The 57,671-nt window shown below is 60.4% G+C and carries 42 protein-coding genes (2 of these 42 cut by a window edge); 24 read left to right on the top strand and 18 right to left on the bottom strand.

The window, feature by feature from the left end:
• The 5 genes from Q1A32_RS02440 to Q1A32_RS02420 form a co-directional block, all read left to right on the top strand.
• On the top strand, positions 1–147 hold the 3' end of the coding sequence (locus Q1A32_RS02440) for an HD domain-containing phosphohydrolase (protein ID WP_299649001.1). Its footprint begins 1,317 nt before the window's first position; only the last 147 of its 1,464 coding nucleotides appear in the window; the start codon falls outside the window, past its left edge; the stop codon is at positions 145–147.
• Positions 148–300: 153 nt separating this feature from the next.
• On the top strand, positions 301–1,371 hold the full coding sequence (locus tag Q1A32_RS02435; RefSeq protein ID WP_299648998.1) for a C4-dicarboxylate TRAP transporter substrate-binding protein: 1,071 nt from the start codon (positions 301–303) through the stop codon (positions 1,369–1,371).
• A gap of 4 nt (positions 1,372–1,375) precedes the next feature.
• Complete coding sequence (locus Q1A32_RS02430) at positions 1,376–3,415, top strand: TRAP transporter large permease subunit (RefSeq protein WP_299648995.1); 2,040 nt, start codon at positions 1,376–1,378, stop codon at positions 3,413–3,415.
• Complete coding sequence (locus Q1A32_RS02425) at positions 3,412–3,999, top strand: malonic semialdehyde reductase (protein ID WP_299648992.1); 588 nt, start codon at positions 3,412–3,414, stop codon at positions 3,997–3,999. Before Q1A32_RS02430 ends, Q1A32_RS02425 begins: the two co-directional genes overlap by 4 nt.
• A 134-nt stretch (positions 4,000–4,133) precedes the next feature.
• Positions 4,134–4,592, top strand: a complete 459-nt coding sequence (locus Q1A32_RS02420; RefSeq protein WP_299648989.1) for a helix-turn-helix domain-containing protein — start codon at positions 4,134–4,136, stop codon at positions 4,590–4,592.
• A 113-nt stretch (positions 4,593–4,705) separates the two neighbouring features.
• Here Q1A32_RS02420 and Q1A32_RS02415 read toward each other — a convergent pair whose 3' ends face one another.
• The 4 genes from Q1A32_RS02415 to Q1A32_RS02400 form a co-directional block, all read right to left on the bottom strand.
• Positions 4,706–6,781, bottom strand: coding sequence for a matrixin family metalloprotease (locus Q1A32_RS02415; RefSeq protein ID WP_299648986.1), 2,076 nt, complete (start codon positions 6,779–6,781; stop codon positions 4,706–4,708).
• Positions 6,778–7,899 carry a hypothetical protein gene (locus tag Q1A32_RS02410; protein ID WP_299648983.1) on the bottom strand — a complete coding sequence of 374 codons (1,122 nt, stop codon included), beginning with the start codon at positions 7,897–7,899 and terminating at the stop codon, positions 6,778–6,780. The genes Q1A32_RS02415 and Q1A32_RS02410 overlap by 4 nt, the downstream gene beginning before the upstream one ends.
• A complete protein-coding gene (locus tag Q1A32_RS02405; RefSeq protein ID WP_299648980.1) occupies positions 7,896–8,804 on the bottom strand; it encodes a CARDB domain-containing protein in 909 nt (302 codons plus the stop codon). The genes Q1A32_RS02410 and Q1A32_RS02405 overlap by 4 nt, the downstream gene beginning before the upstream one ends.
• 282 nt (positions 8,805–9,086) lie before the next feature.
• On the bottom strand, positions 9,087–10,265 hold the full coding sequence (locus Q1A32_RS02400; RefSeq protein WP_299648977.1) for a Hint domain-containing protein: 1,179 nt from the start codon (positions 10,263–10,265) through the stop codon (positions 9,087–9,089).
• 239 nt (positions 10,266–10,504) lie between these two features.
• On the opposite strand from Q1A32_RS02400, the gene nth reads away from it, so the two are divergent.
• The 3 genes from nth to Q1A32_RS02385 are packed head-to-tail and all read left to right on the top strand — an operon-like array spanning position 10,505 to position 12,779.
• A complete protein-coding gene (gene nth, locus Q1A32_RS02395) occupies positions 10,505–11,149 on the top strand; it encodes an endonuclease III (RefSeq protein ID WP_299648974.1) in 645 nt (214 codons plus the stop codon).
• On the top strand, positions 11,146–12,135 hold the full coding sequence (locus tag Q1A32_RS02390; protein WP_299609791.1) for an adenosine kinase: 990 nt from the start codon (positions 11,146–11,148) through the stop codon (positions 12,133–12,135). The genes nth and Q1A32_RS02390 overlap by 4 nt, the downstream gene beginning before the upstream one ends.
• Before the next feature lie 47 nt (positions 12,136–12,182).
• Entirely contained in the window at positions 12,183–12,779 is a 597-nt protein-coding gene (locus Q1A32_RS02385; RefSeq protein ID WP_299648971.1) for an N-acetyltransferase, read from the top strand.
• Between the two features lie 50 nt (positions 12,780–12,829).
• On the opposite strand, the gene Q1A32_RS02380 is transcribed toward Q1A32_RS02385, so the two are convergent.
• Genes Q1A32_RS02380 through Q1A32_RS02370 form a run of 3 tightly spaced genes read right to left on the bottom strand, consistent with a single transcriptional unit; the run spans position 12,830 to position 14,357 of the window.
• Entirely contained in the window at positions 12,830–13,369 is a 540-nt protein-coding gene (locus tag Q1A32_RS02380) for a hypothetical protein (protein WP_299648968.1), read from the bottom strand.
• 17 nt (positions 13,370–13,386) lie between these two features.
• Entirely contained in the window at positions 13,387–13,884 is a 498-nt protein-coding gene (locus Q1A32_RS02375) for an RNA pyrophosphohydrolase (protein ID WP_299609799.1), read from the bottom strand.
• Positions 13,881–14,357 (bottom strand): GNAT family N-acetyltransferase, encoded by a 477-nt coding sequence (locus Q1A32_RS02370; protein ID WP_299648965.1) that lies wholly within the window; start codon positions 14,355–14,357, stop codon positions 13,881–13,883. Before Q1A32_RS02370 ends, Q1A32_RS02375 begins: the two co-directional genes overlap by 4 nt.
• Positions 14,358–14,570: 213 nt before the next feature.
• On the opposite strand from Q1A32_RS02370, the gene Q1A32_RS02365 reads away from it, so the two are divergent.
• The 5 genes from Q1A32_RS02365 (at position 14,571) to Q1A32_RS02345 (ending at position 20,214) form a co-directional block, all read left to right on the top strand.
• Positions 14,571–16,598, top strand: coding sequence for an NADPH-dependent 2,4-dienoyl-CoA reductase (locus Q1A32_RS02365; protein ID WP_299648962.1), 2,028 nt, complete (start codon positions 14,571–14,573; stop codon positions 16,596–16,598).
• Between the two features lie 96 nt (positions 16,599–16,694).
• Complete coding sequence (locus tag Q1A32_RS02360; RefSeq protein WP_299648959.1) at positions 16,695–17,630, top strand: zinc transporter ZntB; 936 nt, start codon at positions 16,695–16,697, stop codon at positions 17,628–17,630.
• 301 nt (positions 17,631–17,931) lie between these two features.
• Positions 17,932–18,411 (top strand): RNA polymerase sigma factor, encoded by a 480-nt coding sequence (locus Q1A32_RS02355; RefSeq protein WP_299609810.1) that lies wholly within the window; start codon positions 17,932–17,934, stop codon positions 18,409–18,411.
• A complete protein-coding gene (locus tag Q1A32_RS02350) occupies positions 18,408–19,175 on the top strand; it encodes an anti-sigma factor (protein ID WP_299648956.1) in 768 nt (255 codons plus the stop codon). Before Q1A32_RS02355 ends, Q1A32_RS02350 begins: the two co-directional genes overlap by 4 nt.
• Before the next feature lie 133 nt (positions 19,176–19,308).
• Entirely contained in the window at positions 19,309–20,214 is a 906-nt protein-coding gene (locus Q1A32_RS02345) for a LysR family transcriptional regulator (RefSeq protein ID WP_299609815.1), read from the top strand.
• 216 nt (positions 20,215–20,430) lie between these two features.
• Here Q1A32_RS02345 and Q1A32_RS02340 read toward each other — a convergent pair whose 3' ends face one another.
• The 5 genes from Q1A32_RS02340 to Q1A32_RS02320 form a co-directional block, all read right to left on the bottom strand.
• Entirely contained in the window at positions 20,431–22,875 is a 2,445-nt protein-coding gene (locus Q1A32_RS02340) for a tetratricopeptide repeat protein (protein ID WP_299648953.1), read from the bottom strand.
• Between the two features lie 139 nt (positions 22,876–23,014).
• The gene (locus Q1A32_RS02335; RefSeq protein WP_299648950.1) at positions 23,015–23,695 is read right to left on the bottom strand and encodes a sugar transferase; all 681 of its coding nucleotides are present in this window, start codon (positions 23,693–23,695) and stop codon (positions 23,015–23,017) included.
• A 1,145-nt stretch (positions 23,696–24,840) separates the two neighbouring features.
• A complete protein-coding gene (locus Q1A32_RS02330) occupies positions 24,841–25,494 on the bottom strand; it encodes a VPLPA-CTERM sorting domain-containing protein (RefSeq protein WP_299648947.1) in 654 nt (217 codons plus the stop codon).
• A gap of 439 nt (positions 25,495–25,933) precedes the next feature.
• Positions 25,934–27,346, bottom strand: a complete 1,413-nt coding sequence (locus tag Q1A32_RS02325) for a hypothetical protein (RefSeq protein ID WP_299648944.1) — start codon at positions 27,344–27,346, stop codon at positions 25,934–25,936.
• On the bottom strand, positions 27,318–28,181 hold the full coding sequence (locus Q1A32_RS02320) for a polysaccharide biosynthesis/export family protein (protein WP_299648941.1): 864 nt from the start codon (positions 28,179–28,181) through the stop codon (positions 27,318–27,320). Before Q1A32_RS02320 ends, Q1A32_RS02325 begins: the two co-directional genes overlap by 29 nt.
• A gap of 205 nt (positions 28,182–28,386) precedes the next feature.
• Here Q1A32_RS02320 and Q1A32_RS02315 point away from each other — a divergent pair, with 205 nt between their 5' ends.
• Entirely contained in the window at positions 28,387–29,802 is a 1,416-nt protein-coding gene (locus Q1A32_RS02315; RefSeq protein ID WP_299648938.1) for a mannose-1-phosphate guanylyltransferase/mannose-6-phosphate isomerase, read from the top strand.
• Positions 29,803–29,839: 37 nt separating this feature from the next.
• On the opposite strand, the gene Q1A32_RS02310 is transcribed toward Q1A32_RS02315, so the two are convergent.
• Both Q1A32_RS02310 and Q1A32_RS02305 read right to left on the bottom strand, forming a co-directional pair.
• Complete coding sequence (locus Q1A32_RS02310; protein ID WP_299648935.1) at positions 29,840–30,805, bottom strand: glycosyltransferase family 2 protein; 966 nt, start codon at positions 30,803–30,805, stop codon at positions 29,840–29,842.
• Position 30,806: 1 nt separating this feature from the next.
• Positions 30,807–32,408 (bottom strand): O-antigen ligase, encoded by a 1,602-nt coding sequence (locus Q1A32_RS02305; protein WP_299648932.1) that lies wholly within the window; start codon positions 32,406–32,408, stop codon positions 30,807–30,809.
• Between the two features lie 678 nt (positions 32,409–33,086).
• Here Q1A32_RS02305 and Q1A32_RS02300 point away from each other — a divergent pair.
• From Q1A32_RS02300 to Q1A32_RS02285, 4 genes are read left to right on the top strand one after another with little or no spacing between them, the layout of a single operon-like run.
• Complete coding sequence (locus Q1A32_RS02300) at positions 33,087–33,986, top strand: ExeA family protein (protein WP_299648929.1); 900 nt, start codon at positions 33,087–33,089, stop codon at positions 33,984–33,986.
• On the top strand, positions 33,983–35,521 hold the full coding sequence (locus Q1A32_RS02295; RefSeq protein ID WP_299609857.1) for a Wzz/FepE/Etk N-terminal domain-containing protein: 1,539 nt from the start codon (positions 33,983–33,985) through the stop codon (positions 35,519–35,521). Before Q1A32_RS02300 ends, Q1A32_RS02295 begins: the two co-directional genes overlap by 4 nt.
• A 40-nt stretch (positions 35,522–35,561) precedes the next feature.
• Entirely contained in the window at positions 35,562–36,350 is a 789-nt protein-coding gene (locus Q1A32_RS02290; protein ID WP_299648926.1) for a CpsD/CapB family tyrosine-protein kinase, read from the top strand.
• Positions 36,351–36,394: 44 nt separating this feature from the next.
• On the top strand, positions 36,395–37,759 hold the full coding sequence (locus Q1A32_RS02285) for an oligosaccharide flippase family protein (RefSeq protein WP_299609864.1): 1,365 nt from the start codon (positions 36,395–36,397) through the stop codon (positions 37,757–37,759).
• Here the strand turns inward: Q1A32_RS02285 and Q1A32_RS02280 are convergent, their stop codons facing one another.
• Positions 37,760–38,704, bottom strand: coding sequence for a hypothetical protein (locus tag Q1A32_RS02280; protein ID WP_299648923.1), 945 nt, complete (start codon positions 38,702–38,704; stop codon positions 37,760–37,762).
• 120 nt (positions 38,705–38,824) lie between these two features.
• Here Q1A32_RS02280 and Q1A32_RS02275 point away from each other — a divergent pair, with 120 nt between their 5' ends.
• Positions 38,825–40,045 carry a glycosyltransferase gene (locus tag Q1A32_RS02275; protein ID WP_299648920.1) on the top strand — a complete coding sequence of 407 codons (1,221 nt, stop codon included), beginning with the start codon at positions 38,825–38,827 and terminating at the stop codon, positions 40,043–40,045.
• 127 nt (positions 40,046–40,172) lie between these two features.
• Here Q1A32_RS02275 and Q1A32_RS02270 read toward each other — a convergent pair whose 3' ends face one another.
• Genes Q1A32_RS02270 through Q1A32_RS02260 form a run of 3 tightly spaced genes read right to left on the bottom strand, consistent with a single transcriptional unit; the run spans position 40,173 to position 52,298 of the window.
• Complete coding sequence (locus tag Q1A32_RS02270) at positions 40,173–44,852, bottom strand: MupA/Atu3671 family FMN-dependent luciferase-like monooxygenase (RefSeq protein ID WP_299648917.1); 4,680 nt, start codon at positions 44,850–44,852, stop codon at positions 40,173–40,175.
• Positions 44,853–44,868: 16 nt separating this feature from the next.
• Positions 44,869–45,888 carry a glycosyltransferase family 2 protein gene (locus Q1A32_RS02265; RefSeq protein ID WP_299648914.1) on the bottom strand — a complete coding sequence of 340 codons (1,020 nt, stop codon included), beginning with the start codon at positions 45,886–45,888 and terminating at the stop codon, positions 44,869–44,871.
• Positions 45,885–52,298 carry a type I polyketide synthase gene (locus Q1A32_RS02260; protein ID WP_299648911.1) on the bottom strand — a complete coding sequence of 2,138 codons (6,414 nt, stop codon included), beginning with the start codon at positions 52,296–52,298 and terminating at the stop codon, positions 45,885–45,887. The genes Q1A32_RS02265 and Q1A32_RS02260 overlap by 4 nt, the downstream gene beginning before the upstream one ends.
• Positions 52,299–52,658: 360 nt before the next feature.
• On the opposite strand from Q1A32_RS02260, the gene Q1A32_RS02255 reads away from it, so the two are divergent.
• From Q1A32_RS02255 to xrtD, 5 genes are all read left to right on the top strand, one after another.
• On the top strand, positions 52,659–53,408 hold the full coding sequence (locus Q1A32_RS02255; protein WP_299648908.1) for a GDSL-type esterase/lipase family protein: 750 nt from the start codon (positions 52,659–52,661) through the stop codon (positions 53,406–53,408).
• Positions 53,405–54,973 carry an MBOAT family protein gene (locus tag Q1A32_RS02250; protein ID WP_299648905.1) on the top strand — a complete coding sequence of 523 codons (1,569 nt, stop codon included), beginning with the start codon at positions 53,405–53,407 and terminating at the stop codon, positions 54,971–54,973. The genes Q1A32_RS02255 and Q1A32_RS02250 overlap by 4 nt, the downstream gene beginning before the upstream one ends.
• 9 nt (positions 54,974–54,982) lie before the next feature.
• Entirely contained in the window at positions 54,983–56,152 is a 1,170-nt protein-coding gene (locus Q1A32_RS02245) for an SGNH/GDSL hydrolase family protein (RefSeq protein ID WP_299648902.1), read from the top strand.
• A gap of 320 nt (positions 56,153–56,472) precedes the next feature.
• On the top strand, positions 56,473–57,282 hold the full coding sequence (locus tag Q1A32_RS02240; protein WP_299648899.1) for a class I SAM-dependent methyltransferase: 810 nt from the start codon (positions 56,473–56,475) through the stop codon (positions 57,280–57,282).
• 93 nt (positions 57,283–57,375) lie between these two features.
• Positions 57,376–57,671, top strand: partial view of a VPLPA-CTERM-specific exosortase XrtD gene (gene xrtD, locus Q1A32_RS02235; protein ID WP_299648896.1) — the 5' end (the start) only. The gene runs 1,306 nt beyond the window's last position; the window shows 296 of its 1,602 coding nt (coding positions 1–296); it begins with the start codon at positions 57,376–57,378; the stop codon falls past the right edge of the window.

Raw genomic sequence — 57,671 nt, 5'->3', positions numbered from 1 at the left:
CAAAGCAACAAGGAAATCGCCCGCGGCCTTGAATTGTCGCCCAAGACCGTCGGCACGCATGTCGAAAAGATCTTTCGCAAACTGGGCGTGTCGTCCCGCGCGGCGGCAGCGATGAAGGCGCTGGATGCCGGGCTGGTGGCCCCGTGACCTAGCGCGCGTCTGACCGGGCACACACAAAACGCCCGGCGCTGCTTTACCCCACACCATGACCTTACCCCCCAAGGGCCGCATCGCGGGGCTTGGGACCAAACCCTGCGGCCTGTTGGCAGCAGTTCGACCAATGCTTGAAGGAGGAAAAGCATGACACATAATCGCAGAACAGTTCTGGCCGGATTGGCCGCCGCAACGGGTGCCGCGTTGCTGCCCGCCGCAGCGCGCGCAGACACGATCAGGCTGACCATGGCATCCAGCCATCCCACCGCCGTGCCGTGGGTCGGGTCGCTGTCGTCGCATGTCGTCGGGCAATCCAACACGCGCCTGACGGATGCGGGATCGCCGCACAGCATTGACTGGACCGAAAGCTATGGCGGCGCGCTTTACAAGTTCGACAAGACGCTCGAGGCGGTGGCCGATGGCCTGACCGATATGGGCTGGGTGGGCACGCTTTGGGAAGAAAGCAAGATGCCCTTGCAGAACGTGACGTTCTACACCCCGTTCGTCACCGATGACCTGCCCATGCAACTGGCCGTCATGAACCAGTTGCACCGTGATATGCCCGAACTGTCCGAGGCGTGGGCTCGGCAAAGCCAAGTGTTTCTTGGCGCCAGCGGAATTGAGACCTACCACCTTTTGACGCGTGAGCCGTTCGACAGCTACGCCCAACTCGACGGGATGAAGATCATCGCCGCAGGCTCGGTTGGCAATTTCCTGAAAGGGTCGGGTGCTGTGCCTGTCAACGCGGGCCTGCCGGATTTCTACAACACGCTCAGCACCGGTGTGGCCGATGGCGTCCTGATTTCGCTGTCAGGCGCGTTTCCGTTCAAGCTGTACGAGCCTGCGCCCTTTGTCACCAAGGTCAGCATCGGCAGCCAGATGACCGGGGGCCTTGCCGTGAACCAGCGCAAGTGGCGGCGGCTGCCGCAGGATGTGACCGAGGTACTGCAAACCTTGGGTGATGAATATTCCGCCGTGCATGCCAAGCAGTTGATGGCCGCCTCCGAAGGGTACGAGGCCAAGATGGTCGAGGCCGGGGCCACAATCACCACGCTTGCTGCACCGGAACGGCAAAAATGGGTCGACAACCTGCCCGATATTGCTGGGTCTTGGGTGGAGGTGACCGAAGCCCGTGGGGCGTCGGCCCGTGACATCCTGACCGCGTATATGGATGCTGTCACGGCCGCCGGTGCGACACCCGCCCGCAACTGGGGGTAGGGGCATGACCCAAGCGTTGCTCAAAGCCCCGAAGCTTGGCCCATCGGCAGGCGCACCCACGCGCCGCCCCTCCGCCTGGAGCCGCAGTACATTCTGGTCAGGCCGCCACCAGATGCAAGGATTGTACAGCATCGGCCGTTGGCTAAGCGCTGCCGGGTCCATCTGGACCATGTTGTTGATGGCCCTGATCGTTACGGACGTGCTGGGCCGCAGCCTACTGAATGCGCCCTTGCCCCGTGTCCCCGAAATTGTCGGCTATTCGATTGTCGCCATTGTGTTTTTGCAAGTGGTCGACAGTGTGCTCAGCCGTCGTCTTGCCCGGTCAGACGCGTGGAGCGAGAGCATCGCAAAACGCCGACCGTTCTTGGCTGCTGCGATGATGGCCGGGTTCCAGATGGTCGGGGCGGTCGTCATGGGGATCATCGCCATCGCGACCTTGCCCGATCTGGTCGAAAGCTGGCGCTATGCCGATTATTTCGGAAGCCAGTCGGATCTTGCCATTCAGGTCTGGCCGTTTCGCGCCGTGGTCGTGATCTGTGCGGGGTTGGCCAGTGTTGCCTTTCTGGTCGACATGTTCCGCACCATGGCGGACGCCCCGATGGCGCGCGCGAACACCCGTAAAATGCTCCGGCTCGCGGCCATGGCAGGCGTCGCCGTGACGGGCCTGACGATTGCCTTGCTGTCTTTTCAAAGCGGCTTTGGCATCGCCGTGACGCTGGTCGTTTGCATGGTGCTTCTGGTCCTGCTGGGCATGCCTATTGCCATGGCCCTTGCTGGCCTGAGTTTTGTGGGCGTCTGGCTGCTGCGCGAGGATTTCCTGACCGCCGCCGACATGCTCAAGATCGCGGCGACCGGGTCGATCCAGAACCAGCTCTATGGTGTCGTCCCGCTGTTTGTCCTGATGGGGCTGGTGGTGAACGAGGCGCGGATTGCGCGCGATGCCTTTGACGTGTGTGAATGGCTGCTGGGCAAGATCGTGGGCGGCCTCGGGATTGCCACGGTGGCCGCCAACACGGTCTTTGCCGCGATCACCGGGATTTCGATTGCATCAGCGGTTGTCTTCACCCGCGTGGCAGTGCCGCCAATGCTGGATCACGGGTATTCCGGGCGCTTTGCCGTTGGTATTGTTGCAGGCAGTTCGGTGCTGGGCATGCTCATCCCGCCCTCCTTGCTGTTGATCGTCTACGGGATCGTGGCGGAGGTGTCGGTGGGCGCGTTGTTCACCGCCTCCATCATTCCCGGTATCATTCTGGCGGCCGGTTTTGCCCTCATGATCTACGCTATCGCGCGGTTTGCCCCGTCCTTCGCTGGTGTCACTGCACACGCGGCACGCAAATCCTATCCCAGCGCCTGGAGCCGCGCGCCCGAGGCCAAGGAAACACCGCGCACCGCCCTTGCGAAACTGTCACCCATCGGTCTGCTGATTGTCGCGGTTCTGGGCGGCATCTATGGCGGCGTCTTTACCCCCACCGAAGCGGGCGCGGTCGGCGCCGCACTTGCGCTTTGCATCTATGCCGTCAGGGCAGTGCGGATACCCGGCCTGTCAAATTGGCCCGCGCTGTGGCGCTTGCTGATCGAAACGGGACAGGTGTCGGTCTCCATTCTGCTGCTGATCATCGCGGCGAATATGTACACGCGCATGATTGCGCTGTCCGGCCTGCCTGCCGATCTGGTGCAGCTGGTGGTGGCGGTCGAGATGCCGTTCGCGGTGCTGATCCTGTGCTATCTGGGCGCGCTGCTGTTGATGGGGATGGTGCTTGATTCCGTCTCGATCATGTTGATCACCCTGCCGCTGATGCTGCCGATCCTTGCGTCGTTTGACGTCGACCTGATCTGGTTCGGAATCCTCACCGTCATCGCCATCGAAGTGGGGCTTTTGACGCCACCGCTTGGGCTGTCGGTGTTCGTGGTCAAGGCCGCGCTGGGCAACAGCGCAATCACCCTGCGCGATATCTTCATCGGAACCAGCCCGTTTGTCGGTGTCATGCTGCTGATGATCGGGCTTCTCTTTGTCTTTCCCCAACTGACGAGTGTTTTTCAATGACCCTGGACACAACCGCCCGCCAATCTCTGTTTACCGAGGCCCGGACCGCCAACAGGTTTCTGCCGACACCAGTCGCACCACACCTGCTGTCAGAGCTTTACGACCTGATGAAATGGGGCCCCACCTCCATGAATGCATGCCCGGCCCGGCTGATCTTCCTCACATCCCCGGACGCGCGCGCACGTCTGCGTCCGGCGCTCTTTGACGGCAACGTCGCCCGGGCGCGCAGCGCGCCTGTTATCGCCGTCATCGGCCATGATCTGGAATTCTTTGACCATCTGCCGCGACTGTTTCCGGTGGCCCCGCAGAACAAGCAACTGTTCGAGGACAACGAAACAGCGGCCCAGATCACGGCCTTTCGCAATGCGTCGATGCAAGGGGCCTATCTGATCATGGCCGCGCGTGCCGTGGGCCTGAACTGCGGCCCCATGTCCGGCTTTGACAATGCCGCCGTCGATCAGGCGTTTTTCGCGGGCACCCGGATCAAATCCAATTTCCTGTGTGCCTTGGGCTATGCGGACACATCCAAGGCCTACCCGCGCGCCGATCGGTTCGCCTTTGAAGAGGTCTGCCAAGTCCTGTGAAAGGCTGCCCGTTCGGCAGCGATACGACCCTGCACCAGATCATGATCAACGGCCTGCGCTTCGGGGAAATGCCCGATGTCTGTGCCCCCCACCCCCTCGGTAAACAGAGGCGACAAACCGAAAAGGAAGCACAGATGCTGGACAGTTACGACGCCATGATTGGCATGCAAAACCTCAGCGGTCCAACGCGCCGCCACCGTTCGTCGGACGGGACCCGGCAGCGAGTGGGCGGGTCGGCCTGGACGCATCCAGACACAAAACGTCTGGAAGGCGTTTTGGCACATATCGAGAGTAACGTGGACGTCAGTCTGTCGCTGGACGAGCTTGCGGATATCGCAAATCTAAGCGTCTTTCAGTTCGCCAGAGTGTTCAAAAAGGCGCTTGGCGTGTCCCCGCACGCCTACATCATCCAGACGCGCGTACAGCATGCATCAAGGCTGTTGCGCGAAAGCTCATTGCCAATATGCGACATCGCCTATGCGGTCGGGTTCTCGTCTCAAAGTCATATGACGACCACGTTGAAAAAGCTGACAGGACAGACACCGGGACAGATCAGGCGCATTCTGGCGCAGACGGCTGTACCGTCGTCCTGAAGTGCGTGTTGTGGCTGGCGGACACGACGCTTGCCGCCGACACAGCGGTTCCACCTGTTTCTACCCGACCTCGAACGAAAGGTGCGTTCCGCACCCCGGCTGTTGCGGTTCTATCAAAGAGGTCCAGGTCGGCAGGCGCCCCCTGCGACCTGCAGATCGCATTCAAAATTCGGGGGATAGCCAATATCCTGACAACTCACATCCAAGTCCGGATTGTCCAGATCGGCTCCCGGACCACATTGTGACTGGCACGACCGCGAAAGTGGGGACGCATCCGGTGCCACCCCGCAAAACGGCCCAAAGGTCGGCTGGTCGTCGACACCCAGCAATTCGCCCTCGGTCCAGCACGCCAGAATGTCGGGTCCGTTGCAGACACCGGGCACACAAAGGGCGGTGCCGGACGGATGGTTGTTGTCGCAAAATGCGTTTGGATCGTTGAACAGCTGCTGGCAGTCGGCCAGGCAAGTCCAGCTGGGCGGGGAGTCCGGCTGACAGGTGCCAATGCCTGATCCATTCTGCGTTTCTTCGCCAAAGCAGGTCAGATCCGCGCCGCATTGGTCATCTGCGGTGCATGAGCAACCGGGCTGGCGGTCATTGGGCGCATTGCACGTTTCGCACAGCCCAAAGCCGCCTTGACTCAGACAGACCCGTTCGCCCTCATCGTCGGGGCAGAATTCGTTGAAGGCGTGGTTTCCGTCCGGGTGGCCATCCGGATCACCAAGCCCGCCCACGACAGTCTGACAAATGCATGCCTCTTCCCCGGGATCGCAATCGTCGGGTGGCTGCGGTTCGCCGTCGGGGTCGGGCAATGGGGGTGCGTCACAGGTCTTGCGGATCTCCGACAGGGGGCACACGCCGTCGCTTGCCGGGATCGCGGCGCCTGCGCATTGCGCGGCTCCCGGGTCCAGAATGGTCACGAAAAGGCCGGTCAGCGCAAAGTTGTCCTCTTCGAACGCCCCGCCTGCCGCCACGGTGCCAGAGCCTTCGAGATGCTCGTGACAGATATCCACGCCATGCCACAGCCGGTATGTCCCGGCCAATGCACAGTCCGGATCATCGCTGAGCGTCAGCCGTTCAACGCCTGTCAGATTGCGTTGGCCCGTGCTGTCGATCTCGATCTCGTTGTCGAGGAACGCGCCGGCCAACGGCAGGTCAATCAGGAATTCCGAGGTGGGATCAAACGGCACGGTGGCATCATCGGTCAGGTAAAACCCCATGCTGTGGGCACGTTCGGACCCGCCGGAATTGGTGCGACTGGCCACCGTCCAAGGCACATTCATGCTGTCACCCGGGCACATCATAAGGGGTTGGTTGGGTGCGTTCACATCGTAAAAGCTGCCCTCGCATCCCGGGTCAATGCCCCCCAGAAACGCGCATTCCAGCAGGTCCGGGTTGAAGGCACGCGGCGTGCCTGCACGGCCGAAATTGACCAGCCTGACCGGAAAGTTGGCCGCCGCGATAATGCCCGCACCCGTCAGCGCGGTGATGCGGTCGCGAAAGAGCACCGGCAATTCACGGAACAGGTATTGCGGCACGGCGATCAGGTTCACCTCGTCGCCATTGCCGCTATATTGCTGACGCGCACCCTGTTGATCGTCCGGCAACACCATGGTGCCCGCCGGTTGGCCCAGCACGCGGGGCGTGTTGTTGCAAATGTCCTGCATCATCGCCAACCGCCCGTTTTCGTGATCAAGCCCGATGGTGTGTCCGAATTCATGGATCAGCACCGCCTCTGCACTACAGCCGCCAAACGCGTCTGTCGGTGGGTTCGGCAGGGGGGCGACATCATTGGCAATGGCCACATCGGATTCGATGATCCGACGACAGCTGGGACAGGTCCGGGTTGTCCGCTCGCGTCCGGCAACGCCGTCGATCGTGGCACGTGTGGTGTACAGCACCTCGCTCTTGCCATCGCCATCAGTCATCGTGTTGTCGGTTTCCTGCGGGTTGGACAGCGTGAACAAAAGCCGAAGCCCGCCGGTCCTGTTCCACTGGTCCACGGCCAATCGGATCGCATCCCAGCGTGCCCCCCCGATGGCGGCATTCCCTGAATCGGTAATCCATTCGATGGGCAGGTCGGAATCCTCCCACCTGAGTTCATTGCCCACCCAGTTTTCCTGCACGTTGAAGGCTTGGGTCGGCAGGACCTGAGCAATGATCAACAACAAAAGCGCGCCAAGACGTCTCATTCCGCGACCCCCTCGATACCGTTCGTGACCAGCGGATAGGACGTATAGGGCCCGCTCAGCACCGGCCCGTCACATCCCGCCGCATCAATGGCCGCCACGAAATCCGCGACCTCCATCGCATCCACCGGAGGTTCTGCGCCGGTCAGGGTGGGGGCGAAAAACGTCTGTTCCTGTGTGGCGACGGCGTCGGTACTGCGCCCGCCGTCCACATCCGTCACGGCAAATCCCGACTGGTCGACCAGAACCTCACGCGCGCCGAACGAGACGATGCGCAGGACATCGTCCATCGAAACCGCCTCGATCCGCCACCCGTGGTTCGGCAACAGCAGCAAATAGCGTTCGCCGACACTCAGCACCGGCATCTCCGATACATCCAGAAAACGCCCGTCAGGGAACAGCCCGCGTTGCAGGCGCACCTCGACCGGGCCGCCCACGACAGCCCCGGCCCCGGCCAGAACGGTGACGTCTTCAAGCCGCGTCACCTCGCGCGGACCCTCGCCGGGGGCTTCGTCAAAGGTATAGCTTTGGGCCACCACCCGCCCCGTCAGGGCCACGCTGGACATTGCCAACCGGTCGCAAAAATCCTGACTTTCCACCCCGTCTGCCCAATCGGGATCGACGGGGGGCACCTCGACCGCCCGGGGCGGCACGGTGTCCACGTCAAGGCTGGTCAGATGTACATCCTTGCCCGTCGCCGCTCCTGTGGTCCAGACGCTGGTGACGACCAAGGGCTGCAACGCCTCGAGGGTCAGAAATCCCTCGATGAATGGTTCGGGATAGCCGTAGGGATAGTGCAGCGCGCGCAGGGTCCGACAGTCAACGGCAAAGGCGCGCCCACCGGGCAGGTCAAACGGATCCAAAGTAACCCCTTCGCCACCTGTCACCTGGCCCGGAGGATGCGCCAATTGCAGCGCGCCGCTGACCGTGACGGACGCACCATGCGGGTTCAACACGTTGACCACAGTGCCGTAGACACCACTTGCCAATGGGGCGCCGTCTTTGATTGTGCCGCAGGTCACCTTGGTTTCGTGCAGATAGCGAAACACCGGCGCGGAGGGGCGCGGGTCTTGCGCCATCGCAGGGCTTGCCAGCAGCAGGGCCAGAAGCAGTGCCCTCATTGCCGCGCCCTCAGGCAATAGCCGCGGCGCAGGTTGTTCGTTTCAAGCGTTTCCACCACAACCGCGCCGCTGTCGACGATAACATCAAACGCGCAAGTGCCATCATTGGCCGTGCCGAAACAGGCGGTGGGGATCGGCGCAGCAATCTCGTGCTTCTCGCCCGGCTCCAGCTTGGGCACCGGTCGGTCCTCGCTCCCAAACGCTCCGAAATCGAATGTGGCCGTCGACGCGCCCGCCGCCGCACTGCCCACATTGCGCACCAAGGCAACGGCGCCCGGCGGCCCTCCGTCGGCGGGTCTTGGTCCGCAGAACCCGGTTCCGGGTTGCCCGGGCGGATCGCTTTCAAGCGTGGGTGGTTCGGGCAGCAAATCGGCGCGGCTGACAGGGCCGGACTGCGCTGCCACAGGCTCGATCCGTTCGACATCGATGCTGGCGACGGGCCCCGGATGGCCATGACAACACCCGTCCTTGATCAGCGGTGCCGCAGTGTAAACCGCCTGCACCGTCAAAGGCCCTTCCGCCTCAATCAGCACAAACCCGTCGATATAGGTGTCAGGCATTCCAAAGGGAAAGGTCAGTGCCGCGATATCGTCGCAATCCACGGCAGCGGCCTGCCCGGGGGCCAAGGAAATATCGGCGACGCTGTAAACACCGCCCGGCAAGGGCGCGGGCGGCGGATGCGCAAGCGCCAGCGTTACGGTCAACGTCTGGTCTTCGCCCGATATGTTCAGGACATTTACGATGCTGGCATAAACACCCTGCACCAGTTGCAAGACCTTGGGATCGGGCTGGGTGCCACATACCATCTTGGCGGCATATCTCGGCGGGGCCTCTTGCGCCAAAGCGGCGCCTGCGGTCAGACATGCCAAACATGCAAAGACAACGGATTTGAAGAAACCGGACATCGCGTCCTCCACGACTGAAAATCAGATGTGAACACGCCGGCGGAATGAAAAAACCGAAAGGCCGAACTACCTTGAAAAAATAAGCGCCGCACAACGCGTCAAGTTTAAAGCTATGCGGTCAGGGTACCAGCCAGAGCACTTTCGGCAAAGCGCGGGGGCCGTGCGCCACGCGGATCGGCCATTCCTTGCGCACAAATGCCATCCAAGGGCGACGTTGTTTTGCAAGGCCGCGGTCCGCTGACCCATGCCGTGGCCCTCACATTGACGAGGCCTGCACCGCACTTACCGTCCGGAGGAACCGATCCTCAATTCAGGATACGGCAAACCAACGTCCGGGGCGCTTTCCGCCGTGCGCAAACGCGCCTTGATCTCTTCCGGCACAAGGCGCGCGGCTGAGATACGGGGACGGTCCATTTCACGAATGACACGGTCGCACCCATACAACGCGACATATTCCGCGTAGTTGTCAAACGCACTGCGCCCAACATAATCGACAAATGTTTCCGTCTCCGCACCATTTGCAAGGATTGCATCGTGGTGCAGGGTTTCGACGTGATAGTAGGTTACGGTCGCAGGAAGCTCCGCCGCCGGAACCCACTGGACAGTTGTGCCATTCACAAGCGCCGCTGCATTGATGACCAGGCCATCAATGATCAAGCCATGTTCCGCCGTCACGATCAGGTCACTGTGCGGCACCGCATCGCCCAAGGCACTGGCGCGGATGCGCACAGGCTCCATCTTGGCAGGCACCAAGGCGGACCCGGGCTGCACGGTTTGCCGCCCAATCCAGTGAACACGGCACAGGTGCCCTGACGCCGTCAGGATCTTTTGACCGATCTCAAGCGTTTCGACCCGGACCTCGCCCGTCGGGCCACTGATCAACGTCCCTTCGGCAAAGCACACAAGCCCGGGCGTTGCATCGCCCGCAACGATGTTGTCATCGCCCGCCGGATCACGCTGGATCGATTGGCCGTCGGGGGTCAGTGCCGTGTTGTCCGTTCCGATCAGGTTGGTGCCCGGAAACCCGCTGGTGTCAGAGGCCTGATCACCGCCAACAGCGTCGCCGTAGTTGAAGGCCACGTAGTCCCCTGACGTTGTATCAACCAGCGCCAAACCGTCGCCCGCATTCGCAATCGCCAGCGATCCACTGGCCAAAACGATCGTGGAGCTCGGGTTCGCGGCCTGCGCCGAGGCGAGGTCTGCCGTATTGTCCAGAATGAGGAGGGTTTCTCCAGCGCCCAACGTGCCGCCGGTGAAGCTATGCACCAACTGGTCTTCCCACAGCTCTACACCCGCAAGCGAGATTGGCGCGCTCGACACATTGATGATCTCGATGAATTCATCGGCCAACGGATTGATATCGCCACTGCCATCTGTATCGAACCCGGGCGTGCCGGTGGGGTCTGACCCGATCTCGTTGATCGTCAGACCGCCGTTGATCACATTCGTCGTTGTTGGCATGAACTCATATCCACTGGTAATTCGAGGCGAGGGATTAACACTTTGTTAACCGTTCTTCCATGCCATACCAGCCAGCGCTTGCAGCGTTAACTGTTTTCGGAAATGCGCGCCCTCTGGCTGGCAAACCGGCGGATAGACGCAACTCGATCTTCTAAGCGAAGCGTTTGGCACCAAAATTCCAATCGTCCCGCGCGCACCACACTTGCCCGCATGTGCAATCTCCCCCATAACCCCGCGCCATGGCCAAGCAACTCGACTATCACACCATCCGTCAGATCTTTACCCGGTTTCAGGACGCAGACCCCGAACCCAAGGGCGAGCTTGACCATGTGAACGTCTACACCCTTGTCGTGGCTGTGGCGCTGTCGGCGCAGGCCACCGATGCAGGCGTGAACAAGGCCACCAAGGCGCTGTTTCAGGTGGCCGACACCCCGCAAAAGATGCTCGACCTCGGGATCGACGGGCTGACGGACCACATCAAGACCATCGGCCTCTTCCGCCAGAAGGCCAAGAACGTGATGAAGCTTAGCCAGATCCTCGTCGACGACTATGGCGGAGAGGTCCCCAATTCCCGCGCCGCCCTGCAATCGCTGCCGGGTGTCGGGCGCAAAACGGCCAACGTGGTGCTGAACATGTGGTGGCACCACCCGGCCCAAGCCGTCGACACGCATATCTTCCGCCTCGGCAACCGCACCGGCATCGCACCCGGCAAAACCGTGGACGCGGTCGAACGCGCCATCGAAGACAACATTCCGACCGATTTTCAGCTTCACGCCCACCACTGGATGATCCTGCACGGACGCTACCACTGCAAAGCGCGCAAGCCGCAATGCCCCACCTGCATCATCAAAGATCTCTGCCCGTTTGAGGACAAAACCGAATGACCAAGTACACGCTCGCTGGCATCGGCAACGCCGTTGTCGATGTGATTTCCCATGCCGATGACAGCTTTCTCGATCTCATGGGGATCGAAAAGGGGATCATGCAGCTGATCGAACAGGACCGGGGCGAGGTGCTCTATGCCTCCATGACGGAACGGCTGCAAACGCCGGGCGGGGCCGTGGCCAACACCATCGCAGGCGTCGGCGCGCTTGGTCTGCCCACCGCCTTTATCGGGCGGGTGCACGACGACGCGCTTGGCCGGTTCTATGCGCAATCCATGGCACAAAGCGGCACCGATTTCGTGAACGCGCCCATCCCAGACGGCGAACTGCCAACCTCGCGCTGCATGATCTTCGTCACGCCTGACGGTGAACGCTCGCTCAACACATATTTGGGCATCTCGACCGAACTTGGCCCCGATGATGTGCCGGAAGACGTGGCCTCCAGTGCCGAAATCATGTTCCTCGAAGGCTACCTCTTCGACAAGGACAAGGGCAAAGACGCGTTCCGCCAAGCCTCCCGCCTGACACGCGCGGCAGGCGGCAAGGCCGGCATCGCCATCTCCGACCCTTTCTGCGTTGACCGGCACCGGGCGGACTTCCTCGACATGATCGGGAACGAGTTGGACTTCGTCATCGGAAACGAACACGAGATCAAATCCCTCTTCGAAATCGACGATCTGGAAACGGCGCTGAACAAGACCGCTGACATGATCGACCTGCTGGTCTGCACCAAATCCGGTGACGGGGTCACGATCATCGGGAACGGCGAACGCCACGACATCCCGGTCGAAACGATCACGCCCGTGGACGCCACAGGCGCAGGCGACCAGTTCGCCGCCGGGTTCATCTACGGCCTCGCCACCGGCGCGGACCTGCACGTTGCAGGGCGTATGGGCAACCTCTGTGCTGCCGAAGTGATCAGCCATATCGGCCCCCGCCCGCAGATCGACATGAAACAGCAATTTGCCGGCGCAGGCCTGCTCTAGGCGGGCGGTGCCGCAAACGGCAAAACCAGTTGGGAGAGACCGGACAGATGCTCACCGACGGATACCATGACGTGCCAAAGGGCAAGGTCGCCACGGTTGTCACGCAGCTTGAGATGCGGGCGCGGCCCGAAACGCGCGATGTCCCGGTGCCAGACGGCTGGATGCTGACCCGCATCCAGACGCCAGCCGTGCCTTGGTACCGCGCGCTCTACATGTCCGTTGGGGCAGACTGGCTCTGGTTCGGGCGCATGAAGCTGCCTGATACAGAAATCGACACCGTGCTGTCGGACCCGAAGGTGCACATCTACACCCTGCAAAAGGACGGGACAGACGGCGCGCTGCTCGAACTTGATTTTCGGACAGACGGTGAATGCGAACTGGTCTATTTCGGGCTCATCCCCGCATTGATCGGCACAGGCGCTGGGCGCTTCCTGATGAACGCCGCCATCGAGGCCGCGTGGGCAGAGCCGATCAACCGGTTCCACGTCTTCACCTGCACACTCGACAGCCCGCAGGCGCTGGGATTCTACCGACGCTCGGGCTTCACCCCCATCCGCCAGAAGATCGAGGTGGCAGACGATCCGCGCCTCACCTTCGGCTACGACCGCGGGCTGGCACCGCACGTCCCGATCTTTGATCCTTGAAATCAGGCAATCAGGGCTGCCGCTGCAAATCCAGTTGTCAGTGACGACAGCTATGGGCGCGCCTGTGCAGAGCACTCACGCCCCGCCAGGCAATCCTTGACCTGTTCCACCTGTTCGTCCGTCGGACGTCCGAACAGAAATCCGCCGCAGGCATTGGTGTGCAGCACATAGCTGTGGCTGGTCTGGCGCAGAAACCCCAGCATCTCGCCCGGTGCGGGCTGCGGGCACCACGGGCCAAAGCACTGCACCTCAAGCACCACATCCGTCTCGAAGGGCTGGCTCACACCGCGCACGGTCAATGCCTCGCCCTTGAAGGTCGCGGGGATCAGGGTCACACCGCCCCCCTGTTGCGGCTTCGACAAGTCCATTTCGGGCAACAGGTCCGGATCAAACGCCAGCGTGCCCAGCACCGGCACATATCCGTCCTCGGCCGCCGCTGCCTCCTGATAGGCGTTCGTCACCCCGTGCGGCAGGCAGGACAAGGCAAAGACGGGACACGGTAAAACCGCCAACAAAGCACCTAAAACTCGCACACCGCGCCCCGCCTCTACCAAGGAGCGGGAGATGGCCCGCTCAACCTCGAAAGACATGGGGCACTGGCCCGTTGTTATGCAATATCATGTGACATATGCGGCGCGAATTCAGCTAGAACGCGAACATAGACATCGCGTTTGAACGGCACGATCGCATCCGGCAGGTCCGCAGGGGTCATCCACTTCCACGCCGAAAACTCAGGGTGCGCCGTCTCAAGATCAATGATGTCATCCGCCCCGGTAAAGCGCATCAGAAACCACTTCTGTTTCTGGCCGCGATACTTGCCCTTCCACAGCTTCGGGATCAGATCATGGGGCAACTCGTAAGGAAGCCATTCGGCGGTTTCGGCCACCACTTCGACCTGCGCCGCCGGGATCGAGGTTTCCTCCTCCAACTCACGCAAAGCCGCCGTCCGCGCATCCTCGCCCTTGTCGATGCCCCCTTGCGGCATCTGCCAGGCATCCTTGTACCGGTCCGTGCGCTGGCCAACCCAGACAAGGCCATCCCCATTCATCACCATGACCCCCACATTCTTGCGGTAGGGCAGCTTTGCGATCTCGTCACCGGTCATGTCAGCACCTTCTCCATCTCGGCACGGTCCAATCTCTGACCATGCCGCTCAACAGTCTCCCGCCGGATAACACTAAAACCCCGCGCCGCAAATGCAGGCTCCGCCATCAGCGATGCATGGACCCACACCCGGCGCAGCCCCGCCGCGCGGGCATCCGCCTCGACCCGGGTAAAAAGGGCAGAGAACACGCCGCGCCCCTGCCACTCGGGCAGAACAAAGGCGAGATCGACATAAGCCCCTTCGCGGGTCATGAACCCAACCGGCGCGCCCTGCGCTTCGACCACAACCGTCACTTGCCGCTCCAGCTTTGCGGCCCAGATATCTCCCGCTGGCGGCGCGGAACACCAGGCGCGGCGCTGCGCATCCGTGTAATCACTCTGCCCTTCGCGCACAGCCCGAAACATCACCCGCCCCAGCGCATCCGCCTCACCCGCAATCATGCCGCGCAGGTGCATATCCGTTGCCTCACTCATCACACCACCGCCCGCTCCATTATGTCCCCGGCAATAAACAGCGCCCTTTGCCGTCCCATATCTCCGTCCCACCGCAACCCACAGTGGCAAGCCCCAAACGCAAACACAAACCTGTCCCCGCGGGGACAGCCCGTCCCCATGACGCCGCGTTGCACGTGACATCCCGCGGGCTATACCTGAAACCAAGGGAACGTCACGCCTTGGGAGGACACCATGACAGCCTATCCACACATGCTCGCACCGCTGGACCTCGGGTTCACGACCCTGAAGAACCGCGTGCTCATGGGGTCCATGCACACCGGACTTGAAGAAACCAAGGACTGGAACCGCGTGGCCGAGTTCTACGCCGAACGGGCACGGGGCGAGGTTGGCCTGATGGTCACAGGCGGCATCGGTCCCAACCTCGAAGGCTCCGTGCTGCCGGGCGCGGCCATGATGACGACGGACGAGGATGTCGCCAACCACGCCATCGTGACAGACCGCGTGCACCAGAGCGGCGGCAAGATCGCCATGCAGATCTTGCACGCAGGCCGCTATGCCTACGGTCCCATGTGCGTTGCCCCGTCGCCCGTGAAATCCCCCATCTCCCCGTTCCCGCCTGCGGAACTGGACGAAGAAGGCATCGAAAAACAGATCAGCGACATCGTCGCCACCGCAGGCCGCGCGAAAAAGGCGGGCTATGACGGGGTCGAGATCATGGGGTCCGAAGGCTACTTCCTCAACCAGTTCCTCGTCACCCACACCAACAAGCGGACGGACCGTTGGGGCGGCTCCTACGAAAACCGCATGCGCCTGCCTATCGAAGTGGTGCGCCGGACGCGGGAAGAAGTCGGCACCGACTTCATCATCATCTACCGCCTGTCGATGATCGACCTCGTGCCCAACGGCTCGACCTATGACGAGGTCGTGCAACTCGCCCAGGAAATCGAAAAGGCAGGCGCCACGATCATCAACACCGGCATCGGCTGGCACGAGGCGCGCATTCCCACCATCGCCACCTCCGTCCCCCGCGCGGCCTTTGCATGGGTCACGAAGAAACTGATGGGCAAGGTGGGCATCCCCGTGATCACCTCCAACCGCATCAACACGCCCGAAGTGGCCGAGGACGTGCTGTCCACGGGCTGCGCCGACATGGTCTCAATGGCCCGGCCCATGCTCGCGGACGCGCATTTCGTGCGCAAGGCGATGGAAGAAAATGCGGCCCAGATCGCGCCCTGCATCGCTTGCAATCAGGCGTGCCTCGACCACACGTTCTCGGGCAAGATCAGCTCATGCCTCGTGAACCCGCGCGCGTGCTATGAAACCGAGTTGCAGATCGTCCCCGCGGGGACAAGGAAATCCATTGCCATCGTGGGGGCAGGGCCTGCGGGCCTTTCCACCGCGCTGACTGCTGCGGAACGCGGGCATGCCGTCACCATCTTCGACCGCGCGGATGAGATCGGTGGCCAGCTGAACATGGCCAAGCAGGTGCCGGGCAAGGAAGAGTTCTGGGGCCTTGTCGACTGGTACCGCGCCATGGTGGACGAGATGGGCGTAACCGTGAAGCTGAACACCGAAGCCGACGTGGACACGCTCAAGGGCTTTGACGAAGTGATCATCGCCACCGGCGTTCTGCCGCGCGATCCCGGCATTCCCGGACAGGATGGCGACAACGTACACTCTTATATCGACGTGCTGCGCAAGCGCGCGACACCGGGCAAACGCGTCGCCGTCATCGGCGCAGGCGGCATCGGGTTCGACGTGTCGGAATACCTTGTGCACGAAGGTGAAAGCCCGACCGAGAACCTGCCCGAATGGATGGAAGAATGGGGCGTGGCCGACACAGAGGAACATCGCGGCGGGTTGTCCCCGCAGGGACCACAACCCGACGCGCCCGCGCGCGCGGTGACGCTGCTGCAACGCAAGGCCGAGAAACACGGCAAGCGGCTGGGCAAGACAACCGGGTGGATCCACCGTGCCGCGCTCAAGATGAAGGACGTGGAGTTCGTGGGCGGCGTGAATTACGAGCGCATCGACGCACACGGCCTGCACGTGTCCTTTGGCGACGCACGCGAGAACCCCACGCTGATCGAAGCCGACGACATCATCCTGTGCGCAGGCCAGGTGCCGGACCGCAGCCTTGCCGACGCGCTGGAGGCCGAGGGCATCCAATGCCACGTTATCGGCGGCGCGGATGTGGCAGCCGAACTGGACGCCAAGCGCGCCATTGATCAGGGCACACGGCTGGCGGCCACCCTCTAGGGCGGATCAGGATCCGCCTTACGCCCGTAAGGCGGACGTGTCGTCCGCCATCGCCTGACGGTTGCCGCGCGAGGACGGCGTGGGTAGCGTGCCGACATGACAGTCTTTGCCTTCGACATCACCGCGAACGGATCCAACGTGGCAACGGCCGACGCGCCGCCCGAGGGGGGCTATCGCTGGGCGCATTTTGATCTGGATGACCCGCACCTGACCGCATTTCTGGACACGCACGTGCCCGCCATCCCGGCGGCGGCGCTTGTGGCACCCGAAACCCGACCCCGCGCGGACCGGTTCGGTGACGGCCTGATGCTGAACCTGCGGGGCGTGAACCTGACCGATGACGGGCCCGAAGACCAGATGGTCGCGGTGCGCATGTGGGTCACGGCGCACCTGGTGGTCACGGTGCGGATGCGACAGGTCTTTGCCCTCGACACCCTGCGCGAGGATGCAGCACAGGGCTATGCACCCGCCACACCGATGATGTTTGTCTCGTCCCTGTCCACCCGCCTCATGGGGCGCGTGCAGGACACCGTGTTCGATCTGTCGGGACGCGTGGACGGGATGGAGGACAGCGTGCAGGACGACGACAGTCCCCTGCCACCCGAACTGGCCGAGGAACGGCGCATGGCGATCCGCCTGCGCCGCTACCTCGCCCCGCAACGCGACGCCCTTGTGGCGCTTGTGGGCACCGACAGCCCGCTGATGTCCCAAAGCGCACGTGACCTGCTGCGCGAACAGGCAAACCTTGCCAAGCTGAACGTCGAAGAGTTGGAAGGGCTGATCGCGCGCATGACCGCTGTGCAGGATCACCACACGGCCCAAGCGGCGCTATTGCAAGGCCACAACGGCTATGTTCTGAGCATCATTGCGGCGGTGTTCCTGCCCTTGGGGTTCATCACCGGTCTCTTCGGGGTGAACGTGGCAGGCATGCCCGGTATCAACACGTCATGGGCCTTTGCAGCGCTGTGTGCGGGGTTGGTGGCGATGTCGGTTGGCGCGGTGTGGGTGCTGCGCTGGCTCAAGTGGATCTGATTGGGCGTGGTGTTCAAGGCTGTCCCTGCGGGGACATCAGCGATCCGCCAAGGGGCGCACCTAGCAGCGACGTAAGGGTATCGCCGGCAGCCAGTATCACACTGACGCCGTGGCATTTGCAGGCGTAATGGTGACCTGTGCACTCGGACTGTGCATTTGCTGCCGAAACTGTCACGGTTTTGACAAATGATTTCATTTCACATTTCCTCCGGTGCATGGTGATCTCGGAGCAAAGTAACACCGTGGGACAGGTCTAATCACAAGCGCATCTCAAACATCCGTCAGCATCGTGCGCGACGGCATGGCTGCGGTCTATCCGCGGCTGTGGCGCTATGCTGTTGCGCTGACCGGGCGCAAGGATTGGGCCGACGATCTGGTGCAGACCACCTGCCTGCGCGCATTGGACAAGGCCGAGCAGTTCGAACCGGGCACCCATCTGGACCGCTGGATGTTCCGAATGGCCCAACGCGTGTGGCTGAACGAGCTGCGCTCGCGCAAGGTGCGGACGGGCGGTGGGCTGGTTCCTGTCGAGGACATTGACCTTCCCGACACATCTCCGGGGGCGGAAGTGAATATTCTGGCCCGTGACGTGTTGAATAGAGTGAACGCATTGCCAGAGGCCCAGCGTCAGGCTGTCTTTCTGGTCTATGTGGAAGGGTATGCTTACAAGGAAGCTGCCGAGATTATGGAAATCCCGATCGGCACGGTGATGAGCCGTTTGGCCGCTGCACGGAAGCGACTGAACACCGACATGGCCGAGGGAAAGGCAAAAGCGACATGACGGACATGCGCAGATTTTCGGATGAGGAGCTGACCGCTTTCCTGGATGGGGAAGCGGACGATGCCCTGCAGGCCGAAATCGAGGCTGCATTGGACGCTGATCCGTCCGTGGCCGAGCAGATGGCCGCGTTGGACGTGCCGCTCGCCCCGATTGCCGAAGCCTATGAGGCGCTGTTGCAAGACGCCCCGCCGATGCCTGCATTGCCCGAGCCTGTGGCCGCCCCGTCCCCGCGGGGACGCTGGGGGTTTGGCATCGGCACCTTTGCCACTGGTCTGGCTGCCGGTCTGGCCGTTGCGATGTTCGCGGGCTTCGGCACACCCGAAGAACCCGCCCCACGCGGGTGGGTGTCTTTCGTGGCCTCCTATCAGGCGCTTTACACAGCCGAGACGCTGGCCGTGGACAATCCTTCGCCTGCGGAGGCTGCGTTGCAGCTGGCCTCTGTGTCCGATGCGATTGGGTTGGATCTGAGTGCGCTTCCCGCCGCTGGTGATCTGACCTTCAAGCGGGCGCAGGTGCTTGGGTTCCGCGGCAAGCCGCTGATCCAGATTGCGTTTGCCCGCGCCGATGGCACGCCTGTGGCCTTGTGCATCCTTCCGTCGGGACCGGATGCGAAACCGGTGGATATGGGGCAGGCCGAGGGGCTTGGGCTGGCCCGTTGGAACACACCCGGATACGGCTTTTTGCTGATCGGTGGAACGGACACCGTGCCCCTGGCCGAAGAGGCCGAGACCTTCCAAAGCTGGAGCACGGATATCGCCACCTGAGCCGTTTGGCGTCGTTTCCATGCCATCAACGATCCCTGCAATCACCGCGATATTATCCCACCCCCGCCCAGATCGTGCCTTTATTCGCCCGCATACCTGATCCTCAACAAGCATGGATTGAGAGGCAGCAGGCATGGATCGCCTTACCGAGATGGAAGCATTTGCCACGGTCGTGGACCAGGGTGGCTTTACCGACGCGGCCAAGAAGATGGGGATTTCGAAATCCGCCGTCTCAAAGCACGTGTCGTCGCTGGAGGCGCGGCTTGGCGCCCGCCTGCTGAACCGCACCACCCGCCGTGTCAGCCCGACCGAGATTGGTCTGGCCTATTACGACCGCGCCCGCCGTGTTCTGAATGATGCGGGCGAGGCGGATTCGTTGGTGACCTCCATGCAATCGGCACCTTCGGGCCTGTTGCGTATCTCGGTTGCGACCGACTTTGGTGTGAACCACCTGTCGCCGCGTTTGTCGGAGTTTCTGGCCGACTTCCCGGACATCACCGTCAACATGGTTTTGAACAACCGGTATGTCGAACTGATCTCTGAAGGGTTCGACATGGCGATCCGCATCGGAGAGCTGGAAGACAGCACCCTGCGCGCCCGGAAGCTGACCGAAACGACCAAGCGTATGATCGCGAGCCCGAAGTATTTCGAGCAATACGGTCGCCCTGAAAAGATTGACGATCTGAACGAACACAAGCTGCTGCATTACTCCAACCAATCGTCGGGCAATGTCTGGAAGCTGACCGCGCCCTCGGGCGAAAAGCGTCAAGTGCGCACCGCCGGGTGGCTGAGTGTGAATGACGGGCAATCCCTGCTGAACGCCGCGATTTCGGGCCTTGGTATCGCATACCTACCCAGCTTCCTCTATGCGGACGCGCTGGAGCAAGGTCTGGTCGAGGACGCCATTCCCGACTTGCCCATGGAAACCCAAGGCATCTATGCGGTTTACCCTCCGGGTCGGTTCACGCAGCCCAAGGTCCGTGCCTTCATTGATTTTCTGGTCCATGCCTTTGCAGAAAAAGGTCCATCGGACTGGTAAGATATAACCATCCTCCCCTCGGTTATGAAACTGACCCCGGTGCACACGCGCCGGGGTTTTTTCGTGGGGATGAGCGGCGGGGTGATAGGTTGGTTCAGTGTCGGACACTGGGGGATGCAGTGTTTAACACTGCCAGCCACTTCAGCCGCAATTGGGTCGTGCTGATCCGCTATGCAATGCTTTTGGTACGCGCCTGTGGCGTTGTGCAGAACCGCTTTACTCTTCGACCGGCGCGGGCAGTGCCTCAATACGGGCGATCTCTGACCGGGCGATGTCGAATTGCGGGCGTGTGTCGTCAGCGCCTGCAATCTCGAGTGCGCGGTTGTATTGGGCGATGGCCGCCTCGCGTTGATCAAGGGCGCCGTAGGCCTGGCCGAGGTGGAACTGAACAATAGGGTCCGAGGCCAAAGCGGATGCTGCGGCTTCGAGATAGGGCAGCGCTTCTTCGGCGCTGCCACGGCGATAGGCAATCCAGCCATACGTGTCTTGCAGCGCCGGTTCATTTGTGTCGCGCAGCCGCCGTGCCACGGTCCAGGCGCGCTCAAGGCTCGCGTCATCGGTTTTGTGCGTGGCGAGCAGGCTGGCCAGGTTGTTGGCCGCAATCAGATCACCGGAATTGTTTTCGTAAATCCGCTCGTAATTTGCGATTGCGCCATCGATATCGCCTGCGGCTTCCAGTTCGACCGCCTGTGCCCACAGCAGCGTGCGGTTTTCGGGATCAATGGCGAGACCGTCCTGCAAGGTCCGGGTGGCCTCGGCGTTCTTGTTTTGAATGCGCTGCAACCGATAGACCTGCGTCCAGATGCGCATGCGGCTGGGGTCTTCTTTCAGCAACCCTGTCAGCAGCGTTTCGGCCACATCAGGCGCACCGTTGGCGGCGTGAGACGCGGCCAGAATGAATTTGAGCGCGGGGTTGTCGGGGTTTTCGGCGGCGAGTGTTTTGGCCTGTGCCAGCGCTTTGGTTGTCTGACCGGAACTCAGGCGGGCGCGCAGCAAGGCAATCTGTGTGTTCACGCCAGCATCTTCGCGCGCGGCCAATTCTTCGAGGAACCCAAGCGCTTGTTCGACCCCTTCGCGGCTGCCCAAAATGCGGGCCTCGAGCGCATTTGCGACAGCCAGCGTGCGGGCTGTTCCAAGGCTGCGCAGTCGTGACAACACCTGATCGGCCCGAGAGTAGTCTTCGGAGGCCAGATAAATCTCGCCCAGCAACACCAGAATGTCGGGATTGCTCCGGTCGCGGCGCAAGGCGGGGATCAAAACCTCTTCGGCGGCCAGATAGCGTTCGTCGGCGGCCAGCGTACGGGCATAGCGCAGGGAAGGGGCGGGGGCGTTGTTGGACGCATCAACGGCAAGGGCCATGAAGTCGCGGGACAGATCGCGGTTGCCTGCGCGCGCATAGGCGTTCGACATCAGGTTGATGGCTGCCACGTCATTGGGCGCCGCATCCAGCACCAGACGCAAGATCGCGATGGCACCGTCCGTGTTGTCATTCTCGATCATCCATGCCGAACGCATCTTGAGCGCCGCGACATTTGATTCATCCCCCTCCAGCACCGTATCGACCAGACGCTGCGCGCCGACGGCGTTGCCTGAACGGACAAGCATCTGGGCCAGGGTGATCCGGATCTCGTCGGCATTGTCGGATGGGGTGTCCCGGTCGAGGAGCGCTTGCAGGTCATCGATGGCCTTGTCCTGCGTGCCAGCTTCAAAGTCGATAATGGCCAGCCGCACCCGAAGCCGGTCGGGGTTTGGCGATACATCCAAGGCGGCCGTCAATTCGGTGCGGGCTGTTTCGGCGCCGCGCACATCTTCGAGGAACTGGATCAAGCCGATGAAAAGCCGGGGGTCTTCGGCCGCGGGATCGGCAATGCTGCGAAAGAAGGCCTCTGCGTTGTCGAGCTCTTTTCGGGCCACGTAGAAGCGGATCAGGTCTTCTTTGGGTCGCTCGTCATCGGCAAAGCGGTCGACCATGTCCTTAAGTTGCGCCTCAACCGCCGTGAAATCCTGCAGCTGTGTCAGCAGGTTCAGGCGTTGGGTGTATAGAGTGCGATTGTCGGGCTTGCGGTCAATCATCCGGTCAAGCTGACCCAGCGCCTGTTCAAAATTGCGGTCGCGCATATAGGCGTCAAAGAGGATTTGCTGCAGGACATCATTGTCGGGTGCATCTTCGGCGAGGGTCTTGGCCTGATCGCGCAGGGCGTCACGCGCGGGGCCGTCGCGATCTTCGATGGTCTGCTGATAGCGCAACGCAAGGTCGATGATCTGGTTGCGCGGCTCCTCTGGCGCCAACTCGACGGCCTTGTTGCCGTGGCGCACGAACTCTTCCCAATTGCGCGCTTCAAAGGCGATTTCCGCAAGCAGCATACGCCCTTCAAGATGGTCGGGGACCTGTTCGACAAGGCGCAGATAGTGCCCGTAGGCCGCGCTTTTGTCATTTTGATCGAGCATCAGCCGCGCCATGGTTTCGCGGGCCGGGACATGGTTGGGCACCAGCGCGAACACGTTGCGCAACTCGATGGCGGCACGGTCCGGGTCGCCTGCGTCGATCAGTTCCAGCGCGGAGGCGAGGTATTTCTCAGCTTGTTCTTCCGGAGAGTCGCACGCCACAAGGACCAAGGTCAGCCCAAGGGCCAGCCCGAGTTTACGCAGGGATTTCAGCATGCAGTGTCCAAACTCGCAAAACAAGGTGGGCACAAATGCAGTGCCCACCCATCACACAACGATATGTAGCCGCTCATGCAGTGCGGAGCAATTGTAGCAGCGGATCGCAGTAAGCTGTTTCGATCAAAACACCGCTAGGTTAATAGCCGGTTGCCTTGAGTACGACCGAAACGGTCTTTGCCAACACATTCGCATCTGTACGCAGTGACATGGTCCGCGCGTAGGTTTCATCGAAATGAGCCCGGTCAGCGAAGTCACAGTTGTTGCGGTCAGAAATCTGCCACAGGCCCGTGATGCCAGGACGCAGCCAGTAGTAAGCAACGCCAGGGTATTGCGCCTTTTGCGACACCATCATGGGACGGGGCCCAATCAACGACATCGAACCGGTCAGCACGTTCCAAAGCTGCGGCAGTTCGTCCATGGACGACTTGCGCAAGAACCGACCCATCTTGGTGATGCGTGGATCGCACTTGAGCTTTTGAGTGGCGTTCCATTCGGCACGTGCCGCTGGGTTTTCCGCGAGATAGGAATTCAGACGTTCATCCGCATCGACGGTCATGGTGCGGATTTTCCAGATACGGAAAGACCGCCCGTTCCGACCGACACGCAGTTGCGAGTACAAAGGCTTGCCGCCGTCCAGCGCCACCACGAGTAGCATCAACAGGACGACGGGCAAGACTATTGGTGCAGCCACCACGACCAGAAATACATCCAAGCAGCGTTTCACATGATTGTGGTAGAAGCCGTTCAGACGGTCGCGGTAATGAACCGGATAGGCAAAAGAAAATTTTCCGTCGAAATTAACGGGTTGAATAGTCATTTTGAAAAACTCCCGGCCAAGTCAGCAGAGACCTGGCACGTCAAAAAATAAATTTAATGTCCTCGTTACGCTCAGGCGCAGACTTGCCCTCATGTCCTATCTTTACCATTTCTTAACTACGCTCCAAAGGGGAAAGGAGCGTGATTTTGCTCAAAAGATCGAATTTTTAGAAAAGGTTTGTTTTCGAATCAGAAGGTTACAACTTTAGATAGAATTGATTCATCTTTGTCGCGAAGTACAGAGAAATGTACGTGAAAAAGGCGTGAAACCTCTGCTGTGCTGCGGTGCTGCATCCGAATCATGATCGCGCGTTCAGCGAATCGTCTGACGCTCGCAGGGGCGTCTGGGCGCTGCCGGGTTCCTTGGTCCGATCCAACCAGACTGCGCCTCGATGGCGCCAGGCCAACACTTGTGCCGTGCGCGGAAGTCCCCTGTTTCCCGCGCAAGTTATTGCCTATGCAGCCCGGGCGCTTCGGGCATGGCAAGTGACGCCAATCTGCTGGCGGAACACTGCGTTATAGTCGGTTTTGTAGCACACTGGCTTTGGGTGAGCCGGGTTGGCCCCCATTGGTGACGCGCGTTCGCTGAGAATGCCCTCGGTTCAACATGCATGGCAGTCGTACAAGATTGTTCCGGTAGCGGACGGCGTACAACGCCAGCTGTGGCGGTCGATCGATGCCAACGGTGACCTGCTTGACATCTGACACTGAGGCGTCGGGAGCGGCACGTCGAATGCCAGGTTTCCGCCTTTGAACTGTACGACCTGTGACTGTCGGCAAGTCCACGCCGCTACGTCACTTTGGCCAAGATCCTCGCACGGGACACGCTATCATAGAGTGCACAAGGGGCGGAAATCGGTGCTAGGGTCAAAAGCGGCAGTTAAGACGGCTTGCACCCTAGACGCGTCCGGTGGAGTCAACCCTGAGCCTCAGCGGTTTTTTGCCATCCAGGAGCTGATCTTTGGGTCGTGTCGCCATTACCGCCGACATCGTTCGGAAGGTGGCTCAGTTGACCCGTTTCGTGAAATCTGACTGGATTAATTTCGGCGCCGTAGAAACTGCATGCCAGTTCCGGCGCCAAAGTCACTGCAAACGAAAAAGGCCAGCTGAAAAGCTGGCCTAGATCAGTAACTCTGTATGCTTTGATTAGCTGGTTTTGCGGCGGCGGCGCATCATCGCCAAGCCACCCAGACCGGTGAGGATCAGCAGACCGCCAGCAGGCAGCGGCACAGCCGACACCACATCGAAAGAGACGCTTTGCAGGCGGAAGTTGTCGCGCCAGCTGTCTGCACCAAATCCAATGATCGATCCAACAACCTCACCCGCGCCGAAGCTGTAGGTGTAGGGGTTTGCGTTGCCATCGTCCAAGTCCTGCTCGTAAATCAGGGCGGTCGCTGGAATATCAGTGTCAGTGTAGACGCCATATGCGAACGTGTCGTTGGCATCCCAGTAGGAGAATGTCACCGAGGTGATCTCTACAACCAGATCGCCGAAATCGAGAAGCGCGAATTCATCGGGTCCGCGACCATCGATCTGGCTGTTGTCGATGCACAGGTTCGACCAGCGGCAGTCATAAACGCCAAGGCCGCCGTTCTCCCCGGGGCCGTCCCAGCTGGACGTCCAGAAGTTTCTGGTGTTCCGGATCGTGCCGTCGCTCGACACATGCACGCCATCGACACCTACGGAAACCGTGCCGTCGGTGCTTGTGTATTCGTTTGTGCCATTTGTGTAGCCACGGTCGACATCGAAGTCGATCGTCGTGGCGCTTGCAACGGAGCCAACGGCGACAAAAGCAGCCACCAGACTTCCGGAACGCAATGAATTACAAATAGTATTATAAAAAGTCATTTTCACTTCCAAACCATTCTACCATTCAGCCCCCTTCCCAAGGCGCTGAACCCACTTCCTTAAAATTGTTATTAACACATTTTCGCTGTGTTGAGCAATCCAACAATAGCGCTCCAAAGCTGAATCCGCCCCCGTATTGTGCATGGATCGGTAACGATGGAGCCGGGTCAAGGGGGTATTTTCCACCCGTGGTTGTCGCTCTTCTCGCATGGGCTGTAGGTTCATCTTGCGCGCGAAATGTGACCGAATCGGGTGTCTCGGCGGGGTTTTCGCGCGGACTTCAACCACACCCGGTGGACCAAGTCATACGTTCGCGCAGGTTCCAATTTGTGATCGAAAACCACTGAAAGCGCCCAGCATGACCCGTGACCATTGGGTCAAACCTGAGGCGTTAGTTCCAGCCAAAGCGCCTTTCGAGCCCAAGGAAAAGCGTGTTGGCATTGCGATCTTCAGCATCATCCTGGGTGATCCGCACGGACGAGACTTGGCCGATCAGATCCCATTCCTGTGTCAGATCGTGGCGATATGTCAGGTCCAATCCGATGCGGCTGGTATCACTTGCGTCGTCGCCTTCCTCATCCCCGTCACGGATCGAAAAGAGCACATCGAGGTTGCCGCGCGATGTCAGTTGCTGATTGAAATTGAGGCTGAGCACGGAGTTGATGGTCTCAACATTGTCACGCGTTGTTGTGGGTGTCTGGGATAGGTCCGCGGTAAAGGTGGCGCGGGGCATCTCGTATTCCCAGTTCAGGCCAAAAAGAGGCCGTGCCCCAAGCCCGTCTGCACGGGATGCGCCGATGGAATAGCCGAAGCCGCCGCGCGGAAATTCGAGCGTGCGCTGGAATTGCACGGTTGTGCGCCGTCCGTTGACGTCGATGGGGCTATCAAGGACGAACCCGGCCGTTCCATTTGGCCGGGTCCAGGTCAGTTCACCATCCACGAACACGCCATCGGTCCGCGAGGTTTCTGCACCGGTTTCCTCGGTTTCTTGCCAGCCAAGCGCAAGACGACCGGTCAGCGTGGGCGTGATCTCTGAACGGAACTCGGTCCCGAGCCGCACAGATTGTGTATCCAGAGCGCCGGGGCCTTCTTCGTCGAATTCAGTGAAGGAGCCAATGAGCCCCAGCGACGTGGTCCGGTCCAACGCGCCCGTGATCGAAAAGCGGAAATCCCGTGCGTCTGCGTCCAGCAGAGACGGATCATCCGTGCCGTCATAGGTAATGCGGTTTTGCGTCAGGCTGTATGTGGCGCCCAATGGGGCGTCGACACCTACCGCACCGTCCAGTTCGATGCCGATGTTGCGACGTGATCCGCCGTCAAACGTGTCGAAATCGACGCTGTCCGCGCTGACGCCCGTGGCAAAACTTGTGCTGTCCAGCTCTGTGTTTTCGAATGTGAGGCCCACTCCGATGCGTGATCGTCCGACATCGCGGTCCCATCGCAGGCGGGCATCCGAGTTCTCGATCGTCTCATCCGTGTCTTGGCCCAGAACGATATCGCCACCGACGCCAAATATCAGCGTATCAATGGCTGTGCGCCGCTCCAGCGCGAAATCCAGCCGGGTCCGGCTGACAATACGGCTGTCACCATCCTCCAGCAGGTCGGGATTGTCGGACCACTCAAGGCCACTGCGCGCGTCCAGGGTAAATCGTTGAGCGCCTTCAGGCACGTCCTGTGCCTGTCCGGCTGGCGAAAGGGCCAGGACACCAAGAGCGCATGTGCCAAGCAGTTGCGCCCAGTATCGTGCTTTGCCCTTTATGGCCCGCTCGCGAGATTTATTCGAACAGGCGCCTTTCTGGTACAAGAATAACATCCCCGTCCTTCAGCACGATATCGTTGCTCAATGCAGCCCCGTTTGCCAGGGCCTTAAAATTGATTTTCCGGACCGTTTGAACGCCCGTTTTTGGGTTGGTGCGACGCAGTTGCAGCCGTTTGAGGGCCGCAAAGCGCGTCATGCCGCCGCCCATGGACAGCGCTTGTAAAACAGTCGTGCCGGGCGGCATTTCAGCAAGGCCCGGTGTGTTGAATTCGCCCAAGAGGTAAATATTGATCGTCTCTGGTTCGAGCGGTTCGCGTTCTTCCGGAACGACAAACACGAATACGTTGGGGTCTGTGGCGAAGTTACTGGCAATGCCGACCCGTATGTTACGTTCGATCTGCGGGATCGTCAGCCCGGCCGCGCGCAGGGTTCCGGCGAAGGGAAAGCTGAACCGCCCGTCCGGCAGTACGCGCACAGATCTGTTGAGGCTTGGATCTTCGAGGACCTGAATTTCCAGCGTGTCGCCTGTCCGCACCCGGTAATTGCTTTGGGCTTCGGCCACAGTCAGTGTGCCGAAGACGACGCTAAGCGCCAGAGAAAGTATAATAATTAAGCGCGCCACAGGTTGGGTCCCGATCAGTATTATGCTCGTTTCCCTATGTCCTAAGGTCAGTTTCGCGGTCTGAGAAAGCGATTTCAGCCCGTCAGACGCGTTTATTCGGCATATGTTCTCTATTTGACACGCTGGATGGGGCAGCGTGCGTCGTGCCGTTTTGGGGGTCTTGTGATCATGGGGAGGCTCTGCTCCGGGCGGGGCATTGACGATGGTCGGGGGGGCGAGCCCGCAACTCGGGACCCCAATAGCGGTCGGATCCGGCACGTTGACCACTTCAGTGCAAATAGTGCGTGCTCGCCGTCCGCTTCAACCAGAACATTCTGGGCTTTGGTCATTTGCACTACCGTTTTCAGATCTACTATGCCACCTCTTCTCATACGCCCCGCAGACAAGGCTAGTGCGGGCGGCCATTGGGCAGGAACAGGTGCGAAGCGCGCTGGAATTGACGGCGCAGCGGTAAGGATAGACGATGATTACCCCGGTACTTCTTTGTGGCGGATCCGGTACGCGGCTTTGGCCGCTGAGCCGCAAATCCTATCCCAAGCAATTTGCGGCCATCTTGGGTGAGCAAACCCTGTTTCAGGCTTCCGCACAGCGGCTTTCGGGTCCGGGCTATGCCCCCCCTGTGGTCGTGACCGCGTCCGACTTCCGCTTTATCGTGACCGAGCAGTTGCATCATGCGGGCATCGACCCCGGTGCCATCCTGATCGAGCCTGAGGGACGCAATACGGCACCCGCCATTCTTGCCGCTGCTCTGCATGTGGCTGCCAGTGACCCCGATGGGTTGATGCTGGTGGCCCCGTCAGATCATGTGGTGCCGGATGCCGCCGCCTTTCGTGCGACTGTCGAAACCGGGGCCGCATCGGCCCGTGCAGGCCAGCTTGTCACCTTTGGGATCACACCAACCTATCCCGAGACGGGCTATGGTTATCTGGAACTGAGCACCGTTCCTGAAGACGGCGCGCCCGTGCCGCTGACCCGCTTTGTGGAAAAGCCCGATGCCGAGCATGCGGCGGCCATGGTCGCCGATGGCCGCCATTTGTGGAACGGGGGCATCTTTCTTTTTCGCTCCTCCGACATCATCGCGGCTTTCGAGGCCCACGCGCCGGACCTTGTGGCGCCTGTGCGCGCTGCCGTCGAGGCCGCGACGCCCGACCTAGGCTTTCTGCGGCTTGCGCCCGAGCCTTGGGCAGAGGCCGAGGATATCTCCATCGATTATGCGGTGATGGAACGGGCCGACAATCTGAGCGTCGTGCCCTTTGAGGCGGGCTGGTCCGATCTGGGCGGTTGGGACGCCGTCTGGCGCGAAACGGGGCCGGATGGGGACGGTGTTGCCGCCTCCACCGGGGCCACGGCGATCGATTGCAGTGACACGTTGTTGCGGTCAGAGGTCGACACGCTGGAACTGGTGGGCATTGGCCTCGACAACATCATCGCCGTTGCCATGCCGGACGCGGTGCTGGTGGCGGACAAATCGCGGGCACAGGATGTGAAAGAAGCGGTGGCGGCGCTGAAAGAAAAGCAAGCGCTGCAAGCCACCACGTTCCCCAAGGAACACCGGCCCTGGGGGTGGTTCGAAAGCCTTGTCATTGGCCAACGCTTTCAGGTCAAACGTATCCATGTACACCCGGGTGCCGCCCTGAGCCTGCAAAGCCACCACCACCGTTCTGAACATTGGATCGTCGTTGAAGGCACGGCCAAGGTGACCGTGGATGACGAGGTCAAATTGGTGAGTGAAAACCAGTCGATCTATATCCCGCTGGGCGCCAAGCACCGTCTGGAGAACCCCGGCAAAGTGCCTATTGGTCTGATCGAAGTGCAGACCGGCAGCTATCTGGGGGAGGATGACATCGTCCGTTACGAGGATGTTTATGCCCGCCGGTGATGTGTGGACGTGGCGGCGACGCTAAGCCGTGAGCCGGTCATTTGTATTCGATCAAGCCGCGCGGCCGACTGGTCAGTCTGCGCAGGTGAAATTCGATCACACCGGCGGCTTCGGCAAACTGTCCCAGCACAACCAGCCCCGCACGTTCCCAATCAATGCGCCTGCCTCCGCCGCGCCGGGCCATGCGCAGAACGCGCAGAGGGTAAACAGCGAAAAGTATCAGAGCCAAAGGGCTTGTCAGCAGTGCAAGCAACAGGATCGCGATTGGCACCACAAGGCCCCAGATCAGGACCCTGCGCACATCTGCCACGCAGTGCTGTTCGGGCGGGGCACCGTGCATCGCAGCCCCTTCGGCCCAGGCATGGCCCGCCCGACGGGCCCGTGACCAGAACTGGCCCAGCCGGGTCATGGCCGCGTCGTGCCACGTCATCTCGGCATCGATGCGCCAGACCTTCCAGCCTGCAGCCCGCATCCGCACGCACATTTCGGGCTCTTCACCTGCGATCAGTCCCGGGTTGTACCCACCGATTGCTTCCAACGCGTCCATGCGCATCAAGGCATCACCACCGCAGGCGCGCGCCTCGCCCATCGGCACGTCCCATTCCCAGTCGCAGAGCCGGTTGTAGATGGTCGCTTCGGGGAAGCGTTCCCGGCGGCGTCCGAAGACAATGCCGACATCGGGATGGTCGGTGAGGAAGGTCTGCGCTGCATCCAGCCAGTCTGGTTGCAGTTCACAATCGCCATCCATCAGTTGCACCAGATCGGGCCGCGCGCCATGAGTGCGCAAGCGTTCAAGCCCTGCATTGCGTGCGCGCGCCGCAGTAAAGGGCTGCGACATGTCCAGTGTGACAAGCTCGGCGCCTGCCGTCTGGGCCGCATCCTGCGAGCCGTCGGTGGAGCCGCTGTCGACATAGATGATCCGCGACGCGGCCTGAACCGAGGCCAAGCCCCGGATCAGGCGGTCGCCTTCGTTGCGTCCGATGATGATCACAGCAAGCGACATGTTATCTTCTGTACAGTTTTGTAGTTGGGGCGGTTGTACCGCGCGTGATGCGCTTTGCCTGTCGGGTGTAGCGCGGACCTGCGGGGGCCGTTGGCTCTGTCGTGTCGCGGGCCACAGCTGCAGGAGCGGGCCGTGCATATCCGGGTCGCAGACGCAGGGCAGGCGGGTCAGGCACCTCTTCGTTGGCGGTGGCCGTAATGCGCCCCAATTCCAACCGTCCCCAAAGCGCCCCGGCCAACAGCCATTTGTCAGGGGTCATGCCAGAGTTGGGGATCAGGTCGATTGCCGCAGCAGTCAGCGCTGCGGCAATCACCGCCGTCTCCATCCCGATACCATCCTTTCGCCAGCGCCACAGCAGCAGGATCACCGGCAGGAACATCAGCCCGAAGCGTCCGATAAAGCCGAACCAGCCGGATTGGCTGAGCAACAAGGTCCATTCCCCGTCGGGCACCGCAAATTCGCCATTGCCCAGGTAAAGATTGCGCCCCCAGCTGCCCCAGCCAAAAAACGGGCGCTCCTGCGCGCGCGCCAGCAGTTGTTCTTCGAAGTTCAGCCGGTAAGCGAACGAGGCTGCGCGTTCTTCGTTCACATTCCCGGCCAAGGTGACGACCGTGTCGAGCGGGATGATCGAGGTGCCCCGGACAACGGGGTAGAGCAATGCGATGCTGACGATCCCGGCGGTGAGCGACAGAAGAACCCAGCGGGGCGCAAACAGAAGGATGGGACACAGGAACAGCGCAATAACCAGCGCGCCCAGCGATTTGGTGATCACCAACCCGATAAACAGCATCCCGGCCGCCATCAGGAAGCGCCCGCGCAAACGCCCGGTATGCACCCGTGCCAAGCCAACCGAGATGATCAGCGCGGTGGACAAGAACAGGGCGACCAGCAGCCCGTGGCTGAGAAAGACAATTGGGCGAAAGCCGTCGCCGCGCACGTGCTGCGACCACAGATGTGCAAAGAAGCCGTAGGTCCATTGGTTGAGCTGTGGTGACATCCGGGCTTCGAACATGGCCAGGGGGACATAGAGCAGACCACCTATGCAGAACCCGGCAAGGAGGATTTTCTGACCTTCGGGGTGGGCGAAGAACCTGCGCGCCAGCAGCAGTGGTATCAGGTTGACCATAACCACAAGGATGCTTGCCCCGGCGTCCTGCAGCCGCAGCCCCGGAATAAAGATGTTCTCGCCGACGATACCTCGGGGCCAATTGTAGATATTCAACTCGATCACCGGGTCACGGTTGGTCACAACCGTCATGACCGCGCCCACCATTGTCAGCCCGATCAACACCAGTGGCAGGCGCAGGCGCGGCACCCAGCCGTCAAGCCATTGCGCTGTGCTGGGGTCCGACGTTTGTGGCCCGCCGCGCCCCGTGTTGGAGGCCCGAGAGATCGCAATCAGTGCCAAGGCCAGCGCCGTATAGGCCGGAATGGAGATCTTGTTCAGCTCATAGAGTGCCGGCAGGTCGATGGCGTGGCGTTCGGGCAGGAACAGATAGCCCCCGAGGATCGTCACCAGAATGGCGACTTGCAAGCTGCGTCCACGACAGATCAGGCTGACGACAACCGGCCAGCTCAGCAGGGCAAAGACCGGAGGTATCATGCCTGCCGTCCCTTTCGTATGTCACATTGTATTGTGACCATCCTGATCCAAATCCTGTTAATGTAACCTTTTTTGGTTTTCGACGGGCACTATCGCACAAATCGGGTGGCCTGCGGACCTGCCCTTTGCCTGTCGGGAGATATTCTATGGCCAGTGTGACAGGTATGCCAAGGGCGGAGTAGCGGTTCATTTCGGAGGCGCGCAGATCAATTTCGATGCTGTGCTGACCGAAGTGGCACCGATGCGCCGCTGGCCCAGCAGTGTCACCATTGAGCGGGGCAACCTCCAATTCGTTCCACTGACCCGGGTTTTTGTAGAATGGGCAGGCGAAACGGGACTTTGAGCGTTGGTCTGCCTCATTATTGGCGGTGTTGATCGGCTGTTGTGTCCAAGCCACGCTGGGATCAAATCAGATCAAAAAGGGCTGTTGGCTACGTCATATGACAGCCGATTCCTGACCTCATATTGGTGCCTGACCAACGGCTCATACCTCTCGACCATCCCGCGGGGGTGAAAAGGTTAAGCTACGCACGCCATTTTTGAAACAAAACCGCTTCTTTGACCTGCTTTGTCTCGGGGATTCACTCTGTCGTCTGTTGATTGGAAGTGATATAAGGATGCGCGTTTGATAGAGCACTATAGAAAACGCGCCGCAGACTAGAGCATTCGGGTAGACCTTTGAAAACGGACCTTTATCTCAAGCATTTCCAGTTCCGGGAGCGCCCCTTCGCGCTTCTGCCGGATCCGGATTTCATATTCTGGTCCAAAGGGCACACACGAGCGTTTTCCGTTCTGGAATATGGGCTGATTACACAAGCGCCGATCACTGTGCTGACCGGCGAAGTTGGCGCGGGCAAAACCACGCTGCTTCAGGCGCTGATTGCGCAGGTGGATCGTGATGTTGTCGTTGGGCTTATCTCCAACGCGCAAGGTGGGCGGGGCGAGCTTTTGCGCTGGGTGCTGAATGCCTTCGATCAACACGCGGAACCTCAGGCCGATTATGTGGCGCTGCACCAGCAATTCGTGGATTTCGTTCTGTCGCAATACGCTGCCGGTCATTCGGTGCTTCTTATCATTGACGAGGCGCAGAACCTGTCTTCGGAAACGCTCGAAGAGCTGCGGATGCTGACCAATATCAACTCGGGCAAGGATGAGCTTCTGCAACTTGTCCTGCTGGGGCAGCCTGAGCTGCGCGAGATGATCTCGCAGCCCGAATTGCGCCAGTTCGCGCAACGCGTTTCGGTCAGCTATCATTTGGAGCCCATGGACAGGGCAACCAGCCGGGAATACATCCGCTCGCGTCTGTTGCATGTGGACGGAAGTGGCGAAGAATTCACCGAACACGCCATGGCGCTTATCCATCAGATCAGCGGCGGCGTCCCGCGCGAGATCAACAAGCTTTGCGATCTTGCGCTTGTCTATGCGGTCAGTGCCGACAAGATGGCGGTCGATGGCAAGCTGATCGAAGAGCTGCTGGCCGATGGGGTGATCCTGACGGCCCCGATCCGGCCGCTGTTCCTGTCCAACCGGTACGCGGTCGATATGCCTGACAATCATTCCGGGGAGGCTGCGGAATGACCTTGCCGCTGCGCTTTTACTGGATGCTGCTTTTGCGTCGCATGCCGTTGATGATGGTTCTGGTTCTGCTGTGTTCCGGGATTGCCGTTTTTGCGGCATTTACGCTGCCGCCGGTCTATTCCTCCATGGCCCGCCTGCAGGTGGAAGCGCCGAAGATCACTATCGAACTGGGACGCAACGTTGTCGAAACGGAAGCCGCCGAACAGTTGCAAGTGATCGAAGAGCAATTGCTGACGCGGGCAAACTTGCTGGATATCGCTCAGAAATATGGGGTTTTCGACGATATCGGCGACATGACCCCTGACCGGATCGTGGGCGCGATGCGGGAAGCCACCAGCATTCGCCGGTCCAGCGGGAGCAATCAGGCAACGCTCATGTCGATCTCCTTTACCGCCTCGCGTGGGCAGGTCGCGGCAGAGGTCGTCAACGATTACGTAACGCTGGTGCTGGAGGCCAACAGTTCCTTCCGCCGCGAGCGTGTCGAGAACACCGTGTCCTTTTTTGCCCAAGAAACAGATCGGCTGGCAGATGAAATTGATGCACAGTCCAATCGGATCATCGCTTTCAAAAATGCCAATGTAGAGGCGTTGCCCGAAGATCTGCTGTATCGGCAGGATCGCCAGTCCACGTTGCAGGAACGTCTGAGCCGGTTGGAGCAGGAACGCGCGTCGATCGTGAGCAACCGCAGCGAGATGATTGCCGTGTTCGAGGCAACCGGGCGGCTTGGCGTGACTGCGCGACGCGAATTGTCCCCCGAAGAACGGCGGCTGCAGGATCTGGAATTGGAACTGGCCGAGGCCCGCACCATCTACTCCGACACGAACCCCCGCCTGATCCAGCTTGTAGGCCAGATTGAACAGCTGGAACGAAGCATTGCCGGGGCAGGGCCGCGAGACGACGAAGACCCTGAAAACGCAGAGCCCTCGTTTCTGGATTTGCAACTGGCAGAGATGAACCAGCGCGTTCAGGAAATTGACCTCGAGATCGTGCGCATCAATGACGAGCTGGAACAATTGGCCCGCGCCATCACGGCGACTGCGACCAATTCGATCACGTTGGAACGTCTGGAGCGCGATCTGGAAAGCATCCGCACGCGCTACAACACCTCGGTCAACAACCTCAATCAGGCGCGCATGGCCGAACGGGTCGAAGTCAATGCCCAAGGCCAGCGCATCAGCTTGATCGAAGGCGCGGTTGTGCCGCAGGAACCGTCAGGTCCGCCGCGTATGAAAATTGCGGTTGCCGGAGTGGGTGGCGGCATGATGCTCGCTGTTGGTCTGTTTGTTCTGTTTGAACTGCTCAACCAGAAAATCCGACACCCAAATGAATTGCAGTCACGCTTCAACATCATCCCCATTGGGGTGGTCCCCTATCTGGAAGCGCGGGGGGAGCGGATCCGGCGGCGTCTGTACAAGCTTGCCGCTATTTTGGCGGCTATCGCGCTGGTTCCTGCCGGACTTTACTATTTGCACACGGAAATCATGCCTCTTGAGATTGTCGCGAACAAGATTCTTGGGCGCTTGGGATTGATGTAAGACGCCGGGGCTTAGCTCGCGGCGATAAAACGGACAGAGAATGGAAAAACTTCAGGCGGCTTTGGCAAGAGCTCGGTCACAGCGATCGGACACAGCGCAGATCCATCCGGGCCCCAAGGCGAAGCCCGAGGCGCCTGGGGCATGGGATGATCTGCCCCGTGTTCACCTGTCCGACGCAACATTGCGCAAGCACCGGGTTGTGTCGCAGGCCCCGGACACCAGCTCTGCGTCCTTTGACGTGTTGCGGACAAAGACGTTGTTGCAGATGCAGCAGAATGGATGGAGCCGGCTGGCCATCACGTCCCCGGAATCCTCCAGCGGCAAGACGACGATTGCGTGCAATCTGGCTTTGGGATTGGGCCGAACGAACAACTTGCGCACCATTCTGTTCGATTTCGATTTGGGCGATCCATCGGTTCATCAGTTTCTGGGCCTTGAAAGCCGCCACAGTCTGAGGTCGATCCTGAACGGGCGCGTACCGCTGTCGGACCATTTGCAGCGGGTCCGCGAGAATGTCGGCGTTGTCATCTCGCCCGAACCTGAAGCCGATCCAAACAAACTGATCCTGTCCGACAAGATCGGTGAATTTCTTGATAGCGTGCAAGACACCTACAAACCTGACGTGATGATTTTTGACCTGCCTGCCATCCTCGGTGGAGATCGCGCACGGGCGTTCCTGAAAAACACCGATTGCGCGCTGATCGTGGCACTGGCCGAGAAAACGCGGTTCAACCAACTCGATGTCTGTGAACGCGAAGTTGCCGAAAGCACCAACGTGTTGGGAGTTGTCTTGAACGGCTGCCATCCAAGTGCGGTCAAGGCTGAATAGGGCGTGGTGGGCCTGTTTTGTGAACCGATGAAAGCTGGGTAGGTATGTTCGGTATTATCCAGCGGCAGTTCTCCGGCGACGGAATGGGTGCGCGGGTCATGCGTGGCTCTGTCCTGACCTTTCTGGGTTTTGGTGGAGGGCAGTTCTTACGGCTCCTGTCGAACCTGATCCTGACGCGGCTTCTGTTTCCCGAAGCCTTTGGTCTGATGGCAATCGTGTCCTTGTTTTTGGCAGGGTTGCAGATGTTTTCCGACGTGGGTCTGGGCACCAGCATCGTGCGATCAAAGCGCGGGGATGACCCGGTCTTTCTGAACACGGCCTGGACATTGCAAGTGATGCGCGGCGTCCTGTTGGGCCTCATTTGCTGCGCGATTGCAGGCCCCGTCTCTCGGTTCTACGGAGAGCCGATCCTGTATGAGCTGATGTTCGGTCTCGCCTTCACCGTCTTTATCATGGAGATGCGGTCCACCCGTATCGGGACCGCGTCCCGCAACATCCATCTGGGCCGCGTGACCTTCCTTGATCTGGGCTGCCAGTCGGTGGCGATTGTCGTCATGGTGGTGCTGGCGTGGGTCTGGGAAACGGTCTGGGCGCTGGTTGTGGGCATGATGGTGCAACAGGCGTTGCATGCGGTGCTGTCGCATCTGGTGCTGCCCGGTCATCCGAACCGTTTGCGGCTGGAGCGGGCGGCCTTCTGGGAGCTGTTCCATTTCGGCAAATACCTTTTTGTCAGCTCCGGCCTTACCTTCATCATCGAGAACGGCGACCGCATGTTGCTGTCGAAATTCTTCACGCTGGCCAATCTGGGCTTTTACAACATCGCGTACTTCTTTGGCTCTGTGCCGCTGATGCTGATGGGCAATTTTGCGGTGCGTGTGGTCTATCCGCTTTATTCGGCCCGACCCCCGGCCGAGTCAGAGGCCAATCGCCGTGCGTTGTCCAAGGCGCGGTTCGGGCTGACAGGTCTGCTGTTTGCCATGCAGTTCGTGCTGGCGCTTTTGGGCCAGTGGCTGATCGAGTTGCTTTACACCACCGAATACTGGGCCGCGGGTCCAATCCTGGTGGTGATGAGCGTCTCGTTGATGCCGAGCCTGATCATTCGTGGCCACGCCTTTGTGCTGCTGGCTGTTGGCAGGTCGGGTCTTTTCACCGCCTATCAGGCGTTGCGTGCGGTGCTGCAAACCGGGCTTCTGATCGTAGGCGTGATGAATTTTGGCTTGATCGGGGCACTGGCGGCCCAACCGCTGGCAGCGATCCTGAGCTACCCGGTGCTTTATTACCTGATCCGGCCCTACCGCGCCGAAGACCCGCTGCATGACGGGGTCTTTATGGCTCTGACCATTTTGTGCGGGTCGCTGGCGTTCTGGATCAATCAGGACGCTTTGCTGCATGTCCTGTCGATCCAGTGATCAGTCCCCGCGCACTCCGCTTGGTGCATAGGCGCTGACCACCTGCCAGACGGTGTCCTGCATCGCGGCGGCAAGCTCTGGTCCCGGGTCTTGGGCGGGTGAGCCATCCGATTTCAGCAAAGCATGTGGCAAGCCCACGGGGCTGCGCCCGTACAGCACCGCGTAGTGGGTCAAAGCCATCAGGTAAGCGCCATAATCGTTAAAGTGTATCGTGTCGGAGAAAAGATCCTCGCGGGTTTTGACCGGCCCGATGCCGCCAGCCGCCTCAAGTCGGCGCACAAAGGCTGCCATGACCTGTCCGCCGGGAATGACATAAATGGGTTGGGTCACATCGTCATGGGCGAGCGCGCGGCGCAGAATTTCGGTTTCCCAGTATCGGTCCAGATCCAGATCCAACCGCGTGAGCCAGCCTTCGGGGTCATCCAGATTGTGCCAGGTTTCATACAGGTAGACGCGGGTTTCGGGGTTACCAGCCCAAGTTGCGGTCGCCCATTTGCGCAGGTAATCCTGCGAATTGTGGTATTCTATGCTGTCGCGGATTTCGACCGTCTCGGTCAGGACAATCGCGTCGTATGATCCTTCGGCCAGCGCCTCGTGCGGGTCGCGATATTGCGTGTGCTGGTTTTCCTGTTCAAACCCTTTCACCGGCATATCCGGTTCCCAGTGTTCACGCAGCATGGCGCCCCAGCCAAGCTGGCTGTTGAAGCTGTGTTCCGCCCCGCCCAGTTGCTCAAGCATGACCGGCATGTCGCGCCCCACCAGGCTATGACCCAGATGATACACCGACAAACCTGACGCAGGCGGCTCAAGTGGGGTTTCATAAAGTTCGGCGAAGTCGGCATCGGCCAGGGGCTCCGGCCCACCGCAGCGGGTTGTTAGTCCGCATGCTGACAGAAAGAGCAGGAGCAGTGTGGCGGATTTGCGTTTGAGACGACGTAAAGGCATGGGAACAACGTGTTTTGGTGACAATGAAGACTTCATTCGATATGTGTCCCGTCATTAGGTCAATGCAAGACCGGACGACAGCATCCGTTTTGATGATGTGACGACGGGACACACTATTTCATGACGAAATCAGGAAAGTTGCTTATTTATGCGCCCGTTCCGCTGGTGCAGACAAAGGATGGTCTGCATCTGGAAGGACAGGCCTGTAATGGGCTGCGGTTGTGGGCCGAGCATTTCGATGAAGTTGTCTGTATGAACCCGGTCACGACGGGGCCTTTGCCGGACGGCTGGATCCCCATCGATCAGGCCGGTCTGGACATGCACCGCATCCGGCTTGTTCCTCTGCCCATGGCCTATCGGCCGGATCAGTTCTTTCGCCATTTTCGAGCCTGTCGGGACATCATTCGTACTGAGATCGCCAATGCGGACTACCGGTCCTTTTCGATTGGGGGTCTGGCTGGCGATTGGGGTTCGGTTGCGGCGTGGCAGTCGCACCGGGCGGGGCTGCCCTTTGCGATCTGGACGGACCGGGTGGAATCCGAAGTTGTACGCCGGACCGCTGCCAGCAGTGATCTATGGCGGCGCAGGCTGCGCGCCCGGCTGGAACATCGCCCCATGTGGTGGTGGGAAAAGTTCATCATCCGCCGCGCGGCACTGGGCCTGTTTCACGGCAAAGAGACCTTTGACACCTACGCGCCCTACTGCAAACAGCCGCAGCTGGTGCATGACATCCATATCAACAAGGCGGATCATATCACGCCTGATCAGGTTCAGGCAAAAAGTGCCGCGGTTTCGCAGGGTCCCCTGAACATCGTCTATACAGGCCGGGCCAGCGCCATGAAGGGGCCTCAGGACTGGGTTGGTGTGTTGGATCGCCTGAATGCACAAGGCGTGGACTTCAAGGCGACCTGGTTGGGCGATGGTCCTGATCTGGCCGAAATGAAGTCTCTTGTCGATGCAGCCGGGCTGAAGGAGAAAGTCCATCTTGCCGGGTTTGTGGAGGACCGCGACACGGTCATGCAACACCTGCGAGAGGCGCATATCTTCCTGTTTTGCCACAAGACCCCTGAATCGCCTCGCTGCCTGATCGAGGCGTTGGTCTCAGCCGCGCCCATTGTCGGATATGAGGGGTCTTTTGCCCGCGATCTTATTGCGGAGCATCAGGGCGGGCGGCTTGTGCCGTTGAATGATGTCGACGCCTTGTCAGATGCCGTGGCCGCGCTGGACAAAGACAGGGCTGCGCTGGCCGACCTTATCGTCCGGGCCGCCCGCGATGGGGCTCCGTTTGATGACGAAAGCGTCTATGAGCATCGCTGCGAGATCATCAAGACCTACCTCTAGCGCTTGACCTGAACGCGATAGGAATAGCTCAAGTTTGGAGGTCGACCGTTGCCATTGCTTGACGGCCAGCCAAACCGCCCGCCGAAAAATCGGGCAGCGTTTGTTGTATGTGTTGGCCGTAGCGGCACTATCCGCCTTTGCGACGCGCCGCCCGCATGGCCCGGCGTTGTGCCATCGCATCGGCACGGGTGGCGGGATGCTCTGCAGCAACTGCCGGTGCGCCGACGGGTTCGGGCACTTTTGCCGGTTCGGGGGGCGCGGTCGAAGCGGCAGGTTTCGGCGCCGCGGCGCCCAGCTTACCTTCCACCGCCGCTGCCAGATCGGCGAGAACCGGGAACCGGAAAATATCCGTGATCGACAGTCTGGTGACACCCAGTTGGGACTTGATCTCACGATGCGCCTGCACCGCAAGCAAGGAGTGCCCGCCCAGATCAAAGAAACTGTCACGCCCGGAGATATCAGAAACCCCGAGGATCGCGGTCCAGATCCCGCTGATTGCCGCTGTCACATCGCCGTCGAAACCGGGGCCGTCGCCCGAGGTGGTTTTCGCCGTCGCAGGGGCCGTCGGAGTGTTGGCCATTTTGGCCCGCAGAGGGGCGCCCGGCACGGGCAGTGCCTTGCGGTCGACTTTCTTGTTGGGCGTCAGCGGGAAGCTGTCCAGCGTGACGAAGCGACCCGGGATCATATGGGCGGGAAGCACCCCGGCCAGAGCCGTTTTCAGGGTAGGTTCTTCGAGGCTTCCATCCGCGAGCAGATAGGCCACAAGTTGTTGGACGCCGGGTGTATCTTCGCGCACCAAAACAACCGACTGGCGCACACCGTCCAATGCGTCGATGGAAGTTTCGATCTCACCCAGTTCGATCCGGTACCCGCGTAGCTTGACCTGAAAGTCGGCGCGACCGAGGAAATCCAGTTCTCCGCTGGGCAACCAGCGCGCCAGATCGCCGGTGGCATAGATGCGCGCACCCTTCTTGGTTGAAAACGGGTCTGCGACGAAGCGCTCTGCCGTCAGGTTTTCGCGCTGCCAATAGCCGCGCGTGACGCCATCGCCGCCGATATACAGCTCACCCGGCACGCCGATGGGTTGCGGTTCCAGCGCGCCATTCAGGATATAGACCTGTGTGTTGGCGATGGGGGTGCCAATGCCGACAACCCCCGCATCAGCGCGCGCTGTCCGGGTTGTGGACCAGATCGTCGTCTCGGTTGGCCCGTACATGTTCTCGATATGAGCCTCTGTCAGCGCATTCAGATCGCTGACCAATGCGCCGGGCAGCGCCTCCCCTCCCAGCATCAGGTGCTTCACCGACCCTAATGCAGCGCTGGCCTCATCATTCATCACCAGCATCCGCGCCATCGACGGAGTGCATTGCAAATGCGTGACCTTGTGGCGCGAAATCTGGGCCGCGATCGAGAAATCATCCGCCGCCGGACCCGCACCTGCATTTGCCGCGCGCACAACTTCGGCCAGTGGCGTCAGCGCTTCGAGGATCGTATCCACTTCGATACCGTAGTCGATGAGGCATGCAATCTCGGTCACGCCGATACCCTTCACCTCGGCGACCTTGGCCATTGCATCTTCGGTGGTGCCAAAGAGGCCGCTGTCATTGAAGTAGCGTTCAAAGGCGAAATCGAGGATGCCCTCCAGTTCTTCTTCGGTCAGAGACCCCAGATCCAACTGGAACGCGTTGTCCACACCTTCCGGGCGTTTGAAGGCAGGAAAGGCCCAGGCGTATTGCTTGATCAGCCCGGCGGCCGAGCGCAGGTAGTCCTTCATGGGTCCGCGCGCCACTTCCCGCGCTTCGTCGCGGGTGCCAGCCAGATAGGTGTGCAGCATCAGCGTCACCTTGAAGCGCGCTGGATCATGGCCTGCCTCGCGCAGCGCCTGATGGTAGAGTTTGATCTTGTCGCCGACCTCGCTGACCGACTGGCCCAGCAGGTGGGTCAGCACATGACAGCCATTGCGCCCCGCCTCTTTCCAGGTCTCGGGATTGCCTGCGGTCGTGACCCACAGATCAGGGGTTTTCGAGATGGGGCGCGGTTGCGTGACGACCTCGTGCATCTGCCCGTCCTTGCGCGGGAACGCCACCGGTTCCCCGGCCCACAGTTTGCGCAGATCGGCGATCTGGCGGAACATGGCAGGTTTGTTTTCGGGGGGCGTGTTTTCGGGGCGCAGCACAAAGTCATCTGGCTGCCAGCCACTGGCAATCGCCATGCCAGCCTTGCCGTTGGTGAGGTTGTCGATCACTGCCCATTCCTCGGCAATGCGTGCGGTATGGTGCAGCGGTGCCACGCACGAGCCTGCGCGGACCCCAATGTTCTGTGTGGCCCCCGCTACGGCTGCGCCGGTGACGGAGGGGTTCGGATAGGGGCCGCCAAAGGCGTGGAAATGCCGTTCCGGCGTCCAGACAGCGACAAAGCCGTTCTGGTCGGCGAATTTTGCGCCTTCCAGCAGCGTGCGATACTTGTTACGCCCGCGCCCGTCATCGTTGCCCCAGTAATAGAGACTGAATTCCATCCCGCCCGGCACACCGCCGCCTGTGTCGCCGTCTCCGGCCACCAGCGCCCGGCTCTCATCGCCGGACAGCACCAGCTTGAAGCCGCGCGCGAGTGTCCAGAACAGCTCCAACACGGAAATGTCGAAGCTGAGAGACGTGACCGCCAGCCAAACCCCGCCAGAGGCGTGATCGATCCGGTCATCCATGCCGACAAAGAAATTGGCGACATTGCGGTGTTCAACCATGACGCCCTTGGGCCGGCCAGTCGAGCCGGAGGTGTAAATCATGTAGGCCAGATCAGCGCCGCCGACACTGCTTTGTGGGTTGGTGTCGGGCTGGTCCGCCACGGATGCCGCGATATCGAGGATCTGTGCCGTACTGGAAGGCAACGTAGCTGCAAGATCTGCATTGGTGACGACCACGCCTGCCTGACTGTCTTCCAGATAAAGCGCCGTTCGATCCGCTGGATAGGTCGGATCCATCGGCAGGTAGGCACCGCCCGCCTTCAGGATCGCCAGCGCCGCGACCAGCAGACCGGAGGAGCGCGGCAGGTGCAGACCCACCGTGACACCCGGTTTAACGCCCATGCCGATCAGCTTGTGCGCCAGCCGGTTGGCGGCTGCATTGAGTTCGGCATAGCTCAGGCTCTCACCCTCAAAGGCGAGCGCTTCGGCCCCTGGCGTCCGCTCAACTTGCGCCTCGAAGGCCTGATGCACGCACTCTTCGGGGTCATATGGTTTGTCGGTGGCATTCCAGTCGACAAGTGTCTGTTTCCGCTCTGCCTCGGGCAGAATTGACAACGCCTTTGGATCATCGCTGCTGCTCAGGTGTTCCAGCAGATGAGTCAGCCGCGCGGCGTAAAGGTCAAGCGCGGTCTCGTCGATGCGGGCCTTGTCGCCATAGAGCGTCGTCCCGGTCTGCGTCACTGCCAGCGTCAGGGCAGATGGGCCGATCAGGCCAGCCTCGGCCGTGTCGCTGAAGGCCAGCGCAGGCAAAGTCGGATCCGTGCCCGGAAGACGCGCCAGCAGGTCGGCTGCAAACGGGCCGCGCGTGCGCGCCGCTTCCATGGTTTGCGCCAGCGCAGCTGTCATGGCGGCAAAGCTGTCCGTCATCTCGACCTTGACCGGAACCCAGTCACATAGATGGGCATGTGTGCCCGGCAGGGACAGCGCAAAATCGGCACGCGCGTCTTCGGTCATGCGTGCCATCAGAAGGGCAAAGGCAGTGCGGGTCTGGTCCTCTGACACGGTGGCAGACACGGGGATTGTGCGCGCCAACGGCTGCGCAGGGCCTGACGCAGGATTGATCAGGGGCAGATCAACAGGCGTGATTGCTTCCAGCGCTTTGCGCCAAGTCGGATCGGTCTTCGCAAGTGGGCTCAGAATTGCCTCTACATCCGCTTTTGCATCCGCCGAGGGGCTTTGCAGGATGGTTCCCACACGGGCAATGTCGCCGGGGGTTGCTGCATTGCCATCCGTGCTGGTGATCCGGGTCAGAACCAGATCTCCTTGACCCGTGGCGATGCCAAGCTGATCACCATCGGCGGCCAGAACCGCCCCAGGTGCCGCGCCCGAAGCGCTCTCGGATACATGGGCTGCTCGGGCCAGCCACAAATTGCCGCCAGCCTCGAACGAAGGCAGCACAAGCGGGTTCCAATACTCTCCGTGATCCAGCGCGCGGATTGTCCGCGCAAGATCAGCAGCCGGTTTGGTGAAATCCAGCATCGCGTCGGGACGGGCGTCGCGGGCGAAATAGCTGCGCAGGCTCAGGTCCTGTTTTTGCCGCGCAGGCTCTGGTTTCGCGAGTTCCGCCATCAGCGCCGGGAAGCTTTCGATCGCCGCACCGTAGCATTTGGTGTTCAGTGTCAGCGCGGTATCCTCGGGGGTGATGGTGATCTCGGCACGGGCCAGTACGTCACCTTCATCCACGCCGCCTTCGATCAGGTGCCAGCTGATGCCATGCGATGTCTCGCCTGCCAGCGCGGCCCACACGGGCGCGTTGAGCCCCGCATAGGCGGGCAGCGGTCCGTCATGGAAATTCACTGCGCCGCGCTTGGGCAGGGCCAGCACTGCGTCGGGAATGATGTCCAGATTGGCGATGGACAAAAGCCAGTCGCAGTCCATGCCGGCAAGCGAGTCCGCCAAACCCTTGCCCGGTGCCACTAAGGGCAACCCGGCACCCGCCGCCCAGCTTTCCACATCGCCGTTGCGCGTGACCACGGCTGAAATAGTGTGCCCCTCACTGCGCAAAAGCTCACCGCATTGGATCACAAGGCTTTCATGGCCGATAAGGATTGTGCTGAAAGAAGACATGGGGAAAATCCCTGAATTAAGCTCGGGTTTGGGGCGCGGGTACTGTGGGTTCGGGCACCTTGAAGGCGCGGTGCCCGGTCAGAAGTGCGCGCAAATCATGGATAAGTAGAGAAGACAGAAATCCGGGCGCAATGTTGCGTTGCTTGCGGGTCAAGGTGCAACGCAGCCAGTTCAGAAAACCGCCCAAGAGATGCACGACCGTCGCAAGCGCGGCATAGGCACGGCCATGGCTTTTCGAGAAATAATACCAGCGGCTATCGAACCAGTAGTCGGGTACGCGCTTCCATTCCTTCATGCCGGTGGAGGCAGAGCCGATATGCGCCACCTTGCTGGCGGGCAGGTAGTCGGTTTTGTACCCGGCCCGTGCTGCACGCAGGAACAGCTCGGTTTCCTCGAAATAGAGAAAGAAGGTTTCGTCAAAAAGCCCGATCTCATCCAGGACCGATTGGCGCATCATGACCGATGCCCCCGCCAACCAGTCCACCTGGATGGTTTCTGTCGGTGTCTCGATCGGGACCTTGTGGTTCTTCAAAAGGCGGCTCACCGGACCGAAGCGGATCGCGCCCTCGAACTCGCTGGCGATGGAGGGGAAGCGAAAACTGGTCAGATGCGTATCGCCTTCGGGGCCATGGATGTAGCTGCCTGCAAAGCCGGTGCCCGGCGTGGCCTCCAGATGATCGAGCAGCACCCGGATCGCATCTGCTGCCGGGAAGGCATCGGAATTGAGGACATAGAGGTAATCTGGCCGCGCTCCGCCCGGAAGTCCGGCCCGAATGCCCACGTTGTTGCCCGCGCCAAAGCCGCCGTTGCGGCCCGACTGGATCACGCGCACACGGCCGTCCGCATCCCAACCCTGTTTGGCCACATGTGCCGACAGGGTTTCGAATGACCCATCCTGACTGTCGTTGTCGACAATCAGAATCCCGCCCGCGATCCCTTCCATGGCCCTGCGGGCGGCGTCCACCGATTGCAGCGTCATGTCAGCGGTCTTGTAGTTCAGGATAATCGTCAGAACCGTCGGGTGCTCTGCGGTCATTCGGCCGCCTCCCGGAAGGGGGGGCTGCCCGGGGTGGGCCGCTGTGCCATTTCAAGCTCTGCTGCTTCCAGCACCTTTTTCATACGGGCTGCCAGCACGCGCACATTGGGTTCCAGCACCATCGAGTCGTGGTCTCCGGGCACCTCGTGAATGGCAACGCCGGGCACGAAACGCGTCCAGTCATTGTCGGGGTACATATAGTGCCGGTCCTTGTCCACGAGGCGTCCGGGTGCCACTTCCCACTGCGCGAGCAGGGGCGGCCGGAAGAGCGTCAGCGGGCCGTTCCATGCAGTCACCTGATACTTGCCGACGCTTTCCAGGAACGCGGCTTCGATTGCGGCATCGTGGAACTGCTGACCTTCCTCGGCAGCGCCATCCTCGTTGCCTTGGCGCTTTTGCAGTTCCCAGGCGATGCGGTTCTTTGCCCATGTCGTGACATAGGACGCCCCTTCGCCTTTGAGGTTCAGCCAGTTGATCATCATCCGGTCTCGGCGCGTCAGCGGCGGGCGCTGCGGCAAGGGCGTATCCAGCAGGATGACAGCGCCGATCTCTTCGCCCTCGGCCTCAAGCTGGCGCGCGATTTCGAAGGCTGTGATGCCGCCGCCCGAAAAGCCACCCAGCATATAGGGGCCTTCCGGCTGAACCTGCCGCATCTCGGCGATGTAGTCGGTTGCAGCCTCTTCAATGGTGCGGTGGGGGTCTTCATCACCGTACAGACCGCGGGCTTGCAGCCCGTAGAAGGGGCGATCGGTCCCCAGCAGATGCGCCAGGTGACGCAAGTTAAGCACATTGCCGAACATGCCCGCCACGAGGAAGAACGGCGCGCGTGGCCCGCCTTCGCCCGAATGCATTGGCACCAGATGGGTAAAGCGACGCGCGGGCTTGGCCTCGCCCTCGGACCCGCCAGTCTCCTCGCTGCCTTCGTCAGACACGCCGCGTTCGGCAATCAGTGCTGCCACCTTACGGATGGTCGGTGCTTCGAACAGGACGGAGATCGGGAAATCCACGTTCCATGTCTTGCGGATTTGCGCAAAGAGGCGAACCGCGATCAGCGAATGGCCCCCAAGATCAAAGAAGCTGTCTTCGGCCCCGATCTGATCGACGCCCAGAAGTTCGGCCCAGAAGCCTGCAAGCGTGGCTTCGATTGCGCCTTCGGGTTCCACATACTCGCTATCGAGCTGCGGACGTTCGAAAGTCTGTCCACCGCCTGCGCTGTTGTCCTCCATCTGTCCGGCCTGCGCAATCATCGCCGGGATTTCCAGCGAAGACAAAATCACCTGTGGTGTCTTCAACGCCAGCGCGCGCATGAACAGGTCGGCACCTTCCTCGGCCCGGATCCCTTGACCCAGATTGTGCCGAAGCCGTTCCTCGGCAGGTGACAGGGGCTGGATTGTCTCGGCGCCCGTGACGGCTGGTGCATCTTCGGTTGCTGCAAAGCCTGCTGACGTTTCCATGCGCCGGATCGAAAAGCCGCGAATTTCGACACAGACTTCGCCCTCGGGCGTGGCGAGCGTCACGTCAAAGCTCGCGATCTCGCCCGTGGAGCGGTTTTCGCCGGCATTGCGGACCCAGGATACGATGCTGGCAGGCAGATCGCGGAACACTTTCACGGAGCGGTAATTGACCGGCACCCACAGATAGGCCTGCGGGTCATAGCCATCGATCAGACCCATGGCCCAGCCCGTGGCCAGATCCATCAGGCCGGAGTGTAAGCGATAGCCCGCCTCAAGATCACCTGCCGCAGCTTCGGGCAGGGCAAGTTCGGCGAGGCCCTCGCCGTTCCCCAGGGCCGTGGATTGCAGAACGCGCCATCGGGGGCCAAACTGCAAATGCGCCTCTTGCGCGCCTTTCAGCGCCCCACCTTCGGGTGCGCGTACAGGTGTGGCACAGCGTGCGGCAATCCCGGCGACATCAATGGGTGCGGGCGTACGCATCGGCAACAGCGACAAATGCGCTTGTGCATTCATCTCGGTTGCACCGTCAGGGCCGCTTTGCACTTCGAGGTCGTAGCCCGTTTCGCTGCGCGGCAGACGAAGGGTGACGGATCGGGTCTCACCTTCGCCAACAGCCAATGGTCGCAGGAAATATAGATCGCGGATTTCGAATGCGGCGGTCTCCCCTTGCGCACGCAGCGCCTGAGCCGCCAGATCCAGATAACCGGTGCCAGGCATCAATGCATCGCCAGCACCTGTCCGGTGATCATGCAGTACCCAGCGATCGGCGACCGTGTAGTTGGCCGTAAAGATGCGGTGCCCTGCCGCGTCGAATGTCTTTTCGTCCAACAAGGGCACATTGGCGGGTAGAACAGGGGCTTCCTCATTGGCCCCGGTGCGCGCCGCCATGGCGTCCGCTGCCATGCCGGTGTCAGCCCAGATGCCCCAACCGATGGCTTGCACGTGCGTTTTGCCGCCCGCGCGGGCCTTGGCGTAGGCGTTGAGATATTCATTGGCGGCCACATAATCGACCTGACCCGCAGGCGCTGTCGCTGTGGAACTGGACGAAAACAGGACCATCCAGTCCAGATCACCATCTGGCCAGACATCCTCAATGACCCGCGTTCCATGCAGTTTGGGTGCAAAGACATCTTCGATCTCGGTAATTGTCTTGGTCTGGATCAGACCATCCTCGATCACGCCAGCGGCATGGATGATGCCCGATACCGGACCCATCTGTGCTTCGATGTCGGATCGCAGGGCGCGCATGTCTTCGACGTTGGACACATCACCGGCGAGGCAAAGGACCTCGCCGCCTGCCGCTTCCAGCGCTTGCACCGCCTTGATCCGGCGCGGCAGAGCGTCGCCCGGTGCAGTGTTGGCCAGAACCTTGTCCCAGTCTTTCCTTGGTGGCAGACCGCCGCGTGACATCAGCACGATGCGTGTGCCTGCCGCCTTGATCATGCGTTCGGCCAGTGTCAGGCCAATGCCGCCAAAGCCGCCCGTGATCAGCACAACGCCCTTGTCCTTCAGCTGTGCCTGCCCGGTTCCGGGCGCTTCCAACGGTTGTGGACGCCAGGACATTTCATAGCGTTTGGCACCGCGCAGAGCGGCGGTCATGTCGGTCGGTGGCGACAGAAGCTCTTCCAACACAGGCTCTGTATAAGCAGTCAAGGACGGGTTCGTACGCCCCTTGGCCTGTGGCAGATCCAGATCCAGCGTGCCCACGGTAATCTGCGGGAATTCGCGCCCAATCACGCGAGCCGGACCTGCAAGTGTCGCCTTCTCCGGGTACTCCAGCGCCTCGCTTGCCACCTGTACGGCACCGGAACTCAGCACGGTCATGTGAACAGGATGGCTCCAGCCTTCATCGCCCATGGCTTGTGCAAGGAACAACAGGCTGAAGAAGCCCTGTTCCAGATTGCGATGAAAGAAACTTGATCCGGGTCGGAAGGTTTCGCGTGTGGTGGCGAGCCAACCGTGCAGAACCCGGGTGGGCAGGAACTCCCGCTCCAACAGATCGCCGACCAATGCGTCATAACTGTCGCGCCCGCGTTCGGGTGACAGGATATAGCCGTCCTCGCCATCGCGGGCGAAGGTGTCACCTGCGCGCACGGTCAGGATCTCGTGCCCCGCCGCGGATAGCCGGGCGGTCACGGCATCACAAAGCCCCGCCTCATCGGCAAACACCAACCAGCGTTCCGGCGGCAGGCCAGTAAGATCGCCCGTAACGTCGATATCGCAACCCGCATAGGCCGGCTTCCATGCTGGACGCCAGCCCCATGTGTCGGGGTCGTCATTGCGCATCAGCCATTCTGAGGCGTTTTCCACTGGAGCCTGCGAAGGCTCGATAAAATAAGGTGCGCGCTGAAACGCATAAGTTGGCAGCGGCAGTTTCACGCGCCGCGCTTCGCCCCAGACCTGATCCCAGTCGATCTCTCCGCCCAAGGCCCAGACCCGGCCCAGCATCGCCATGAAGTAGGCGTCATCCGCCGTATCATCATTCGGATGGCGCAGGGATGAGATCACCTGATTGGCCTCTACATCCGGATGCTGCCCTGACAATGACGCCAGTGCTTTGCCGGGACCGACCTCAATAAAGATGCGGTTCTTGTCCGCCAATGTGCCGATGCAATCGGCAAAGTGCACTGTGCCGCGCAGATGTCCCACCCAATAGTCGGGGCTTGTGGCCTCGGCTTGCGTGATCATCTGGCCCGAGCGGTTGGAGGTGAAGGGGATTTGCGGCGCATTCAGCGTGATGGAGCGCAGATAGTCACCGAATTCCTGCAGGATTGGTTCCAGCATACGGGAGTGGGCCGCGATATCGATCGGGATGCGCTGGCAATCGACCTCGCGCGCCTCCAGCTCCATTTGCAGCGTGTCCAAGGCCGCTTGCGGACCGGTGGCAACCGAAAGGTTCGGCGCATTGACCGCACCCAGATCCAGATCATCGCCCAAAAGGGGCCGTAATGCATCCGCGGGCAGGGCCACCGACAACATGCCGCCCGCAGGTACGGTATCAAAGAGACGCCCGCGCAGATGCACGAGGCCAATGCAATCCTCAAAGCTCATCACACCAGCTACGCAGGCAGCGGTGTTTTCACCCATAGAGTGCCCCACCAGCGCGGTGGGTTGCACTCCCCAGCTCATCCACAATTGGGCCAGCGCATATTCGCAGATCATGATCAGCGGCAATTGCACTGACGGTCGGGTCAGCTTCGCGTCTGCGTCAGCCTCTGTGCCCGGTTCGGGAAGCCACAGTGCGCGAATGTCATAGTCCAACTTGGGGGCAAGGATATCGAGGCCCTTGTCCATCCACTCTGCAAAGACAGGCTCGGTCTCATAAAGATCGCGCGCCATGCCAGCGTATTGCGCGCCGCCACCGGGGAACATGAAAACTGCGTCGGGTCGGTCGAGTGCCGTGTGCGTGAACACCTGCCGCGGGTCGTTGGCCTCAAGCTTCTGGGCCGCCTCTTCGTGCGTTTCGCCGACCACCACGCGGCGGCGTTCAAAGGCATGGCGCCCCTCTTTCAGAGTCCATGCCACATCGGCCAGATCTTGATGGGGGTTGGCCCGCAAATGGGCGGCTAGCTTTTCTGCATTGCCCTCCAGCGCGGCTTTGGAGCGTGCGGACAGAAGCAACATCTGGAAGGGCCAGTCGGATTCCTCCGATGCTGCGCGTTCGGGTGCCTCTTCAAGTACGACATGGGCATTTGTGCCACCCACGCCCAGAGAGTTCACGCCTGCACGGCGCGGTCCTTTGTGGCTGACCCAATCGCTGAGCGTGTCATTCACGCGGAACGGCGAGTGTTCGAAATCAATCGCCGGGTTCGGTGCGTCATACCCAAGCGATGGCGGAATTTGCGCGTTGTGCAGCGACAGCGAGGCCTTGATCAGGCTTGCGACCCCGGCCGCGGTATCCAGATGGCCGATATTGGTCTTTACGGAGCCTATGCGGCAGAACCCGGTCTCATCCGTGGTCTCTTTGAAGGCTTGTGTCATGGCGGCGACCTCAATCGGGTCGCCCAGATAGGTGCCGGTGCCGTGGCATTCCACGTAGTCGATGGTGTCGGCGGTGACGCCAGACATCAGGTGCGCCTCGGCAATCGCTTCGGCCTGTCCGTCCACGGAGGGCGCCAGATACCCGGCCTTTGCCGCGCCGTCGTTGTTGATGGCCGCGCCTTTTATCACTGCCCAGATGTGGTCGCCGTCGCGGATAGCATCTTCGAGGCGACGCAGCACAACGGCGCCTGCACCCGAGCCAAAGACCGTGCCTTGTGCGCGGTGGTCGAACGCATGGCAGTGGCCATCGGGCGAGAGCACTTCGCCCTCTTTGTACAAATAGCCGCGATGCTGGGGCAGTTCGATCGTGACACCGCCTGCAATCGCCGTGTCGCAATCATCTGCCAACAACGCCTGCACCGCATAATGGGTCGCAACCAGCGAGGTGGAGCAGGCAGTCTGCACGTTCACGCTGGGGCCCTTCATGTCGAAGATATGGCTCACGCGGGTCGACAGGAAATCCTTGTCATTGCCGGTATGGCGCAGGAGGAACATACCAACATCGTCGACCAGATCCCTGTTCGAGCAGATGTTGAAATAGAAATAGCTGCCCATACCGCAGCCTGCATAAATGCCGATAGGCCCTTTGGCTTTGGAGGGCGGATGGCCCGCGTTTTCCAGTGCTTCCCAAGCCACTTCCAGAAACTGACGATGCTGGGGGTCCATGATCGCCGCTTCTTTGGGCGATAGCCCGAAGAAATCTGCGTCGAAGGTTTCGAAACCGTCGAGCGGCGCGGCGGCAGGTACATAGTCGGGTCGCTCCACAAGATGTGGTGCTTCGCCTGCGGCCAGAAGCTCTTCCCGGGAATAGTGACGGATGGACTCAACCCCATTCTTGAGATTGTCCCAATAGGCCTCGATACTATCTGCCCCGGGCAGATGCGCGGCCATGCCTATGATTGCAATGTCGGTCATGAATTACGTCAGCTCGAACTATGTTTGATTACGCTTTACTCAAAGAATACGCCAAAATTAGGCAATGAATGTGCCAGAAAAATTGTCCAAAAAAACACCGTGAGTCTTCATGGATTCTGACAGGATTGTCCAGTTGCTTGGCACATCATACTTACTTTTGCCCGTTTGTGCCGTGGCCAGATGCAGTTTTTGACCAATTTATCAAACGTGCAGGCTTTTTGTACCGGGTGTGACCCAAATACTCCTGAGATGAGCATGTTCGTCTTGGAAGAATCCGCCAGACTTGAACGGATTCGGGCCTTCCTGTAGGGAAAGCTTCGGGGTGTATTTTGGCTCTTCGACGGGACGGACAGTTTTTTTATGAGTATTTTCAGAATATTGGGTTGGGCAGGATGGCTTGCAGCACTGGCTGCAGTGGCCGCTTGCTACGTTGTATTGACAGAGTTGCAAGACACCCGGCGCGAGTTGCGTCTGGAAACACTAAGACTGCCACCTGCACCGGCAACCCGGCTCCCAGACACTTGGCAAGATGCGCCGTACCGGGTTCTTCTCGTCGGAGACAGCCGGATCGCTGAATGGTACGCCTTGCCCAATGAAAACAACGTGGTGTTCGCCACAAGCGGTGTAGGTGGGGAATCAACGGCAGAAGTACGGGAACGGTTTGCCCGTGACGTGCTGGCGCTTGATCCGGCCCCCGATGAGATCGTTCTAGCCGCCGGGATCAACGATCTGGTTGGCGCCAGTGTCCAAACCCGCAACGTGCCCGGTATACATGATCTGATTGCGGACCGAATGCTGGGGCATCTGGCCGCGATGGCAGAAGACGCCAGCGCGCAAGGGATCAAGGTGAACGTTGCGACGATCGTGCAACCGACCGAGCCGGATTTGCAACGGAGTTTGCTGTTCTGGGACGATGTACTTTATGAACTTGTCAGCGAAGCCAATGCCCGCATCGCGGAGCTTGGGTATGACGTCATCGACTTCAATCAGGCCCTGAGCGGTGGCGATGGCCCGCTCCCCGGCGAGTATTCCCGAGACACCCTGCATTTCAATCAGCTTGGCTACACCACGCTGAATGACGCCCTGAGCAAGGCGTTCTCGTCCAGATGATATTCTTTCAGCCAGTTTTCTTTGGCTTCTTTGCTGTTTTCTTTCCGCTGTACGGTTTGCTGCGTAATCGGCTGGCCCGGCAGAATGCGCTGATCCTTCTTGGCAGCTACATCTTTTATGGATGGTGGGACGTCCGGTTCCTGATTCTGATCACGATCTCGACCGTTGTTGACTATATCTGCGGGTTGGTGATCTCGGGGGACCGGTTTGGCGCAGCCGTTTGGCGTGCACCGCTGGCGTTGCTTGCGGCGGTCCTGGCTGGGATTGCGGTATTCGCGCCGGGTAGTCTGATCATGATTGCCAGCCTTACGGCACTTGGTATGGCTCTGCTGGCAGTGGCATTGGCGCTGACAAAGGAGATGCCGCACGACAGACGCAGACGGTTGTTTCTGGGTCTGTCGATCCTGACCAATCTGGGCATTCTGGCCACGTTCAAGTACTTTGATTTCTTTGCAGGCGAATTTGCCCAGATGGCCAGCGCGGTCGGATGGGAGGTCAATGCGCTGACCCTGAACCTGATCCTTCCGGTGGGGATCTCGTTCTACACCTTCCAGACGATGAGCTATACGATAGACATCTATCGGAAGGACTTCCGGCCGACCCGCGAATTCCTGCAGTTTGCCGCCTTTGTCAGCTTCTTTCCGCAGCTTGTCGCAGGGCCCATCGAACGGGCGCGCAACCTGCTGCCGCAATTTGCCGAAGCCCGACAGATCAAAGCGGATCGCCTGAGATCCGGCGCGCTTCTGTTCATGTGGGGCTTTTACAAGAAGGTGGTAATAGCTGACAATGTGGCGCCCGTGTCGGACCGTATTTTTTCCGATCCTACGGCTGTCTCGACAGGTGAGCTTCTAGCTGGGGCGCTGGCCTTTACCATCCAGATTTACTGCGATTTCTCGGGTTACTCGGACATGGCCCGCGGGCTGGCGCGCATGCTCGGCTTTGAGTTGATGGTGAATTTTCGCATGCCGTACTTCTCTCGCACGCCGTCCGAATTCTGGCAACGTTGGCATATTTCGCTGTCCAGTTGGTTGCGGGATTACCTGTACATCACGCTTGGTGGCAATCGTGGCGGAGCGTTTTTGACCTATCGCAACCTGTCCCTGACGATGCTTTTAGGCGGGCTTTGGCACGGGGCGGCCTGGACCTTCATCGCCTGGGGCGCCTTTCACGGCGCGATCTTGGTGATTTACCGCATTGGCGACGTCGACAATCGGCTATCGGCGATGGCTGGCGTGCCGCGGATGGTGGCCATGCTGACGGCAGGCGTCATAATGTTCGTGCTGACCGTGATCGGCTGGGTCTTTTTCCGAGCCGCAAGTTTTGCCGATGCCGCCCACATGCTGGCTCATATGTGGATGCCAGTTTGGTCGGAAAACTATGCCACGGTTTTCTTCTACGCAGCCCCGTTGATGATCATTGAAACCTTCATGCGTTTGACGGGTCGGCAAAACCCCTGGGAGCGAATGCCCGGTATTGTGGTGTTCAACCTATGCCTTTTTGTGCTGTTCTCTGTTCTGTTCCTTGATGTCTCGACGGGTCAGGACTTCATCTATTTTGATTTCTAGGCAACGGATATGACACGCTCGGATGTGACACGACGCTTTTCCCTGCTTCGCCTCATCAAATGGGGCGGTCTGGTTGTTGTGGGCGGGATTTATGCCTGCCTCTTTGGTGAGGTGTTCCTGCGCCTATTGGACCCTCAGGTGCGCATGCCGCGCTATGTCACGGGGACGGAGTATGGCATCCGGGGCAATATCCCCAATTCAGTCTACCGTCAGTCTACCCCGGAAGTGCAGGTCGAGGTTCGCATCAACGGGCAGGGCATGCGAAACAATCAGGAATTTGCTCTGGAAAAGCCGCCCGGCACCTGCCGGATCGCGTTGCTTGGGGACAGCTATTTCATGGGCTACGAGGCTCATTACGAAGATACAATCGTGGGTCTTCTGGAAAGCCGGCTCGCAGCGATGGGCTACCGGGTCGAAGTGCCGAATTTCGCCGTCTCAGGCTTTAGTACCGAAGAAATGCTGCGGGAATTCGAAGAGCGCACGGTGACGTTCGATCCCGATGTCGTGATCGTACAATTCGGCCGCGGAGATTTCGCGGACAACATGCGCCCGGGCCTATACCGACTGGATGAAGACGGCGTGCCGCAGCCCACCGGTGGCAGTTACCTGCCCGGCGTAGATATCAGGGACACGTTGATGAAATCGGCTTTCTACCGAATGCTGATCAGTGACAGCCACTTTTACAGTGCGATCCGGGAATGGGCTGGCAAGACGGTACAGAACATGCTGACATCGGTGGGAAACATGCGCCGGCAGGTCGCAGCATTTCGCGGGAAGTCCGACGCAGCACAGTCAGCCTCTTCTACCGAACAAAAGGTGCAGACAGTGACCCCCTACATGCGTCAGACCCGCTACACGTCAGATTTGCTGATGCTGAGCCGGGTACGCGCAGAGGAAGAAGGCATGGAATGGTTCATGTTCGAAATCCCCGCCAAGTTTTATGGGCGAGCCTATGGTAGCTTCGCAAAGGACCTGGATTTGGATGCGGCCACATCCGCACGGGTAATCTCGCCCATGTCTCTTTTTGACGAATATCCTGAAGATGCCGATCCATGGCTCTACCGCGAACAGGGGCATTCCCATTTTACTGAAGCGGGCAACGGGCTTGCAACACAGGCATTGATCGATGGTATGTTCAGGACATCCCCGCAGGTCTTCGAAGGCTGCCGGTCTTCATAAGGTGTGCTACGGGCAGAACTGTTTTGTATGGGAAAATCGCCCTATAATAACCTTGCTTTTTGCACAGACACAGTGTTGATCATGCGGTATTAAGCAACGCCTCGTATCGAGGTGCATTTCGAAGTTAAAAGGCATACTCTGCCAAAGCATGACACACGCCTGTCTTGATTGGATGCAGTGCGGTGCCGCCACATGAACATTTGACCGGATGCCGGGAGACCTGAATTTTGGCGACGTATTTAAGATCAGCTTCGTTGAACGAGCTTTGGTCCCTTTATAAGAGCAACTTCCAGGATATTAGCGGAACAGTTGCTGATGCCGTGACCGCCGCGCGTGAAACCGAAGACCAGATTGCACAGATGCTGGGACGGCCAGTCGAAGACTGCGACGTGCTGGAGGTTGGTTCCGGGCAGCGGTCTGCGTTCAGATATCTCTTTGGTGCCCAGAACAAGTATATCGGCATTGATATCGAACCCGCCCCGTCTGGCAGTGTCGTGAAGGATTTTCGCGATGATATTCGGGACCGGGGTTTTTCGCGCGCCGCCAAGAATGCGATCAAGAACGCAACCGGCCTGTCCCGCAAGTATGACAAGACAATGCGGAACATGATCGGTGTCGCAGAAGTCGACACAGAATTCCGCGTCATGGACGCCGAAAACATGGAGTTTGCGGACAACAGTTTTGATGTCGTGGTCTCTCACAATGTGTTTGAGCACCTTCCGGACCCGGTTGCCGTGATGCGGGAAGTGGCGAGGGTCCTACGGCCAGGCGGTGTCGCGCATATCCAAACGCATCTTTATACAAGTGACAGTGGCGCTCACGACCCCCGTATCTATGCCGGGGACAGGGAGGGATATCCCTATTGGGCACATCTGCGCGCCGAGACCGAACATATGGTCAAGCCAAACTGCTACGTGAACAAAATCCGCCTGGACGATTACCTCGCAGGTTTTGAAGGCGCGTGGCCAGGTTCGGATAATGTGAACCTGCCAACCCCGGATGCGTTGAAGCAGGAACTGGCCAAGCTCCGGGCTGAAGGGCAGCTAGCCGAGTATCAAGACGCAGAATTGTTGACGAACATCTTGCGCACCACCTGGAAGAAACCCGAAAAGCCCGACGCCCTGCAATGATCGCGGACAAAATCGCAACATCGGAACAGCGAGGCAGCACGCTCGCGAACATGTGTTGGCCGTCTTGTCCCGTATATCGAATAACTACAACCCATGTCCGTCGTTGAGCATCAGAACCAGATCAGCACCCGGTTCCACGGCTTTGCCAGCTGGGGCATGTTCTGGCTTTTGGTCGCGACGCTGGGGGCGCTCGTATTCTTTTGGGATGGCACCCGGGCGCTGTTGGTGGCTTGGCAACTGCCGGAATACAGCCACGGGCCCCTGATCCCCGTTTTGTCAGGGCTGTTGTTCCTGCGACAGCTCAAGACCGTTCCGGAAAACCATGGGCCGGTACGCGCGCGATGGCCGGGTGTGATTGTGATCCTTGCCGCCATTGCTCTTGGCACACT

It is taken from the genome of uncultured Tateyamaria sp., from assembly GCF_947503415.1.
GTDB lineage: Bacteria > Pseudomonadota > Alphaproteobacteria > Rhodobacterales > Rhodobacteraceae > Tateyamaria.
This window is presented reverse-complemented; position numbering and strand designations above follow the sequence as displayed.

Coding starts and splice junctions, on each gene's coding strand:
- Q1A32_RS02435 (WP_299648998.1), top strand. CDS start 301: ATGACACATAATCGCAGAACAGTTCTGGCCGGATTGGCCGCCGCAACG.
- Q1A32_RS02430 (WP_299648995.1), top strand. CDS start 1,376: ATGACCCAAGCGTTGCTCAAAGCCCCGAAGCTTGGCCCATCGGCAGGC.
- Q1A32_RS02425 (WP_299648992.1), top strand. CDS start 3,412: ATGACCCTGGACACAACCGCCCGCCAATCTCTGTTTACCGAGGCCCGG.
- Q1A32_RS02420 (WP_299648989.1), top strand. CDS start 4,134: ATGCTGGACAGTTACGACGCCATGATTGGCATGCAAAACCTCAGCGGT.
- Q1A32_RS02415 (WP_299648986.1), bottom strand. CDS start 6,781: ATGAGACGTCTTGGCGCGCTTTTGTTGTTGATCATTGCTCAGGTCCTG.
- Q1A32_RS02410 (WP_299648983.1), bottom strand. CDS start 7,899: ATGAGGGCACTGCTTCTGGCCCTGCTGCTGGCAAGCCCTGCGATGGCG.
- Q1A32_RS02405 (WP_299648980.1), bottom strand. CDS start 8,804: ATGTCCGGTTTCTTCAAATCCGTTGTCTTTGCATGTTTGGCATGTCTG.
- Q1A32_RS02400 (WP_299648977.1), bottom strand. CDS start 10,265: ATGCCAACAACGACGAATGTGATCAACGGCGGTCTGACGATCAACGAG.
- nth (WP_299648974.1), top strand. CDS start 10,505: ATGGCCAAGCAACTCGACTATCACACCATCCGTCAGATCTTTACCCGG.
- Q1A32_RS02390 (WP_299609791.1), top strand. CDS start 11,146: ATGACCAAGTACACGCTCGCTGGCATCGGCAACGCCGTTGTCGATGTG.
- Q1A32_RS02385 (WP_299648971.1), top strand. CDS start 12,183: ATGCTCACCGACGGATACCATGACGTGCCAAAGGGCAAGGTCGCCACG.
- Q1A32_RS02380 (WP_299648968.1), bottom strand. CDS start 13,369: ATGTCTTTCGAGGTTGAGCGGGCCATCTCCCGCTCCTTGGTAGAGGCG.
- Q1A32_RS02375 (WP_299609799.1), bottom strand. CDS start 13,884: ATGACCGGTGACGAGATCGCAAAGCTGCCCTACCGCAAGAATGTGGGG.
- Q1A32_RS02370 (WP_299648965.1), bottom strand. CDS start 14,357: ATGAGTGAGGCAACGGATATGCACCTGCGCGGCATGATTGCGGGTGAG.
- Q1A32_RS02365 (WP_299648962.1), top strand. CDS start 14,571: ATGACAGCCTATCCACACATGCTCGCACCGCTGGACCTCGGGTTCACG.
- Q1A32_RS02360 (WP_299648959.1), top strand. CDS start 16,695: ATGACAGTCTTTGCCTTCGACATCACCGCGAACGGATCCAACGTGGCA.
- Q1A32_RS02355 (WP_299609810.1), top strand. CDS start 17,932: ATGGCTGCGGTCTATCCGCGGCTGTGGCGCTATGCTGTTGCGCTGACC.
- Q1A32_RS02350 (WP_299648956.1), top strand. CDS start 18,408: ATGACGGACATGCGCAGATTTTCGGATGAGGAGCTGACCGCTTTCCTG.
- Q1A32_RS02345 (WP_299609815.1), top strand. CDS start 19,309: ATGGATCGCCTTACCGAGATGGAAGCATTTGCCACGGTCGTGGACCAG.
- Q1A32_RS02340 (WP_299648953.1), bottom strand. CDS start 22,875: ATGCTGAAATCCCTGCGTAAACTCGGGCTGGCCCTTGGGCTGACCTTG.
- Q1A32_RS02335 (WP_299648950.1), bottom strand. CDS start 23,695: ATGACTATTCAACCCGTTAATTTCGACGGAAAATTTTCTTTTGCCTAT.
- Q1A32_RS02315 (WP_299648938.1), top strand. CDS start 28,387: ATGATTACCCCGGTACTTCTTTGTGGCGGATCCGGTACGCGGCTTTGG.
- Q1A32_RS02310 (WP_299648935.1), bottom strand. CDS start 30,805: ATGTCGCTTGCTGTGATCATCATCGGACGCAACGAAGGCGACCGCCTG.
- Q1A32_RS02305 (WP_299648932.1), bottom strand. CDS start 32,408: ATGATACCTCCGGTCTTTGCCCTGCTGAGCTGGCCGGTTGTCGTCAGC.
- Q1A32_RS02295 (WP_299609857.1), top strand. CDS start 33,983: ATGACCTTGCCGCTGCGCTTTTACTGGATGCTGCTTTTGCGTCGCATG.
- Q1A32_RS02290 (WP_299648926.1), top strand. CDS start 35,562: ATGGAAAAACTTCAGGCGGCTTTGGCAAGAGCTCGGTCACAGCGATCG.
- Q1A32_RS02285 (WP_299609864.1), top strand. CDS start 36,395: ATGTTCGGTATTATCCAGCGGCAGTTCTCCGGCGACGGAATGGGTGCG.
- Q1A32_RS02280 (WP_299648923.1), bottom strand. CDS start 38,704: ATGCCTTTACGTCGTCTCAAACGCAAATCCGCCACACTGCTCCTGCTC.
- Q1A32_RS02275 (WP_299648920.1), top strand. CDS start 38,825: ATGACGAAATCAGGAAAGTTGCTTATTTATGCGCCCGTTCCGCTGGTG.
- Q1A32_RS02270 (WP_299648917.1), bottom strand. CDS start 44,852: ATGTCTTCTTTCAGCACAATCCTTATCGGCCATGAAAGCCTTGTGATC.
- Q1A32_RS02265 (WP_299648914.1), bottom strand. CDS start 45,888: ATGACCGCAGAGCACCCGACGGTTCTGACGATTATCCTGAACTACAAG.
- Q1A32_RS02260 (WP_299648911.1), bottom strand. CDS start 52,298: ATGACCGACATTGCAATCATAGGCATGGCCGCGCATCTGCCCGGGGCA.
- Q1A32_RS02255 (WP_299648908.1), top strand. CDS start 52,659: ATGAGTATTTTCAGAATATTGGGTTGGGCAGGATGGCTTGCAGCACTG.
- Q1A32_RS02250 (WP_299648905.1), top strand. CDS start 53,405: ATGATATTCTTTCAGCCAGTTTTCTTTGGCTTCTTTGCTGTTTTCTTT.
- Q1A32_RS02245 (WP_299648902.1), top strand. CDS start 54,983: ATGACACGCTCGGATGTGACACGACGCTTTTCCCTGCTTCGCCTCATC.